Here is a 56635-nt window from a genome sequence, read left to right on the forward strand (position 1 = left end):
CATAATCTCGACAATGAATATTTCGAGCGCATAGAGGCGCTGAACTATGCCATTGCCCATGATGATGGCGCGGCGGCCGACCGGGTGAAAAATGCCGATGTAGTGCTGGTGGGGGTAAGCCGCACATCTAAGACGCCGACCTGCATCTATCTGGCGCACCGCGGCATCAAGGCGGCCAATATTCCGCTGGTGCCCGGCCGGGGTCTGCCGGAGGAACTGGACGATATGAATATCCCGCTGGTGGTGGGCCTGATCGCTTCGCCGGAACGGTTGATCTCGATCCGCAAGAACCGCCTGCTGACCCTGAATGACGACCGGCCCTCTTCTTATACCGATACCGAAGCCGTGCGGCAGGAGATTATCGCCGCGCGCCGGCTGTTCGAACGCAAAGGTTGGCCGGTGATCGATGTGACGCGGCGCTCGATCGAAGAAACCTCGGCGACGATTATCAGTTTGCTGAATGAGAAGCGAACGGGGAGGCTTGGAGGGATTTGAAGATGTGGGGTCGCGGACCCCACACCCCGTAACGCGATAGGTGGATAATTACATAATACTAAAAAAGTCGGGGCTTAAGTGCCCCGGCTTTTTTAGTATTAGCGACTAAACACCGTCGTGTTATGGGGTGCAGGGGCCCCCGCCCCTGCAACTTCAAAGACCTTCATGACCCAGCTTATCCTCGCCTCCGCCTCCGCTTCTCGTTCCGCGCTCCTCACCGGCGCCGGTCTGTCGCACACCAAAATTCCGGCCCATCTCGACGAAGACGCCATAAAGGACGAATGCCTGGCGCGTGGCCACAGCCCCAAATCTGTGGCGCTGAAACTGGCCGAGGCCAAGGCCCTGCATGTGTCCGGCCGAAATGCCGGCCTTGTCCTCGGCGGCGATCAGGTGCTGCAACTCGAAAACGACCTGATCAGCAAGTCACATGATCTCGATGAAGCCCGCGCCCTGCTCAGGCGCATGAGCGGCAAGGTCCACTATCTTCACGCCGGTATGGCCCTGGCGGAAAATGGCCAGATCGTCTGGTCGAATGTCGAAACTGCCGAAATGACCGTGCGTCCGTTGACCGATGAATTTATCGATACCTACCTGGCGCAGACCGGCGACAAGATCCTTTCCAGCGTCGGCTGCTATCAGCTCGAAAGCGAAGGCGTACATCTGTTCGAAGCCATCCGCGGCGATTACTTCACCGTGCTGGGTCTCCCGCTCCTCCCGCTTCTGGCGCAACTGCGCAACCTAAAGGTGATTGCAGCATGAAAAATACCCTGCCTACAGGTGCGGCCATGGTGGCTGGTGTGGTCGGCCAGCCGATCCATCATTCCTTAAGCCCGTTTCTGCATACCGCCTGGCTGCGCGATCTCGGCCTGAATGGTGTTTATGCGCCTTTCAGCCCGAAAGATGAACATGGTTTCGATCGCCTGATCCTCTCCTGCCGCTCCAATGGCATCAAGGGCCTGAACGTTACCGCCCCTTTCAAGGCACAGGCCCTTTCCCTGGCCGATACGATTTCCGATACGGCTAAAAAAGCCGGCTCAGCCAATCTGCTGACCTTTGATGATGACGGTTATATCCATGCCGATTCCACTGATGGTCATGGCCTGCTGCGCGCCTTTGAACTTCAGGCGCCGGAGTGCGATCTGACCTCGGCGCCGGTAGCGATCATGGGCGCCGGCGGGGCCTCTCGCGCCGTGGTCGCGGCCTTGCTCGATAAGGGCTGCCCGGAAGTGCGTATCATCAATCGCACCCTGGCCCGCGCCGAGGAATTGGTCTTCGCTTTCCAGACCGGTGTAACGGCTTTTGACCTGACCCAGGTGGCCCGCGCCTTTGAGGGCGCCATCGCCGTGATCAATGCGGCATCCGGCGGTCCGCATCCGTTGTTTGAAGGCTTGAGTGAAAACGCCGCCGTCATGGATATGACCTACCGGCCGCTGAAAACCGCCTGGTTGCAGGCGGCGGAAGCGAACGGCCTCAAAACCGTCGATGGCCTCAACATGCTGATCGAACAGGCGCGCCCCAGCTTCAATGCGTTTTATGGCGTCGCGCCACGCGCCGACTTCGATATCCGCCGTCTGGCCTTGGACTTCCTGGGTGAAACGGCATGATCACGCTCGGCCTGACCGGTTCCATCGGCATGGGTAAATCGACCATCGCGGCCATGTTCGCCGACGAAGGCGTGCCGGTATGGGATGCCGATCTGGCCGTCCACAGGCTCTATGCTGAATCCGAACCGCTGAAAACGAAGCTGGTTGAAGCCTTTGGCGATATCCTGACCGATGGCGTGGTCGACCGGGTGAAACTGTCGGCCGCCCTGAAAGGCGAGGCGGCCAGTTTTGAAAAGCTGGACGCCATTGTCCATCCGGCCACCGTGGCGGACCGAAACCACTTTCTGGCCGAACACGCTGACGCGCCCCTGGTCGTCGCTGATATTCCCCTGCTCTACGAAACCGGAGCAGAGGCCTCTCTTGACAAGGTTGTGGTGGTCAGTGCGCCGGCCGATGTCCAGGCGGCGCGCGTGCTGGCGCGCGCCGGCATGACCGAGGCCAAGTTCGAGGCTATTTTGGCGCGCCAGATGCCGGACGCGGAAAAACGCGCACGGGCGGATTTTATCATCGACACCTCGAAAAGCCTGGACGACTGCCGCGATGCCGTGCGGTTGTTGATTGAAAAACTGACCTCTTTACAAGATACCCCGGCTTAAGCCACACACAGATCATGGCCCTAGAAATCGTACTCGACACGGAAACCACCGGCATTGACCACCGCAAGGGTCACCGACTGATCGAAGTCGGCTGCATCGAGATCGAAGACCTGCTGCCCACCGGCCGGACCTATCACCGCTATATCGACCCGGAACGGGAAATCGAGGCGGATGCCATTCGTGTTCACGGCATCACCAATGAAATGGTGCGTGGCAAGCCCAAAATGGCCGAGATCTGCGACGAACTGCTGGAGTTCATCGGTGATCGCAAGATCATAGCGCACAATGCGTCGTTTGACCGCGGCTTTATAAATATGGAGCTGGAGCGGCACAGCCGCCCCTTCCCGCCGGACCACCAGTGGATCGATACACTGGAAATGGCCCGCCTGAAATTTCCGGGCGCGGCCAATTCGCTGGATGCCCTTTGTCGGCGCTTCAATATTTCCCTGGCCGAGCGCGATTTGCACGGCGCCATGATCGATGCCCGCCTGCTCGCCAGTGTCTATCTCGAATTGCTGGGCGGCAAGGAACGCGGGCTCGATCTTGAAATGGCCGGCGCACGGGCCAGTGCCGCGGCCACGGCTAACCACACCGGCTATGCACCGCGTCCGCGTCCGCTGGCTTCACGCGTAACGGCTGCAGAAGCCGAGGCGCATGAGGCGTTTGTCAAAAAATACCTGAAAGATAAGGCGCTCTGGCCAACCAATGTTTAAGCGGCCTTGCGTCCGGAGCGCAGCAGCCACAACATATCTTCGAGCACATGCGGATCGACCGGCTTGACCAGGTGCAGGTCGAAACCGGCGGTGGCGGTTTTTCGGCGCATCTGTTCATCCCCCCAGCCGGTCTGGGCGATAATCTTGACATGCTTCAGGTCCGGCATGGCGCGCAGGGCTTCGCAGACCTGAAGGCCGTCCATGCCGGGCATACCGATATCCAGCAGGATGACATCGGGTCGGAAGTCCGCCGCCAGTTTCAGGGCGGTCCTGCCATCGTGACAGCTTTTGACCGTGTCGCCGAAGAGTTCGACCGTCCAGTGCAGGGTATCGGCGGATGCCTGGTTATCATCAACGACCAGAACACGCAGGGTAGAATTCTCAGACATGGGTAAGGACAGGCTTCAACTGGCGGATCTACGCGGGGCGTCCCTTTACCGCGCATGATATAAAAAATCGCTGTGGCTTTACCGCGGACGCAAAAAAGCCCGGCGTTACCACCGGGCTTCTTTAATATTTCCAAACGTTTCAGCATTTGGCAAGCGCAAGGCGCGCCCGAGCCTTTGTGAGGTATCTCTTATGCAAAGTGGCTTGATCGCCTAAGCGATCAAGCTTGCCCAACCGTCTGCTGCGACTGGATATTGCCCTTTTGCTGGAGATACAGCGCGCCGAAATCGATCGGATCGAGGAAGAAGGGCGGGGTGAAGCCGCCGTCGGCCGTGGCATCGGCGATGATGCGGCGGGCGAACGGGAAGAGATAGCGCGGGCATTCGACGAGCAGGGTGGGCTCGATCATCTGTTCGGGAATATTGCCGAGCTGGAACAGGCCGCCATAGACCAGTTCGATGGCGAACATCGGGCCTTCGGGCGTCGAGGCTTTCACGGTCAGCTTGATATCGACTTCAAACATGCCATCCGGACGACCCTTCGCGCTCATTTCAACGCCGAGATCGACTTCCGGCCGCGAATCCATGCGCAGGGAATTGGGCGCGCGGGGGTTCTCGAACGAGAAATCGCGGATGAATTGCGCCAGAACCTGCATTTGCGGGGCGGGCGGTTGTTCGGGGGTGCGCTCGGGCGTGAAGGCGTCAGACATAAAAACAGGCTCCGGTAATCGAATGTGTCGGGGTGGAAAACGGCCGCACCCGACATGTGTGGAAATGCGACTATCAGATAAGAAAATTTTAAGCAATCAAACGAAGAGTTCCGTTTCCTTAAACTTATCCTATATAGTTACCATCCGGGCGCCCGAAAGGCGCCCATATGTGGCTGCCGGCCCGAAAAAGCCAGATTCGAAAACAGAAGAGACGTTTCCCGTGAACACCCAAGTGATAGCCCTCGTTGTTTTTGCCGTGCTGGCTGTGGTGATCCTGTTGCAGCTTTATAATGTGCTGGGTCGCAAGACGGGTTTCCGTCCGGAAGAAAAGCCTGCGGGCCCGAAGGGTGAGGAGCTGGATGCCGCCGTGCGCGCCGAGCGCGTACCGGAGGGGATGCGGATGCCTAATCTCGAAACCCTGAAGACGCGCGACGTCAATTTCAACGAGATCAACTTTCTGGAAAAGGCACGCGAAACCTATGAGCAGGTGGTGATTGCCTTCCATAAGGGCGAACTCGATCCAATCAGGGAACGGCTGTCGGAACGCGTATTGACCAGTTTCCGTGATGCCATTGGCCTGCGCACCGGCGCGCCAAAGGATACGGTCAGTTTCGTCGATACGCCCAAGGCCGATCTCGACCTGATCGATTTCAAGGAAGACCTGGCGCAGATCCGTGTCCGCTTCCTGTCCGAACTGGCCTATGAAGAGGTGGTTGTACCGGATGAGGCCACGGATGCCGCCGTGCCGGTCACGACACCGGATAAAAAATCAGAGCCGGCCAAGCCGCACCGTACCTATAAGCGCACCGCCGAATACTGGACCTTCCAGAAGGTTATGAAAAACCCTGCCAATCCCTGGCTGCTCACCAAGGTAGAGGCGGCCAAGGCGTGAGGCTGAGGTCAGGTTTTGCACTTGGCCTGCTGGCCTTGCTGGTGGCTGCCTGCGCCGAAAGGCCGGTCACGCCGCCGGTGGTGACACCGCCGAAGACGCCCGAAACGCCGCCGGTCTACCTGCCGACGCCCGTGCCGGAAGGTGCGCGCCTGTCCGACCTGCCCGGCTGGGAAAACACAGATCCGTTTATCGCCATCGAGGCCCTGCGTGCCACCTGCCAGTATAAAAAGGGCCGCCAGTACGCTCCTGTTTGCGCCGACATGGCCCGGCAGGATTTCGAGACGCCGCAGCAGATCATGGCTTTCCTCAACGTGCATTTCCGCGTCGAAAAGGTTGAAGGACAAGGTTTACTGACCGGCTATTTCGTGCCGGATTATGACGCACAACTGACGCGGGACGCGGAGTTTTCGCAGCCTGTGCGCACAAAACCCGCCGATCTGGTCTATGTGCCGGGGTCGCAGATGACGCCGGCTTCCTCGGCGCCCAAGGTAGCGGCGCGCCGGCTGGGCGATCTCTACGTCCCCTACTTCACCCGCGCCGAAATCGAGCAACTGCCCGCAACCGCGCAATACTACATGCGGCCGGAAGATTATTTCTTCATGCAGCTTCAGGGGTCGGGCTTCCTTGATCTGCCCGATGGCAAACGTGTTTATGCCGCCTATGCCGCCGATAATGGCTGGCCATTTGTCGGTATCGCCAAGACTTTGACTGAGCGCGGAATCCTCGACAAGACGCAGACCTCCGGTGACAATATCCACGCCTGGCTGGCGGCGCATCGCGGGCCGGAAGCCACCGAGATCATGAACGCCAATCCGCGCTACGGCTTCTTTGCCATCCAGCCGGACCAGACCGAACCGGTCGGCGCGTCGGGCCTGGCGCTGCCTTCGGGATCGGCCATCGCCATTGACCCGACGCAGAATGACATGGGCGACCTGTTCTGGATCGATGCCGATGCCGGCGCCCTCAAGGATTCGTTCCCGGCCTATCAGCGCATGGTGGCGGCGCTCGATACCGGCGGGGCGATCAAGGGCAAGATACGGGCCGACCTCTATGTTGGCCACGGCCAGCACGCCGGATCGGAAGCCGGCCGCATCAAGCACACCCTGCGCATGTGGCGGCTGGTGCCCTACACGGGCGGCTAAAACCTAAAGGCTATTCGCAGGGCATCAAAACACAAAAGGCCCAAAACGCCCGAACTCGCCAGAAACAGGCAGAAGCGGATGGTGGTGATATTGGCCGTCGATTGCACGATCGAATGAATGATCCGCAGGGCGACATAGAGCCAGGCGAGATATTCCATGCCTGGATTGGACAGGCCGCTCAGGAAAATACCGAGACACAGCGCGTAAAACAGGGTCGGCTGTTGCATAAGGTTGTTGTAATTGTCGGCGGCCCATTGCGCCTGGGGCGGCATCTGGCGGATGGCCTCGCCGCTTTGCAGGCGGGCTTCCGATATGGCGTAGCGGACAAGCGCTGGCAGCCTGCGGACATAGAGCCAGACAAGCATGATCATCGACCAGGCAACAAGCGCGAGCACGGGTTGTATCATAGTGCCTGCAACCTAACCGCCAAAAGCTAAATTAAGATTGAATAACGCGGCATAAACCATAATGGCCGGTCATGTTTTTTAACCGCGCGAACACGCATTTCACACATTTCCCGCACAGAACTGTGATATCCGGACCACTGGTTATAACAGGGTCGAAATGGTAAAAGTTGATCCGTCATCCAGGATCAAATGGGTGGCCCGCCGGTATCAGGCTATGCCCCGCCCGGTCCGTGCGGAAAGGTCAAAAACGAGAGGCTGCGCACCATCCCCCCGGTGCGTCGGCCACGAACCGAGACGCAAAGGCCCCTTCCCCCCATAAAGGGTTTTTGCGCCAAAGCCGCCAGTCCCCGCCGGATTGGCGGCTTTTTATTGCGCACAATGAATGCGAGGCCCGCGCCGTTTGAGCGCATGCCGGACGCAAAGCGTCCGGCAAGCACAAGTGTGCGTCCGAGCCGATGCGAGGAGGCCCGCGCCGTTTGAGCGCCAATAAAGTGATCACAAAATCCCGTTTCCAGGGCAACTTTGTAGTGAAACCGTTGCGGGCTTTTGTTAAACAATGCGTCGCATACTCCGGCTCCAGCTCGGAGCCTATAATAATGAACCGTGAACCGGCGCCACCCGGCACTCGCGGTCAGGACAAGTGGAAATACATATGGACACGCTCACGCCCGGCGAAAGCCAATCCCCCTCGAAAGACGCCTTGATCAGGGCGTTCATAGCCAGCCGGGGAGCGAAGGATTTCCTCAGGCTTGACGAATGTGAAAAAAGCTTCCTGACCCAGATACTTGAAGATTTCGACGCGGACGAACTGCCGGGCCTCGACGCCGGTGATCTCAATCGTGTTGTTGACGGCTTCTGGCAGTATGGCGGCCGGCGCGATGGCGCCCAGACCCTGCGGCGCATCATGCCGGTGCTCGATGAAGCGGGCCAGCCGACAGCCTATGACGCAGTCGAGATCGTCCAGGGCGACTCGCCATTCATCGTCGAAACCGTGATGGGCGAACTGATCGACCAGGGGGTTTCGATCCGGTCGATGTTCCATCCGGTGGTGACCACGCACCGTGATTTCGACGGCAACCGCAATAAGGCGGGTGATGACTCGAAAGAGTCGATGATGCTGGTTTTCATCGAAAGACAGAGTGCCGATCGGCACAAACAGATACTGGAAGGCATTGACCAGAGCCTGAACGACCTGAAGCTGGCGGTGCGTGACTTCCCGCGAATGCAGAAGCTTCTGGCCGATGAGATCGAGGCGCTCGAACGCCAGCGTGGTAATCCCGGCATTGATTCCGCGACCCTGGAAGAAAATCTCGCCTTCCTGCGCTGGATCGACGAAAACCACTTCGTCTTCCTGGGCGCCCGCGGCTATGCCTATCCGCGCGCTGATGACGGATCATATGCCCGCGAGGAGCCGCTAAACCAGATGCAGGAAGGGTTCGGCGTATTGCGTGACGCTAACCGCGCCGTTCTGCGCCGCTCAAGCGAGCCGGCGGTTCTCAGCCAGCAACTGATGACGCAACTGGAAAGCTCAGAGCCGGTGACAGTGGCCAAGGCCAATCTCAAGTCCCGTGTCCACCGCCGGGTTTATATGGATTATATCGGGGTGAAGCGCTATGGCCCCGACGGCAAGGCGTCCGGTGAGGTGCGTTTCGTCGGCCTCTTCACCTCTGAAGCCTATGACCGGCCAGCCTTCGAGGTGCCGCTGGTGCGCAAAAAGGCCGAGCATGTGCTGCATGAGGCGGCGGCGCTGGGTCTCCAGGGCGGTTATAATGAAAAGCGCCTGAAGAACATCGTCGAGACCTATCCGCGCGACGAACTGTTCCAGATGACGGAGCAGGATTTGCTGCGCATCGCCCGCGGCGTGCTGCACCTGAGTGACCGGCCGCGGGTCAAGCTGTTTACCCGTACCGATCCGTTCGACCGTTTCATTTCGGTGATGCTCTATATTCCGCGCGAAATTTACCAGTCGCGGATGCAGAAACAGGCCGGGGATATCCTGGCCGCCGCGTGGTGCGGCCGGGTTTCGGCGTCCTACAGCTATATCTCGGATTCGCTGCTGTCCTGCATCCATTATATTATCGGCGTTACCCCCGGCGATCACTTCGATCCCAATATCGCCGATGTCGAGGCCGATATCGAGAACATTACCCGCACCTGGCCGCAAAAGGTTGAGGCGCAGGTGACGCGGCAGGAAACGGCGACGAAAGGTCTCGACTGGATGACCTGGGCGGCGGCTTTCCCTGCCGGCTATCAGGATCGTTATACGCCGGCCGAAGCCGTAACCGATTCAACGGTTCTTAGCGCGCTTGCGGTGGATGCACCGGTCAATGTCCGGGCCTACCAACGTCTGGAAGATGCGGAAAACATCTTCTGCTTCAAGCTCTACACGCGCGCCGAAAAAGCCATTCCACTGTCGGATATCCTGCCGGTTCTCGGCAATATGGGCCTGAAGACGCTGGAGGAATACGGCTATCACGTCCGTTCGGAAGCGATCGGCACCTACTGGGTGCATGAATTCATCCTGAAGCTGCCGCGCGGCCATGCCGGCGCTTTCGCCGATTTCCGCGATGAATTCGAGCAAACCCTGCTGGCCTTGTGGTACGGCCGGACCGAGGATGACGGTTTCAACGCCCTCGCCCTGACCGGGCAATCCTGGCGTGAGGTGGCCCTGTTGCGCGCCTTCTGCCGCTATCGCGTCCAGTCGGGACTCGATCCGAGCCCCGATATCCAGCAGGCGGCCCTGCGCGAAAATCCTCAGGTGGTCGAGGCACTGCTGGCGTTGTTCAATGCCAAGTTTGCCTTGGGTGGCGGCGATGCGAAGCTGCGCCTGACGGCGGTGGAAGCCGCCACGCAAAATATCGATACCCTGCTGCAAAAGGTCGCCAGCCTTGACCATGACCGCGTTTTGCGCCGTCTGGCCGCTCTGATCGGTGCCATGCGCCGCACCAACTATTTCCAGAAGGACGCCGCGGGTAACGACAAGCCCTATATCTCCTTCAAGGTCGCCAGCCGTGAACTGGCCGACCTGCCGGAGCCCAAGCCCTACCGCGAAATCTTTATCTGGTCACCGGGTGTCGAAGGCGTCCACCTGCGCTTCGGACCGGTGGCGCGCGGTGGTCTGCGCTGGTCCGACCGCAAGGACGATTTCCGCACCGAGGTGCTGGGGCTGGTCAAGGCACAGCAGGTAAAGAACGCGGTCATCGTGCCGGTTGGCTCGAAAGGCGGCTTCTTCCCGAAGAAACTGCCTAAAAACGGCACGCCGGACGAGGTGAAAAACGCCGCCATCATCGCCTACAAGACCTTCCTGTCGGGCCTGCTCGATCTGACCGACAATCTGGACGGCAAGGGTAATATAATTCCGCCGGCCGATGTCATCCGCTGGGATGATCCCGATCCGTATCTGGTCGTCGCCGCCGACAAGGGCACGGCCACCTTCTCCGATATCGCCAATGGCGTCTCGGCGGATTATAATTTCTGGCTGAGCGATGCCTTCGCCTCGGGCGGATCGGTCGGTTACGACCACAAGGCTATGGGGATTACGGCGCGCGGTGCGTGGGAAGCGGTCAAGCGCCACTTCCGCGAAATGGGCAAGGATATCCAGTCGGAAACCTTCACGGTAGCGGGCGTCGGCGATATGTCGGGCGATGTCTTCGGCAACGGCATGTTGCTGTCGGAAAAGACGCTTCTGGTCGCTGCCTTCGATCACCGTGATATCTTTATCGATCCTAACCCCGACCCGGCCAGATCGTTCGCCGAACGCCAGCGCATGTTCGCCCTGCCCCGCTCAAGCTGGCAGGATTACAACAAGAATCTGATCTCGAAGGGCGGCGGGGTCTTCCCGCGCAGTCAGAAATCGATCCCGCTGTCGCCGGAAATCAAGGCGTTGCTCGATCTCGATGCCAATGAAGTCTCGCCGTTCGAGCTGATGCAGGCCATTCTGAAGGCGCGCGTGGAACTGCTCTATTTCGGCGGCATAGGCACCTATATCAAGTCACCGGCGCAAGGTCATCTCGATGTCGGTGACAAGGCCAATGACGCCATCCGTATTGATGGCAATGAGGTGCGCGCCAGGGTGATCGGCGAAGGCGCCAATCTCGGTGTCACCCAGGCCGGGCGGATATCTTGCTCCGAAAATGGCGTACGGCTCAATACCGATGCCATCGATAATTCCGCCGGTGTCGATTGCTCCGATCACGAGGTCAATATCAAGATCCTGCTCAGCCAGGTCATCGCCTCCGGCAAGCTGAAAGCCGAGGCGCGTGATGACCTGCTGGCCAGCATGACCGATGATGTGGCGCGCCATGTGTTGAAGCACAATTATGACCAGACCCTGGCCCTGTCACTCCAGGAAGCGACGTCTGCCGCGGACAATAGCGCACAACAAGCCTTCATGTCCGGCCTCGAAAAGCGCGGCCGTCTCGATCGCAAGGTCGAGGGCCTGCCATCCAATTCCGCACTCGAAGCGCGCAAGGCCGGCGGCCACGGCCTGTACCGCCCGGAACTGGCGGTCATCACCGCCTACGCCAAGCTGGTTCTGTTCGATGATATCGTGGCCGGAGATGCGCCGGATGATGCCGGGCATGAACCGGTGCTGGTGCGCTATTTCCCGCCGGCTTTGCATGGCTATACTGATGCCATCCGCAAGCACCGCCTGCATCGTGAAATCATCGCCACGGTGATTAGCAACGAAATCGTCAATGTCTGCGGACCGAGCTTCGCCATGCGCCTCACCCACGGCGCCGGGGTCGATACATCGGCCCTTGTGCGGGCGTTCGAGGCCACGCGTCAGTTGTTCGGCATCAATTCGCTGTGGAGCGCGGTCAATGCGCTTGACAATAAAATACCGGCAGAGGCGCAAACCGCGCTTTACAGCGATCTGGCCAGCTTTGTCCGCCACCAGACCTACTGGATCGCGCGACGTCATGCCGGGCAAACGGTCGATCTGGCCACCATGCTGAAGCCGTATGCGGAAGGGGTCTCAAACCTTCTAGTCCAGGGGGATGCGGCCCTTACCGCTGCCACCAAGGCCCGTCTGGCCGATCGCGTGACCGAGCTGGAAGCCCAGGGTTGCCCGGCCGACCTGGCGGCGCGGATCACGCGCCTCAGCGCCTTCCACCATGCGTCGGATATCATCGACCTGGCGACGGAAAAGAAAAAGCCGCTCGACAAGACGGCCGAGCTTTATTTCCTGACCGGCGCGCATTTCGGTTTCGATGGCTTGCAGGCCGGCGCCGGCAATCTGGCCTCACATGATCCGTGGGACCGCATGGCAACCCGCCGTTTGATCGAGGATGTGCTGTCCGAGCAGAAAACGGTGGTGAAGACTATGATGGCCCGCATGTCGCCGTCGGAAAGCCCGGCCCAGATTATCGAGAACTGGGAAGCCGAGAACAAGACGCTGATCGAGCCCTTGCAACAGATGATGGCCGATATGGAAACCGGCGGCTGGAGTTTCGCCAAGCTGACCATCGTCAATGCCCTGCTGCGCGAATGGGCAGCGAAGCTGTAGAGACCCATTATGCTGTTAAGCCTGACGCCAATGCTGCAAACCGAGAGTATCCCGGAAACCAAACAATGGTATGCCGAGGCGCTCGGATTCACATGCGTTTCCAGGCCGGATGACAACTGGTGCCATCTTGTGAAAGACAAGGTCGAACTGATGTTCATGACAAATGATCATCTGGGAAAACCCCAAGCCACAGCGACGCAATATATTGTCGTCGACGATGTCATGGTGCTTTATGACGATATCAAGCACAGGGTGACAGTCGAATGGGGGCCGGAGCGTATGTCTTACGGCATGTTGGAGTTCGCCATCAGGGACAATAATGGCTATCTGCTTAGTTTTGGCCAGGATATCAGCAGACCTTAACAAGCCTCTTGTCTTGGCGGCGCTTTAGGCCCATTTACGGCTCAGTTATTGCTTAAGGCGCCGCCATGTTTATCCAGACCGAATCCACTCCCAACCCCGATGTCATCAAGTTCATCCCCGGCGAGGCCGTGCTTGATACGGGAACGAAGGAATTTCGCACGGCCGAAGACGCTAAGGCTTCGCCTCTGGCCGAAAGCCTGTTCGCGCTCGATGGCATCGTCGGATTGTTCTTCGGCAATGATTTCCTGACCGTGCGTCGGTCGCCGGACTCGGACTTGATCTGGGCCCAGCTCAAGCCGCCGATCCTGGCCGCTATTATGGATTTCTATTCCAGCGGCCAGCCGATTCTGCGCGAAGTCACCACCAAGGATGACATCGTCTATGAAGGCGAACTCGGTCAGATCGTCGCCGAAATCAAGGATCTGCTCGATACCCGCGTCCGTCCGGCCGTAGCGCAGGATGGCGGCGATATCGAATTCGACCGCTTCGATCTTGAGTCCGGCACGCTCTACCTGCATATGCGCGGCGCCTGTTCCGGCTGCCCATCGTCTTCGGCCACCCTGCGCCAGGGCGTCGAAAGCCTGATGAAGCACTATGTGCCGGAAGTGAAATCCATCGAGCAGGTGCTGTAATTGGCTCTGCGACTGGTCATCGATACCTCGCTGAACGCCTGCGGCCTGGGGCTGTTTGACAGCGAAACCTGTCTGTTTGACATCACCGAGGGCATGACACGCGGCCAGCAGGAACGTCTGCCGGTCATGGCGCTGGAAGCCTTTCACGCGACGGGGATCAAGGCCAGGGATCTGAACCTTATCGCCGTTACCTTAGGGCCGGGCTCCTTTACCGGCGTCCGGGTCGGCCTGTCCTTCGCCAAGGGTTTGGCGACGGGCGCGGGCGTGCCGTTGAAGGGCATCGGCACACTGGAGGCGCTCGGTCGTCATGCGAACTTGCAAGATAAAACCCGTCTGGCGGTGGTGAATGGCGGCCGTGGGCAGATTTACGTCCAGCGCTTTCCCCTCGGCGCCCCGGTTACACTCGATATCCATGCACCGGAAGCCATCACGGAATTTGCCGCCGCGAACTCGGTCGATACTCTTACCGGTCCGGCCGCCGCCCTGCTTTCCGGCTATTGGCCCAAAGCGGATGAATTCCCCCAAACGTGGCCATCGCTTGACGCCATTTCAAACCTGGCCATAGATGCGGGCCACGATGATTTGACCCCGCTCTATATGCGCGAAGCCGATGCCATTGCCTCGACCCGCGGTATTATCAGCCTGAACGCCTGACGCTTATGACCCTGATCCGCCAGCTTGACGCGCCGTCCATGCAACTGGAGCACATCCATACGCGGTGTTTCGATTATGGCTGGAGCGAAGGGGTTTTCGCTGACCTGCTGATCAAGCCGCATCATCGTACCTATGTGTTCGAGGTTGAGGGTGAGATTGTCAGCTTCGTGGTGGTGACCGTGGTGGCCGGCGAGGGTGAGATCCTGACCATCTGCACCGATCCGGATTTCCAGAAGCGCGGCCTGGCGCGGATGCTGCTTCAGCAGGTCATCAAGGCCCTGCGTGACGAGGGCGCGGAATCGCTGTTCCTTGAGGTCGCCATCGATAATCCGGCGGCGCTGCGCCTCTATGAAAGTGTCGGTTTCAAAAAGACCGGCCGGCGGAAAGCCTATTACAGCCGCAAGGACAAACCACCGGTGGACGCCCATATCTTGAGGCTTGCGCTCTGAGACGCAACACCATACATTTGCGGGACTTTTTGCCTATACCGGAGCTTACGGCCATGGACCGCATAGAACAACAATGTATCGAAAAAGGTATGCGAATGACCGACCAGCGCCGGGTTGTGGCGCGCGTTTTGTCGGCGGCCGAAGACCATCCGGATGTCGAAGAGCTGTATCATCGCGCCGCGGCGGTTGATCCCAACATCTCGCTGGCGACGGTTTACCGCACGGTGCGCCTGTTTGAAGAGGCCGGTGTGGTCGAGCGACATGATTTCGGTGATGGCCGTTCGCGCTATGAAGAAGCCGGCAGCGAGCACCATGACCACCTGATCAATATCAAGACCGGCCAGGTGATCGAGTTCTTCGATGCCGAAATCGAGAAGATGAAGGAGGCCCTGGCGGAAAAGCTGGGCTACAAGCTGGTCGGCCATAAGCTGGAGCTTTATGGGGTGCCATTGGGGGAAGAGAAGTAAGATTGCAGGAGGCACAGCCTCCTGCACCTCGGAACCTATTCTTTGAAAATAACAAAAAACCGGGCCCAAGGGTCCGGTTTTTTGTTATTATTAAGGACAAGTTCTGGGGTGCAGGGGTCCGAGACCCCTGCAACTTATTGCTTTTTCCCCAATGAATCCCCATAACGCCCTCATGAACGATCACGTCCCCTTAAAGAAGCTCCACATCAAGACTTACGGCTGTCAGATGAATGTCTATGACAGTGAGCGCATGGTGGATATCCTGCGGCCGCTGGGCTATGAGGTCTCCGACAAGGCCGAGGGGGCCGATCTGGTGCTTCTGAACACCTGCCATATCCGTGAAAAGGCCGCCGAAAAGGTCTATTCGGAGATTGGCCGCCTGCGTGAAATGCGTGAGGAAAAGGAAGCGCGCGGCGAGGGCCGCATGACCATTGCGGTGGCCGGCTGCGTGGCCCAGGCCGAGGGCAAGGAAATCATGCACCGTGCCCCGGCCGTCGATCTGGTGGTCGGTCCGCAGGCTTACCACCAGTTGCCCGAACTGATCGCCCGCACCCACCGGTCCAAGGGCGAACGCCTCTCGGCCGATTTCGCACCGGAAGCCAAGTTCGACGCGCTGGCGGTGGATCGTGAGGTCTCAGGCCCGGCCGCTTTCCTTACCGTGCAGGAAGGCTGCGACAAGTTCTGCACCTTCTGCGTAGTTCCCTATACGCGTGGTGCCGAATGGTCGCGCCCGGTTGCTTCTATCCTCGATGAGGCGAAAGCCCTGGCAGCCAAGGGGGTGCGCGAACTGACCCTGCTGGGCCAGAATGTCAATGCTTATAACGGTCTTGATGCCGATGGTAAGGAATCGACCCTGGCGAAGCTGATGTACGCCCTGGCCGATATCGAGGGCATCGATCGTCTGCGCTATACCACCTCGCACCCTAACGACATGGGGCAGGACCTGATCGATGCGCACCGCGATCTCCCGGCCATGATGCCTTATCTGCACCTGCCGGTGCAGTCAGGGTCAGACAAGATTCTGCGCGCCATGAACCGCAAGCACGGCCGGCAAGCCTATTTCGACCTGATCGATCGCATCAAGGCGGCGCGCCCGGACTTGGCGCTTTCCGGTGATTTCATCGTTGGCTTCCCTGGCGAGACCGACAAGGACTTCGAGGATACGCTCGACCTGATCCGCCGCGTCGGTTACGCCTCGGCCTTCTCGTTCAAATATTCGCCGCGTCCGGGTACGCCTGCCGCCGGTATGCCCGGTCAGGTGCCGGATGACGTGGCCGATGCGCGCTTGCAAACCCTGCAGGCTCTGATCATCGAACAGCAGCAGGCGTTCAAGGAAAAGCTGATCGGCCAGACGTTGGACATCCTGTTTGACAAGCCGGGCCGTCTGGCGGGTCAGGCCATTGGCCGCTCGCCCTACCTGCAATCAGTATTCGTAGAAGACGCCGCTCATCTGATCGGCCAGATTCACAAGGTGAAAATCATCGCCAACAGCAATAACAGCCTGAAAGGTGAACTTGCCTGATGGCCGCGGTGAAGGACGATTTTATCAGCCTGACTGACCCCTGTGTTCTGGCCGTTGTCGGGCCCTCGGAGCGCTACCTCGCCATGATCGAAGGGGCCTTCAAGGTGCTGGTCGAAATGCCGGGCGGTGGCCTGGTCATCTCCGGTGATGCCCGTGCGCGCCAGAAGGCGAAGGCGATGATTGTGGCCCTGGCCGATATGTACGACCAGGGCGTCGATATCGCCGAGGCCGATGTCCGACGCCTGATCAACCAGCCGCAATTGACGGGCGGTAAGTCCGAAAAACTCCAATCCGCCGTACCGCTCGATCAGCGCAATACCATCGTCATGGGCCGGCATGGCGCCATCGCCGCGAAAACCGCCGGCCAGGCGGCCTACATCCATGAACTGACGACAAACGACCTCGTCTTCGCGCTGGGGCCGGCAGGCTCCGGCAAGACCTTCCTCGCCGTTGCGCATGGCGTTTCGCTCCTGCTCAAGGGGGCGGTGGACAAGCTGATCATTACCCGTCCGGCGGTCGAGGCCGGCGAACGGCTGGGTTTCCTGCCGGGCGATCTCAACGAGAAGATCGATCCGTACCTGACGCCGATCTGGGGCGCGCTGGATGATATTCTGGGGCCGCAACTGCTCGCCAAGAAGCGCGAAACCAGGGAAATCGAGGTTGCGCCGCTGGCCTATATGCGCGGCCGAACGCTCTCCTATGCCTATGTCATTATCGACGAAGCTCAGAATACGACGCGGATGCAGATGAAGATGATCCTGACCCGCCTCGGTGAAGGCTCGAAAATGGTCGTCACCGGCGATCCCTCGCAGATCGACCTGCCCAACCGGGGTGACAGCGGTCTGGTCCATGCCGTTCACCTGCTCGATCAGGTCGAGGGTGTCGGCAAGGCCGAACTCAAGGCCGAGGATATTGTCCGTCACGCACTGGTGGCGCGCATCGTCCGGGCCTATGATAATGAGTACAAGAGCTGATGGCGAAGATTGTTGAAAACAATATTCGCCATCAAGCGCCCGACTGGGCGCCGGTGACGTTTCGCCGCCCCCGCGGAGCATCGAACGCAGTGAGATTGGCGTGAGCGAAAAAATTGAACCCTTGATTGACATAGAGGTCGAGGCAGACGGCTGGCTCGATGCCCTGCCCGATGTCCAGGAAGTCGTTCAAACCGGCATATTGGCGGCGCTCAACGCCGTTAATGTGACCGAACAGACCGATATTGTTGTGCTGCTGTGCGATGATGCCGAGATGAAGTCGCTCAACAAGGAGTACCGCCAGAAAAACGCGCCCACCAATGTGCTGTCCTTTCCCGCGCCGAAAATGAAGGGCATGGCGCATCTGGGCGATATCGCGCTTGGGCTTGAAACCTGTGTGCGTGAGGCCGAGGAACAGCGGAAGACACTGAAAAATCACGTCCTTCATCTCTCTGTCCATGGCGCTTTGCATTTATTGGGTTATGATCACATGACCGATGAAGAGGCGGAAGAGATGGAAAATCTCGAACGCGATATTCTGAAAAGCCTCAATGTCGCCGATCCTTATGGACCTGAACATAGCCATGGCTGAGCCAGACGACGCGCCCCGCAAGTCTTTTCTATCCTTTTTCGGGATCGGGCCGAAGCCGGCGGAAAAATCCGGCCTCGACTCCACCGAGAGCGAAAACAGCGCCGCCGCCGCGGCCAATTTGATCGATCATGCCCGCGCCTTCCAATCCCTGAGCGTCGCCGATGTCATGACGCCGCGCGTCGACATCGTCGCCATCGAGCTGTCGAGCACCCTGGCCGATGTCGTACGCATCTGCGTTGAAAGCGAACACTCTCGCCTGCCGATTTACCGGGACGGCCTGGATGATCCGGTCGGCGTGGTCCATATCAAGGATGTCCTCAAGCTTCTGGCGCCGGAACCGGGCCGTGCGGCGCCGAACTGGGCCGAACCGGTGCTGCACCGCCTGCGCCGTGAACTGCTTTATGTCCCCTCTTCCATGACCACGGCCGACCTGATGCTGCGGATGCAGGCCCAGCGTATCCATATGGCGCTGGTGATCGATGAATTCGGTGGCACGGATGGCCTGGTAACGCTCGAAGACCTGATCGAAGCCGTGGTCGGCAATATCGATGACGAATATGACGAGGCCGGCGATGAGGAAATGCGGGAGCTTCCCAATGGCCAATATGAAATCGATGGCCGCGTCGAGCTGGTGACGCTGGAGGAAAAGCTCGGCCTCCAGCTTTACCCGGAAGAATCCGAGGAAGAAATAGATACCCTCGCCGGTCTGGTGGCGGTGCTGGCGGGGCGTGTGCCGCAGCGCGGCGAGGTCGTGCCCTATGCCGATGCCGGTTTCGATATCGAGGTGCTCGATGCCGATCCACGCCGCATCAAGCGCCTGCGCCTGCATCGCCGGCTGCCGGCGCCCGATGTAACGTCCGCCGATGACTAGGCTGGCCGCTTTCCTGAAACACCCGTTTCTGGCGCCGGTGGTCACCTTCATGGGCGATCCGCGCAAACGTCCGCGTATGCTGGCGGCGATATCCGGCCTGCTGATTGCCTTCGCGCAGCCGCCCTTTGGCTTCCTGCCGGGTCTGCTCGGTTATGGCCTGCTGCTCTATGCGCTGGAATATCATCTTGGTAACTGGCCGAAACGCACCGCCTTTTTCATGGGCTGGCTGGCTGGTTTCTGTTACTTCCTCGTCTCGTGCTTCTGGGTGGCGGAAGCCTTCCTCGTCGATGCCGAAACCTATGGCTGGATGGCCATTCCCGCTGCCACGCTGTTGCCCGCCGGGATCGGCCTGTTCTGGGGCGGATTCGCCGTGCTTTACCTGAAGCTGGTGCCGAAGGGCTGGATAAGATTTGTTTTCTTCGCGGCCCTGTTCTCGATATTTGAGATGACGCGCGGCATGGTGCTTTCGGGCTTTCCGTGGAATCCGGCAGGCTCGACCTGGAAGGCCGGCAGCGCCATGTCGCAGATGGCGGCCTATGTCGGGGTCTATGGTCTGGGTTTCGTTACCGTGCTGGCCTTCTCCAGCGTCGGCGTGATCCGACGCGGGAAAGGCGCTGCGGGTTATGCCCCGGCGATTTTCGGCGCCCTGGCGCTTCTGGGTTGTTTCGGCGTCGGTCAGACGCGACTGATGACCACCCATATCAGCGATACCGGTTATGCTATCCGCTACGTGCAGCCGGCGATCAGCCAGGCCGCCAAGTGGGATAATGCCAATTTCAGCCACCTGTTCTTTTCCTATATCGGTCTGAGCAAGGCCCCGCCGAAACCCGGTCATCGCGCACCGGACCTGATCATCTGGCCGGAAGGCGCGCTGCCGATCATGTGGGAACAACTGATGGACCCGCGGACGGGTACGGTCGAGGACATGGCCGATCTGCTGACCGACGGCCAGTCCCTGCTGATCGGCACCTCCCGCGAAGACGGCGAGACCCCGGCGGGCAAGCCCATCTACCGCAATTCGATGCTGGCCCTGCACCGCCAGAATGGCCGCACACGCATCATCGGGTCATATAATAAGTTCAAGCTCGTGCCGTTCGGCGAATTCACGCCTTACCAGGATATCCTCAATCCGCTCGGCATGTCGGCCCTGACGCATTTCGATGACAGCTTCACGCCCGGCGAACGCACACGGCCGCACAGTTTTCCCGGCATACCGAGGGTTTTGCCGCTGATCTGCTACGAGGGCATATTCCCGGCGCTGGACATGACCAGTTACGGACCAAACGACATAATGCGGCCCAAATGGATCATTAATATCTCCAATGACGCCTGGTTCGGCCCGACGACAGGGCCTGTGCAGCACCTTAACCTCGCCAGCTTCCGCGCCATTGAGGAAGGTCTGCCTATGGTCAGATCAACCCCCACGGGAATATCGGGCGTCATTGATCCCCTGGGAAGAGTTGTTCCGGGCACTGCAATAGGTTTAGGTGTAGCGGGTTACATGGACGTAACTTTACCGGGCGAGGCAAATGTTACCGCTTTTGCACAACAGAGGTATGCCTATCCAGTGTTTGCTGTCCTGCTTTGCTTGGGACTGATTGTTTTCGGCGGGACTTTTTCTATCGGAAACCGGCCTTTTTCTGCGAAAAAAAGAGCCTGAATGCAAAAAGAGATAGCCCAAAGTGAACAGTTTCGCTATGCGCTAACGTATAATATACAGTTTGGCCGGCTTCCCCCATCGGCCAGGTAAAAAGTAAGAGGCATAAGTTGGACGATAATTTGAAGGCTGAACGTGGCCCGAACCCCGTCGATCTGCACGTCGGCGCCCGCGTCAGAATGCGCCGCAAGTTCCTGGGCATGAGCCAGGAGGGCCTTGCCGAGACCATCGCACTGACCTTTCAGCAGGTGCAAAAGTATGAGCGCGGTTCCAACCGTATCAGCGCCTCGAAGCTTTGGGAAATTGCCAAGGCCCTCAAGGCCCCCGTGGCGTACTTCTTTGAAGGCTATGGCGAGAACGAAGCCGTCGAGGGCTTCTCGGAATCGGAATCTGAACAGTTCGTTCACGGTTTCCTGATGACGACCGAGGGCATCGAATTGGCCGAAGCTTTCCCGCGCATCAAAAACGCCAAGCATCGCCGCCGCATCCTTGAACTGGTGCGCAGCCTCGCCGAAGACGACGACGCGTAAGATTTCCAGATATCGGAATGACTGAGGCCCCGCTTTTCCGGAAGCGGGGCCTTTTGTTGTCCGAAACAGACGGTCGCGTCGGAACAATATCTAAAAAGGCGCTTGATCATATAAACATATCTTTATATGGTTATAGGGAATGCGAAAGCCCTGCTGAAAGTCCCGAACCATGCGCTCCAACTATATCTTCACCAGCGAAAGTGTCTCTGAAGGCCATCCCGACAAGGTCGCCGACCGTATCTCGGATGTCGTGGTCGATGCCTTTCTGGCGCGTGATCCCGAAGCACGGGTGGCATGCGAAACCCTGGTAACGACCAATCGCATCGTCCTGGCGGGTGAGGTGCGCGCTGGTGACGATCAGATCGAGGAAATCATCGGCGGCCTGGAAGAAAAGGTGCGCCATGCCGTCAAGAATATCGGCTACGCGCAGAAGGGTTTCCACTGGGCCATGGCGGATTATGCCTGCCACCTGCACGCCCAGTCGGCCGATATCGCCCAGGGCGTCGATTCCGGCGACAACAAGGACGAGGGCGCCGGCGATCAGGGCATCATGTTCGGTTACGCGACGGACGAAACCGAGGAACTGACCCCTGCCCCGCTGCAATGGTCGCACAATATCCTGCGCCGTCTGGCCCAGGCCCGTCACGCCGGCGAACATCGCCTGGAGCCGGACGCCAAGAGCCAGGTGACTGTCCAGTACGAAAATGGTATGCCGTCGCGCATCCTGAAAATTCTGGTTTCCCACCAGCACCAGGACGGTCTGGCTCCATCTGATGTCGAGGCCATTATCAAGCCTTACGCGCTTGAAGTCCTGCCGGCCGGCATGGTGACGGCCGATACCGAGTGGCTGGTCAATCCGACCGGCAATTTCGTCATCGGCGGCCCGGACGGCGATGCCGGCCTGACCGGCCGCAAGATCATCGTCGATACCTACGGCGGTGCAGCCCCTCATGGCGGCGGCGCCTTTTCCGGCAAGGACCCAACCAAGGTCGACCGCTCGGCTGCCTACGCTCTGCGTTATCTGGCCAAGAACGTCGTGGCCGCCGGCCTGGCCAAAAAGTGTACGCTTCAGGTGTCCTACGCCATCGGCGTGTCGCGCCCGCTGTCCTTCTATGTCGATACCCACGGCACCGGCCAGGTTTCGGAAGAGAAGCTGGAGGAAATCCTGCCCGAACTGATCGGCGGCCTGACGCCAAAATCGATCCGCCTGCATCTCGGCCTCAACAAGCCGATCTATGAGCGTACCACCGCCTATGGGCACTTTGGCCAGAAGCCTGACGCCGATGGCGGCTTTTCGTGGGAAAACACCGACCTGGTCGAAGCGCTCAAGGGCGCCTTCTGATCAATTCACTTTGGCAAACAGAACCGAGGGGGTTATACGGCGCCGTATAATCCCCTCTTTTGCATTAAGAATTAGATGTCCGAAGAAAATACACCGTCCGCCGAATGGGGCCCGATGCGCTCTTTCGGGCGCATCAAGTCACGCAAGCTGAAGCCGCAGCAGGCCAGCCTGTTCGATACCCTGCTGCCCCGGATCGAGGCGAATGACGCCCACGTTGCTGCCGCCTTGGCCTCCGGCCGTGACCTGTGGCTGGAAATCGGCTTCGGCGGCGGTGAGCATCTGGCGGCCCAGGCAGCCCGAAATCCGGATGTCACCCTGATCGGCTGCGAACCCTTCCTCAATGGCGTCGGCTCGGCCTTGCGCCATATCGCGGACGGGGATTTGAAAAACGTGCTGATCCTGCCGGGTGATGCGCGCCCGCTGCTCGACAGCCTGCCGGAAGCCTCCCTAAGCCGTATTTTCATCCTCTTCGCCGATCCGTGGCCCAAGGCGCGGCACAACAAGCGCCGCTTTATTCAGGCGGAAACCATTGCCGCCTTCGCACGCGCGCTGAAACCCGGCGGCACGGTGCGTTTCGCCACCGACTGGGCGGATTATGCTGACTGGGCGCTGGAACGCTTCCTGGCCAGTCCGGATTTCAACTGGCCGGCGCAATCACAGTCCGACTGGAATACCGCACCCGCCGATCATGTCACCACGCGCTATGAGACCAAGGGCCTGGGTGACTGCGCGCCGGTGTTTTTCGATTTCGTGCGTAAATAGTTCCCTTCACAACCGTGTGATGTGCCCTCTGGCCAAACCGGAAAAAGTAAGACATGGTTAACCCTTCACCGGGGGGGCGTGTGTATGGAGCGGTTGCATAAGGTATCGGCGGGCTTTGTCTTCGCCTTTCTGTGCCTGCATTTTGCCAATCATTTTGTCGGCTTGCTGGGCATCGGGGCCCACGCGCAGTTCATGGATGCCGCCCGGCTGGTCTATCGTCATCCGGTTGTCGAAATGGCGATCATGCTGGCCTTTTTTATACAGATCCTGACCGGCATTCCCCTGATCATCGAAATCTGGACGCAGAAAAAGGATTTTGTCCATCAGCTCCAGGCGGCGTCCGGCCTGGTCATGGTGATCTTCATCCTCGTCCATGTCGGTGTAATTGCGGTGGCGCGTATGGTTTTCAATCTTGATACCAATTTCGAATTCGCGGCGGCCACCTTTGCGCCGCCCCTGACCTATGCCGCCTACGGTTTTTATGGCGCCGGCGTCTTTGCGCTGTTCATCCATTTCGGCTGTATTCTCTACGATGTCTTCAAGAAGACCAGCAAGCCCGTGGGCTGGCTGCTGCTGATCGCCGCCCTGGGTGTTGGTGGATATGCCACCTGGCTGCTGCTGATGATGTATTCCGGCCATCTGTATCCAATCACCATCCCTGACGCGTACAGTCACCTGTTTTAAATTCTCCTTGGCAAAATAAAAAAGCGGGCCTATATAGCTTGCCAACATGACCGATTGCCTAAAGGCGACGGCGGCGGCCACAGAGCCTGCCGCCTTTTTTATTGCTTTAGAGACCCCATTTGCGCGCCAAGACGACTGAAGAACGCAAGCTGCTGGAAGCCTTCGACCCCATCGCCGAAGCGCTGGAGCTGGATATTGTGCGTGTGCGCCTGCAAGGGTCGCGCGAGCCCGGTGGTTCGCGCTTCCTGCAGATCATGGCTGAGCGCAAGTCGGATGGTGACATCAATGTCACCCAATGCGCCCGCCTGTCGCGCGCCATCTCGGCCTATATCGATGAGGTCGATCCGATCCCCGGTGAATTCACGCTTGAGGTGTCATCGCCCGGTATCGATCGCCCCTTGACGCGCCTCAAGGATTTCGACACCTACGAAGGTCTGGAAGCCCGTATCGAGCTGGATCGTCTGGCCGAAGGCCGCAAACGTTTCCGCGGCGTACTGGCCGGCATCGAGGATGATCATATCGCCATCGATCTCGAGGGCGAAGAAGAGACCGCGCTCATCCCGTTCGACTGGGTGATCGACGCCAAGCTGATCCTCAATGACGAGCTGATGAAGCGCGGCGCCGAGGCCAAGGCAGCGCGCGGTGATGAGGACGAAGAAGAAGACGAAGATTTTGACGACGACTTCGAGGATGATGAAGACCTTGAAGACGATGAACCCGCTAACGACGATAAGTAAGGAACTCAGATGAGCTTCACCGGAATCAGCGCCAATCGCCAGGAACTGCTGCAGATCGCAGAGGCCGTGGCGCGTGAAAAGTCGATCGACAAGACCGTGGTCATCGCCTCCATCGAGGAAGCGATCCAGAAGGCCGCTCGTTCGCGCTATGGCGCCGAGCACGACATCCGCGTCTATATCGACCCCCGCACCGGCGAAATGACCATCACCCGCCACATCACCGTGGTGCCGGATGAGGAACTGGAAAACGAATACGCACAGAAGACCCTGACCGAAGCCCTGCGCGACGACAAGGAAGCCTTTGTTGGCAAGGAATATTCCGAAATCCTGCCGCCTTTCGAGCTGGGCCGGGTCCAGACCCAGATGGCCCGCCAGGTGGTGACGCACAAGGTGCGCGAAGCCGAGCGCGAAAAGCAGTATGACGAGTACAAGGACCGCGTCGGTGAAATCGTCAACGGCACGGTCCGCCGCGTCGAATACGGCAATGTCATCGTCGATCTCGGCAAGGGCGAAGGTATCATGCGCCGCGACCAGTCGATCCCGCGCGAAGCCTTCCAGGTCAATGACCGTATCCGCGCCTATATATATGACGTGCGCCGCGAGACAAAGGGGCCGCAGATCATGCTGTCGCGCGCTCACGGCGGCTTCATGGCCAAGCTGTTCGCTCAAGAGGTGCCGGAAATCTATGACGGCGTGATCGAGATCAAGTCGGTGTCGCGCGATCCGGGGTCGCGCGCCAAGATGGCCGTCCTGTCGAATGACAACTCGATCGATCCGGTTGGCGCCTGCGTCGGTATGCGCGGCTCGCGCGTTCAGGCCGTCGTCGCCGAATTGCAAAACGAAAAGATCGACATCATCCAGTGGTCGCCCGATGAAGCCACCTTCATCGTCAATGCCCTCGCCCCGGCCGAAGTCTCGAAGGTCGTGCTTGATGAAGAAGAAGACCGCGTTGAAGTGGTGGTGCCGGACGAACAACTGTCGCTGGCCATTGGCCGTCGCGGCCAGAACGTTCGCCTGGCTTCGCAACTGACCGGCTGGCAGGTCGATATCATCACGGAATCGCAAGACTCCGAGCGTCGCCAGAAGGAATTTGCCGAGCGCACCGCCCTCTTCCAGGAAGCGCTCGATGTCGATGAAGTCATCGCGCAACTGCTGGTCACAGAAGGGTTCAGCTCGATCGAGGATTTGGCCTTCGTTGATGAAAACGAAATCGCCGTCATCGAAGGCTTCGACGAGGAGACCGCTTCCGAACTCCAGGCCCGCGCCCGTGACTATCTCGAACGCGAAGCCACCGAGCAGGACAACAAGCGCAAGGAACTGGGCGTCGAAGATGGCGTGCTGGATATTCAGGGCATCACCCTGCCGATGGCGGTCGCGCTCGGTCAGGCCGGCGTCAAGACGATCGAAGACCTGGCCGACCTGGCGACCGATGAAATCCGTGGCGGTTTCGAGCAAAAGGGCGGCGAGCGCGTGCGCGTCCCCGGCGCCCTGGAATCGTTCAACCTGTCGGTGACCGATGCCGAGGCTCTGATCCTCAATGCCCGCGTTGCCGCCGGCTGGATCGAAGCACCAGAACCGGAAGAGGTGGTCGAAGAAGAGGCTTATGAAGAAGCGGGCGCTTTCGAGGACGAAGGCACTGCAGTAGCTGAGGAGGGCGAAGATGTCGCCGACTCCGAACAATGAGCCCGCGCTTTTAACCGATACTGATGACGCGCTGGTCCTTGGGGAAACGGCCAAGGGTCAGCCGCAGCGCCGCGATATTGCCAGCGGTGAGACGGTCCCAACGGACGGTCTCATACGCTTTGTCGTGTCTCCGGAAGGGGTGCTGACGCCGGACATCGCCCACAAGCTGCCGGGTCGCGGCCTGTGGGTCGCTTCGGAACGCGGCGCCCTTGAAATCGCGCTGAAAAAGAACATATTTAGTCGTGCGGCCAAGCGACAGGTCAAGGCCGAGCCCGATCTCATTCCTTTGGTGCACGATCTGCTGCGCCGCCGCTGCCTTGATCTTCTCGGTCTGGCCCGGCGTGAAGGCGGGATCGTCAACGGTTTCGAAAAAGCGCTGGCCGCCGTCAAGTCGGGCAAGGCCGGCTGGATCATCGAGGCTGCGGATGGCGCGGAAGACGGCCGCAGGCGTATTTTATACGCCGGCAGTCAGCAAACCCCCTCGCCAAACGTCTGCGGAAGCTTTAGTAACGCCGAATTAAGTTTGGCTTTGGGCACAGAAAATGCCATACACGTCGCACTCCTGTCGGGGCGGCGCGTGCAGCGTTGGTCTTTGGAAATGAAAAGACTGTCGGGCTTCGAACCCCTGGTGCCGGAAGGCTGGGTAAGAAGGCCGGAGCCCGAAACGCCCGGTTAGTATCGGGCAAGAGACTGTGAGTGTTGGTTCTTCTGCCCTGACTGTATACGGCCACGGTAATGATCGAGCGCTCGTGACGCGGACGGCTGATCCCTGATCGGACGCCCGAATGACGATATTATTGAAACAGAAGTCCGGCACTCGGGTCAGGCTTCGCAAAAGGTTAGTAGACAAGCCGGATGAGCGACGGAAAAGACGACAAGAACAACGACCAGCCTGCCAATCGTGAGCGCGCGCCGCTGACGCTGAAGCCGCGTGTCGGTGGCAATGTTTCGACAGGTACGGTCAAGCAAAGCTTCAGCCATGGCCGTTCGAAGACGGTGGTGGTGGAAACCAAGCGCCGCATTGGTGCCCCGCCCGCCGGCGCGGGAACCGGTCATGTGCGTCCCGCCGCGCCTGAAATCAACCGTCCGCAACAGTCCCAGGCCCCGCGTCCGGCGCAAGGCGCCCCGCGCCCTCAAGGTGGCAGCGCTGGCGGTTTGCGTCAGGAGGAGCAGGAAGCGCGTCAGCGCGCTATTGCCGCCGCCCTCGCCGATCAGGAACGCAAGGCCGCCGAAGCCCGCGCCGCCGCGGCCCGTGCCGAAGCCGCCAAACCGGCGCCGGTTGTCCCGCAGGCGCCCCAGCCGGCCGCTCCGGCCGCGGACTTAAGCCCGCGTGCCTCTGAGCAACCCGCGGCCGTGACGCCCCAGGCCCCGCAACCCGCGCCCGCCGCGCCGGCGCCCCAGCAGCCGGCCTTCCGCAACGAGCGTGCCCCGCGTACCGATGCGCCGCGTTATGACCAGCGCGCCGAGCGTCCGCAGGGCCAGCGCTCCGATGCGCCGCGCGGCGAACGTACGCCCTATCCATCACGCGATCCGAATACGTCGCGTCCGGCCTATCCTCCCAGAGACGGACAGCGCGACGGTCAACGCAGCGATGCGCCGCGCGGCGATCGTCCACAAGGTGATCGCCCATACACGCCGCGTGATCCGAACGCCCCGCGGCCGCCGCGCGATCCCAATCGTCCGTTCACGCCGCGTGATCCAAACGCCCCGCGTACCCCGCGTGATCCGAACGCGCCGCGCGGCGAAACGGTCCGCTACAATGTCAACTCACCGCGGCCGCCACGTCCCGGTGCTGGCGTGGCTGCCAATGCACCTTCTACGCCGGAAGTCGATCGTATCCGTTCGTCGCGCGGCGCCACCGGTGTGGCCGGCAAGGCGCTTGATACCCGCAAGACGGATGACGATGATCGCGGCACCAAGCGCGGCAAGGCCGGCGCGCCGGTCAAGGCCGTGTCGCAGACCCGTGGTGAACCCAAGCGCCGCGAGGGCCGCCTGACCCTGCAGGCCGTTGTCGGTGACGACGAGGGCACCGCCGACCGGATGCGCTCGCTGGCTTCGGTCCGCCGCGCCCGCGAACGTGAACGCGAAAAGCGCAAGGGCCATACCACCGAGCAGGCGCGCGTCTCCCGCGAAGTGGTTATCCCTGACATCATCACCGTGCAGGAACTGTCCAACCGTATGGCTGTCCGTGCCGTCGACATCATCAAGTTCCTGATGCGTCAGGGCATGATGCTGAAAATCAACGACGTGATCGATACCGATACCGCCGAACTGGTGGCTTCGGAATTTGGCCACACCGTCAAGCGGGTTTCGGAATCTGACGTTCTGGAAGGCTTCATCGACGCCGAGGATCATTCAGACGACACCGCGCCGCGCCCGCCGGTGGTGGCCGTCATGGGTCACGTCGACCACGGCAAGACCTCGCTGCTCGACGCCCTGCGCAAGGCGGATGTGGCTTCCGGCGAAGCCGGCGGCATCACCCAGCATATCGGCGCCTATCAGGTTCGCCTGCCTTCGGGCGACAAGGTGACCTTCCTCGATACGCCGGGTCACGCCGCCTTCTCGGCCATGCGCGCCCGCGGCGCCAATGTCACGGATATCGTGGTGCTGGTCGTGGCGGCGGATGACGGCGTCATGCCGCAGACGATCGAAGCCATCAACCACGCCCGCGCCGCCAAGACGCCGATGATCGTGGCGATCAACAAGATCGACAAGCCGGGCGCCAAGCCGCAAAACATCATCAACGAGCTGCTCCAGCACGAAGTGGTGGTGGAAAGCCTCGGCGGCGACACCCAGGTGGTCGAGGTTTCGGCCAAGACAAAGCAGGGCCTTGATCAACTGATCGAAGCCATCCTGCTCCAGGCGGAAGTGCTTGACCTGCGCGCCAATCCGGATCGCACGGCCGAGGGCATTGTCATCGAATCCAAGCTCGACAAGGGCCGGGGCCCGGTGGCCACCGTCCTGGTCAAGCGCGGTACGCTGAAGCGCGGTGATATTCTGGTCGCCGGTTCGAGCTTCGGCCGCGTCCGCGCCCTGATCAATGAGCGCAATGAGCAACTGAGCGAAGCTGGTCCTTCGGAGCCGGTGGAAGTTCTGGGGCTCGACGGCGCACCGGAACCGGGAGAAGCCTTCGCTGTGGTGGAAAATGACGCCCGCGCCCGTGAAATCACGGAATACCGCGAACGCGTCCGCCGTGAAAAGACCATCGCCCCGGTCGGCGCCGTGTCGCTCACTGACATGATGAGCAAGCTGGCTGACAAGAAGGTCAAGGAACTGCCGCTCATCATCAAGTCGGACGTGCAGGGGTCTGGTGAAGCCATTGTCGGCTCGCTCGACAAGCTGGCCACCGACGAGGTCCGTGCGCGGATCATCCATTCGGCCGCCGGCGCTATCACCGAGTCCGACGTGCAGCTTGCCAAGGGCTCGGGCGCGCCGATCATCGGCTTCAACGTTCGTGCCGGCAAGCAAGCGCGTGACCTGGCCGAGCGCGAAGGCGTGGAAATCCGCTACTATTCGATCATTTATGACCTGATCGACGACATCAAGGGCGTACTGTCGGGCATGTTGGCGCCGATCCAGCGCGAAACCTTCCTCGGCAATGCCGAAATCCTCGAAGTCTTCGATATCTCGAAGGTCGGCAAGGTGGCGGGTTGTATCGTCAAGGAAGGCAAGATGCAGAAGGGCGCCCGCATCCGTATCCTGCGCGACGACGTCGTCATCCAGGAAATGGGCATTCTTTCGACGCTCAAGCGCTTCAAGGACGAGGTCAACGAGGTGCAGGTGTCGCAGGAATGCGGCATGGCCTTCAATGGCTTCCAGGATCTCAAGAAGGGCGATTTCATCGAATGCTTCACGGTTGAGGAAATCAAGCGCACCCTCTAATCGTTAAAACGCTTTTGGCCCGGATCATTCCGGGCCAAATTCGTTTTAGGGTTTGAGTTGTTAGGGTTTCTGAGAATGTTGCGGGGTGTGGGGTCTATGACCCCACGACTTTTTGTTTGGGGGATAAACGTGCCGGTAATTTTTATTCCATTCAGCATATTCTTTATTTGCTGCGCATCGCAGTTCTACTTCATCCGCCGCGTGCGGCAGATGCTAGTTGAGCGACATCCCGAAATATGGGCGGGCATATCAAAGCGGGCATGGTTTGTAGATAATGCCGTTGCAAAATTTATATGGTGGAGGAAAGACAAGCGCTTAAACGATCCGGAACTGACTAGGGTCGTGAAGCAAGGCGCTTTCCTATATTATCTCGCGCTTTTCGTTTGGGTTATTTATGCAGGATTGCTGGTTACAGGCTTAGGTTTCGCGCAAATTTCCTTTGATCAAATGCCCGCATGGATCGAAAGTCTCAAATCCATATTTCATTAGGCGATTGGTTCTTTCTTTTGAAACCTTCCACTTTTTCAATCATTTCCTGCTATAGCGCTTGAATGCTCGACACGACCGACTTTGACCCCGCCCATTATGTCCTGATCATCAAGTGCCCGGATACGCGCGGCATTGTGGCGGCCGTTTCCGGCTACCTGAATGACAACGACATTTCGATCGTTGAATCCAACCAGTTCAATGACGCTTTAGGCGACATGTTCTATGTCCGCGTGGTGTTCCGGCAGGCCGGTCCGAAGATGCCGCCGATGGCGACCCTGCGTGACGGTTTCAAGCCGATCGCGCACCGCTTTTCCATGGACTGGGAGATCCACAGCCTGGCCAACAAGCCCAGGGTGCTGATCGCGGTATCGAAGTTCGGCCACTGCCTGAATGAGCTGCTCTATCGCTGGCGGTCCGGCCTGCTGCCGGTCGATATCATCTGCGTGATGTCAAACCACGACGATATGCGGTCTCTGGTCGAATGGAGCGGCATTCCCTATGTCTGCCTGCCGACCAAAGGCATTGGCAAGGCGGAGCAGGAGGCCGAGTTTCTCAAGCTGATCGAGGATTACCAGGCGGACCTTGTGGTGCTGGCGCGCTATATGCAGATTCTGTCGGACGATCTGGCGCGCCGGCTGGAAGGGCGCTGCATCAATATCCACCATTCATTCCTGCCCAGTTTCAAGGGCGCCAAGCCCTATCACCAGGCGCACGCGCGCGGCGTGAAGATTATCGGCGCCACGGCGCACTATGTCACGTCGGATCTGGATGAGGGCCCGATCATCGAGCAGGACGTCCAGCGCGTCCATCACGGCCTGACGCCGGAACAATTGGTGGCCATTGGCCAGGATATAGAGGCAAGGGTGCTGGCGCGGGCCGTAACGTGGCACGCCGAGCGCCGGGTGATCATCAACGGCGCGAAGACGGTTGTTTTCAGCTAGAAGATAATCTTGAAAACGGCGATCCAGAAGATCGAGCAATAAACCGTCAGTCCCGCAAGCGTATAGATAAAGGGATACTTGCGATCATCAGTGGCGGCGCGAACATGTTCGCGGCTGCCGAATATACGGTCGAAATCCTGCTGCGCCATAAAGGCCGATATATAGGGAGCTTGTGCATAGCAGATGGCCGTAGCGGATTGGCGGGAAGTACTTTGCATAAGGGTCTGGGGGCTAGAGGGACAAAAAACGCTTATTTGGGGTATTACACGCGCGGAATCTGGCTTTTTTGGGTTTAAAAAAGAAATGGGTCATAAGAAATTAATACTTTTGTAAAAAGCACCCATAACGATTCGCCTTTAAAGACAAAAATACCCAGCCTCACCGGCTTTGTTAGCGGTTCAAGAGTTTGATGATTGCGTAGGCTATGCCAAACCATACGGCGCTGCAGATTATGAAGGTAGCCGCCAGCGTAATGGCAAAAGGAATTTTCTTGTCAGCGGGATCTTCAATGCCCTGGTCTGCCTCGGTTTGTGAGGGCAGGGGCGTATAGCTTAACAGGTATGATGCTTCATTCTTTTTGACCGCGTCGTCAAAACCGAAGGTATCACTCGGAACATATTTCGCCAAAACAGGTACTCCACTAACACCATAATACACCAAATACGCTAATTTTTCGCCAGAGTCAAAAAATTAACCAGATGAGAGCCTGTTTCAGGTAAATTTTGTCTTAATACCGGCGATCTCACTTTGAATTAGTGAGCCCTGATTCTTCGCTTTCCGGATAAACCCTTATCATTATCCAATATCAATTTTTTGTGTGCAACCAAGGCGACGCTGCGGTGCAGCATAGATCAGCCTGCATTACCTGTAAGGTGCTTTTAAATACTCAGCACCAATATCCGGGATGCGCCGATACTCAATATTGCAAAGCAACAGAAAAGGTGCCGGCAGCAATCAGTTTGCGGCAGCCTTTCGGATAAACGGCACCTTCAGGGTCAGATAAGTGCCGGCACGCCACAGCCATTCCAGGGGGCCGTAAAGGAAGCCCTTGAACCACAGATGGGCGAAGACGACCTGGATGATAAAGGCCGGAATAGCGATCAGCACGGCGGTGGATTGCAGCATGGTAGCGTGCAGGCCCAGGCCGAAACTGTAGAAGACCGGCACGAAGATGACCGATTGCAGCACATAGAGCGTCAGGGTCATGCGGCCGGTCGGCGCCAGCAGGTTCAGCAGGCCGTGAGCGAAGCCGTAATAGAGGCACAGGAAGCCCATCATCAGTACGGTCATCAGGCTAAGATCAAACCAGCCGGAGAGCATGGTATCCCACAGGCTGCGTGGCATGAATATCGTCTCGGAGGTCGGCATCAGACCCACCAGCACAGGTTTGCCATAGGACAGGCCGATGGCGCAGAGTCCGGCTATGGCCAGAACGGTGAGGCGGAAGCGTATAAAGCGCTGCGGCTGGCTGAAGAAGTGGATGCGGCCAAGCACCATGCCGATCAATGACAGACCCAAAATCTGGCTGAGGCGGCCGGACTCATACATGAAGGACCACTTGAAGGGGTGGCCGTCCACCCAGTTCATGCGCATGGTTTCCACGAGGCTCTTGCCGGTGAGATAGGCTTCCGGCGTGGCGGCGGTCCAGAAACCTGGCGCCTTGTTCGCCCAGGCGGCGCCATTCAGCGCGCTGATGATCTGGAAAATCTGGATCGGTTGCAGCAGGAAGAAGACGCCAAACGCGATCAGCAGCGCATTTGACTTCACGCGGTAGAAGGGTACGAGGAAGACCCCCATCAGGGCCAGCACTTCCAGCACATCGCCGCGATACCACAGGCCGTGAATGATGCCGATCAGGCCAAGCAGGGCCAGCCGCCACAGGAAACGAACGGTAAAATCGACCCCGCGTTTGGCGGCGCGGTCCATGATGATGAAGAAGGACACGCCGAAGCACAGGGCCAGCAGCGAAAACGACTTGCCGGCGAAGGTGGTGAAGATGATGTTGTGCCACAGAAGTTGCGTCGGGTCAGTGGCCGGGTGCGCCCAGTAGAGTTCATAAAGCTCCGGCATGTGAACCAGGAAAAGGCCCATCAGGGCAAAGCCGCGCAGGGCATCCAGCCCCTCCATGCGAGGCACGAAATCCGGTTTCAGCGCAGCCATGTTTACCCCCGCTATAAGTATGGTTTTTTCCTGCATAGCGCAGGAACTGCATTTTTGAATAGAAAAATCAGCAAAAACGCCTATATGGACCGGATGAAACGTTCCTTTAAAGACAAGCATCACGGCCGCGCGCCGGCCGAACTGGGGCCGTCCCAGCGCCAGTTGCGCGCCGGCGAACTGGTGCGCCACGCCCTGGTCGAAATCCTGCGTGAAGAAGAGATTCATGACGAGGCGCTGCACAATGTCTCGATCACGGTCACCGAAGTGCGGTGTTCGCCGGATCTGCGTCATGCGACCGTGTTTGTCGAGCCGCTCGGCGCGGGCCTTGGCGGCGTGACCATCACGAAAGAGCAGATCGGCCCGGCCGTCGATGCCCTGAACCGGCATTCGAAATTCCTGCGCGGCATCCTGGGCAAGCATATCGAGATGAAGTTCACGCCCGATCTGCGCTTCCTGCATGACGAGAGCTTCAATGAAGCGGCGCGGATTGATGCGCTATTCATGCGCCCGGATATCGCCCGTGATTTGCATCACGATGATGAGGACGAAGAATAAGTAAGATACCCCACCACCACGCCCTTTGGGCGCGGTCCCCCTCCCCAGTAAACTGGGGAGGTACAAGATTTTGCTTTCTTATACCTCCCCGACTTGTCGGGGAGGGGGACCGCACGACGCGCGGAGCGCTAGATGCGGTGGTGGGGTTTCTTGCTTCCTTCACATTGGAGGCCACTTGGCACGTAAGAAAAAAGGCGAAGCGATCCACGGCTGGATCTGTTTCGACAAACCGCTCGAAATGACCTCGACCTCGGCGGTCGGCAAGATCCGCTGGCTGTTTCAGGCGCAGAAGGCTGGCCATGCCGGCACGCTCGATCCGCTGGCCACCGGCATCCTGCCGATTGCACTCGGCGAAGCGACCAAGACCGTCCCCTACCTGATGGAAGCCGACAAGGTCTACAGCTTCACCATCACCTTCGGCCGCACGACCGATAGTTACGACGCCGAAGGCCGCACCATCATTGAATCTGATGCTCGCCCCACCAAAAAGGCCATCGAAGCCGTCCTTCCCCAGTTTATCGGCCTGATCGAACAGGTGCCGCCGGCCTTTTCCGCCATCAAGGTCGATGGCAAGCGCGCCTATGACCTGGCCCGCGAAGGCGTCGAGGTCGAACTGAAAGCCCGCGAGATCGAGGTCTTCGACCTGGCGCTCGATGCGTTTGACACCGAGACCGCCAGTTTCACCCTTCATTGCGGTAAGGGCACCTATGTCCGTTCCATCGCCCGTGACCTGTGCCTGGAGCTGGGCGTCTGCGGCCACGTCACCACCTTGCGTCGTGAGGCGGTCGGTGCGTTTGATACAAAAGACTCAATAACACTGGAAAAGCTTGAGGAATTAGTGCATAGAGGCGCCCATCTTGAGGCTTTGCTTGGCGTAGAGACGGCACTGGACGACATCCCGGGCCTGCCTGTGACGCAAGACGAGGCCGCAAGATTGAAGCAGGGACGTGACCTTGCCCTTCTGCCCCGTCAGATTGAACCTTTGAAAGCGGCTCTGAAAGCCCGTCTCGATGACGGCTATCACGAGTTCCCCGATACGGTTCAGGCGGTGTTTAACGGCCAGGTTCTCGCTCTGTGCGAACTGCGTGGCGGGATACTTCATCCCTCGCGTCTTTTAAACCTATAGCTTCTCAATAAGGAGAAACCCGATGTCGATTACTGCTGATCGTAAGACAGAAGTCATCAAGACCCACGCTCGTACCGCCAATGACACCGGCGGCGCCGAAGTGCAAATCGCTATCCTCTCGGAACGCATTGCCAACCTGACCGAGCACTTCAAGGAACACAAGAAGGACAACCACAGCCGCCGCGGCCTCCTGAAAATGGTGTCGCAGCGTCGTCGCCTTCTCGACTACCTGAAGAACCGTCACGCCGACCGTTACGCGGCGATCATCGAAACCCTCGGCCTGCGCCGCTAGGTTTTGCGACTACCAAGGGCTTGGGAATTCTCTCAAGCCCTTGTTCTATATCTGGACTGCTCGCCATACCGGCGATTTATACACCCCGGCCGAATAATTTGGCCTGCTTATACACCCGCAAGGAACCGTTCTTTGCTTACACGCTGGGCTATACATAAACGCCCATTACACGCGCCGCTCCGATAGCGGCAGACGCCGACGGCATGGGGCCGGTTGGCGTCAGAACGAAAGAAACGAAATGTTCGATATCAAAAGAAAATCCATCGATTGGGCTGGTCGCAAGTTCACGCTGGAAACGGGCCGCGTTGCCCGTCAGGCCGACTCGGCCGTGCTGGCCACCTACGGTGAGACCACCGTCCTGGCCACCGTCGTTTACGCCCGTAAGCCGAAGCCCGGTCAGGACTTCTTCCCGCTGACCGTCAACTATCAGGAAAAGACCTTCGCCGCCGGCAAGATCCCCGGTGGTTATTTCAAGCGCGAAGGCCGTCCTTCGGAAAAGGAAACCCTGGTTTCGCGCCTGATCGACCGTCCGATCCGCCCGCTGTTCGTCAAGGGCTTCAAGAACGAAGTGCAGGTTGTCTGCACCGTCCTGTCGCACGACATGGAAAATGATCCCGATATCGTCGCCATGGTCGCGGCCTCCGCTGCCCTGACCTTCTCCGGCGTGCCGTTCATGGGCCCGATCGGCGGCGCCCGCGTCGGTGTGATCGATGGCGAATACGTCCTGAACCCGACCCTCGACCAGATGAAGGAATCGGAACTCGATCTCGTCGTCGCCGGTACGCAGGACGCGCTGATGATGGTGGAATCGGAAGCCAAGGAACTCTCGGAAGACAAGATGCTGGGCGCCCTGATGTTCGCGCACCGCGGTATGCAGCCGATGATCGACGCCATCATCGAAATGGCCGAACACGTCGCCAAGGAACCGTTCGACTTCGAAGCCGAAGACTTCTCGGGCATTGTCGCCGACATCAAGAAGCTGGTTGGCCAGGATATCCGCGACGCCTACACCATCCAGGAAAAGCACCCGCGCCATGAAGCCGTTGGCGCCGCCAAGTCCAAGGCCGCCGAAGCGCTCGTCGTCTCGGAAGCCAATCCGAACGGTGTTGACGCCGCCAAGTTCGGCGCCGCCTTCAAGGAATGCGAAGCCGAAGTCCTGCGTCGCGACATCATCGAGCACGGCAAGCGCGTTGACGGCCGTGCCGTCGACAAGGTCCGCTCGATCGTTTCGGAAGTCGGTATCCTGCCGCGCACCCACGGTTCGGCCCTGTTCACCCGCGGTGAAACCCAGGCCCTGGTCGTCGCCACCCTCGGCACCGGCGATGACGAGCAGTTCATCGACGCCCTGGAAGGCACGTACAAGGAGAAGTTCCTCCTGCACTATAACTTCCCTCCGTATTCGGTTGGCGAAACTGGCCGTATGGGTTCGCCCGGCCGCCGCGAAATCGGCCACGGCAAGCTGGCCTGGCGCGCGGTCCGTCCGATGCTCCCGGCTGCGGAAGACTTCCCCTATACGATCCGTCTGGTCTCGGAAATCACCGAGTCGAACGGCTCCTCCTCGATGGCGACCGTCTGTGGCTCGTCGCTGGCCCTGATGGACGCCGGCGTGCCGCTGAAGTCGCCGGTTTCGGGTATCGCCATGGGCCTCATCCTTGAGCCGTCCGGCGAATACGCCATCCTGTCCGACATCCTGGGTGACGAAGATCACCTCGGCGACATGGACTTCAAGGTGGCCGGTTCGGCCAACGGCATCACCTCGCTGCAAATGGACATCAAGGTGGCCGGCATCACCGAGGAAATCATGACCAAGGCGCTGCGTCAGGCAAACGCCGGCCGTCTGCATATCCTTGGCGAAATGAACAAGGCCATCTCCGGTGCCCGTGAAGAACTGGGCGAGTTCGCCCCGAAGATCGAAACCATCAAGATCGCCACGGACAAGATCCGCGAAGTGATCGGCACCGGCGGCAAGGTCATCCGCGAGATCGTCGAAAAGACGGGCGCGAAGATCGACATCGCCGACGACGGCACGATTAAGATCGCGGCTTCCGAGCAGGCCAAGATCGATGCCGCGCGCGACTGGATCAAGTCCATCGCCTCGGAGCCGGAAGTCGGCGCCATCTACAAGGGCAAGGTCGTGAAGGTCGTCGATTTCGGCGCGTTCGTGAACTTCTTCGGCGCCAAGGACGGCCTGGTCCACATCTCGCAAATTCGCGCGGAAAAGGTCGCCAAAACCTCGGACGTCCTGAACGAAGGTGACGAAGTGAAGGTGAAATTCCTGGGCTTCGACGATCGTGGCAAGACCAAGCTTTCCATGAAGGTGGTCGATCAGGAAACCGGCGAGGACCTGACCGAGAAGCTGGAAGCCGAGCGTGCTGAACGCGCCGCTGCCCGTGCGGCGGCTGGTGAAGAGCCGGAGCTGGAAACGGCTGAAGGTGGCGAACGTGAGGGCGGTGACCGTCCGCGCCGCCCGCGCCGCCCGCGTAGAGACTAATGGTGTGAAGGGGCCTGTGGCCCCTTCGTCTTTATCTTTAAAAAAGCCTGCCATCCCTTTTGAGGGGTGGCAGGCTTTTTTAATGCAAGGTGAGGGGTCGCCATGGCTTGCGAACGCTGTACGTTCGCAAGCCATGCCCACGCCCCTTAACTCGACAGCGTGCGTAGCAACATCGGTTTTCTTTTGGCAAAGCGGATCAATCCGGGTAGCTTGGGAACATGCTCAAATGGCTTCCAAAACCGATTTACAATCTCTGGCGCCGGTATTTTGGCACCTATACTCTTGATGATCCCCGCCCTATCAAGGTGGAAGCGCCTTATACCTATTACCTGCCATCACAGGACAGGTTGAACGATGTGCAGATTGGGGACCACGTCCAACTGCTTTTTCGCAGCATTCCTCACGGTCTGAAGTATGGCATTGAGCGGATGTGGGTAGAAGTCACATTCATAGAGAGCGAGCATTGTAAGGGCAGGCTTCTGAATAGACCCTTCGATACGCCGCAACTTAAAGCTGGCGCAGAGGTGTATTTTCACCGTTTTCATATCATTGATATTACAACCGACCGTGAGCTACCAGAAGAAACGGTGCAGCCTCAATACTGGGACCGCTGTCTGGTCGATCAATGTGTTTTGGATAAGGAGCAACCCGTCTATTATATCTATCGTGAAGAACCAGATATGGCGCAGGAAGGCGACAAATATCCGGACAGCGGCTGGCGCATTCGTGGCGACTATCGCAATGTTAGCGACGACGAGTTTGAAGCGCGCAAACACCAATATATCGCTTTGGGTAAAGTTCTGAATGCCGATGATAGCTGGATACATCTGATCGATTCACCGATAGGATCGGCTTTTATGAAAAACTTTGAAACTGGCATTTATGAACCCCATGACCGAGTCCCCTCAGACGATTAGCGACCAAATCCTTGACCGAAATGCGGTGCTTCTCCTGGCGAATAAGGGCGAGCCCGTTACTTGGTCGGATGCGAACTCGACGAGGTCGACCTATCCGATGTGATCCTTAATGGCTGGGTGTTCGATCAGTGCCTGTTCCGCAAGGCCAAGTTTGTCAGCGCCAGGCTGGAGGCTGCGCAGTTTATCACCTGCAAGGGCGCGCACGCCGATTTCACCAGCGCCGATCTGGCCGAATCCCGTTTCACCGCCTGCGATTTCAACAACAGCAAGTTTCGCGGGGCCACGGTTTCGCAGGCGCAGTTCCGCCGCTGCAAGCTGACCGGCGCCAATTTCAATGATGCCAAGGCGCTCGATGTCCTCTTCGAGGAAACCCGCCTCAACGACGCCAAGCTGCGCAATTTCGCCTTCAACAAGCAGACCCTGAAATCGCTCGACCTGACCAATGCCGAGCTTCAGCGCTGCGATTTCCGCGGCGTGACCTTCGAGGATTGTTCCCTGCGCGATGCCATCCTGACCGATGCGCGTTTTGAGGGCGCCGACCTGCGCGGCACCGATATCGGTGGGGTCCGTCTGGAAGACGCCCGCCGCTTCAAGGGCGCGACTATTTCCCGTGCCCAGGCAGCGGAGTTACTATCTGAACTCGGTCTGCATGTCCGGTAATTAAATCCCGTCACCGCCATAGATCGGGTTGTGGATGCCGCACTCGACCTTTTCCGAATCTGCCCAGCGGCCGGAACGCGCGTCTTCGCCGGCGGCCACCGGCTTGGTGCAGGTAAAGCAGCCGATCGACGGGAACCCCTGCTCGACCAGTGGATGCGGCGGCAGGTCATGGTTCTTGAAATAGGCGTCTATATCCTCCGCCGTCCAGGTGGCCAGCGGATTGACCTTGAAGTGCTTACCATCGAATTCGACGATCGGCAGCCTGGTCCGCGTGGCGCTCTGGTGGCGCTTGCGGCCAGAAATCCAGGCGCCGTAGCCTTCCATGTAACGGTTCAGCGGCCGCACCTTACGCAGGTCGCAGCACTGATCGGGATTGGTGCGCCACAAGGTATTCTTGCTGTCTTCCGTGCTGGCTTCATCCGCGTCGGCTTTCAGATTGACCAGGTTGGTCAGGCCGAGCTTTGCCACCAGCTCATCGCGGTACTGGAGGGTCTGGAAGAAATGGCGGTCGGTATCAAGGAAGATGACCGGCAGGTTGGGCTCGATCTGCGCCACCATATGCAACAGCACGGCGGAATCGGCGCCAAAGGACGACGACAGGGTGATATCGCCGACAAATTCTTCCTGAATGGCCTTTTGCAGGATTTCCAGCGCGGTCAGGTGTTCCCAGGCCGCACTCAGGGCTTCGGCGCGCAATGAACCGTGCGTCTTCTTTTGGTCTTTCAGTATGTCGATCAGGATCGTCATAACGGGAATATTCCTAGCCCTCGGCGGCGTGCCTTAGAGCCCATACGGGGCGCTTGTCGTCCGCCGCCCCTTGATAAAATACACTGAAACGGGATTTGGCCGCTTCAATAGCCTGTGCCGGGTCCTTGTCCTTGACGAGGAACTCATCGAAGCCACAGCGCAGCATCTGGAACAACTGGTCGCGCAGCACGTCGCCGACCGCGCGGATGACGTGGCTGTAGCCGGCTTCGCGCAGGATGCGGGCAGTCGAATAACCACGGCCATCGCGGTAGCCGGGGAAGGCCACTTCTACGAGCGTGATTTTCTCGATGAAGGGCAGCAGAAGCCGCACATCGTCGCCCGGATTGATACGGACGCCGTAATGTCCGTTCAGGCCGTCGAGTTCGCGCAGGGCGCGGGCGAAACCGAGGACATAGGGACCATCCACGCCGGTGGTGTCCTCGTCGGCCAGCAGGGTCCAGCCATCGGGGATGATCTCGCCATCATTAGTGACCAGTTGCGCCTCATGAGAGGAATTAAGCGGGCTCATGCAGCGCCTCCGCGAAGGTGTTACGGCCGACCCGTTCGAGCGTATCGATGAAACGCTCACTGTCGGAGGTCCGCAAGGTGAGATAGAGCTGGACCACGCGCTCGATGGCGGCGGGTACAGCCTCGGCGGAAAGGCCCTTGCCGGTGATCTGGCCAAGCGCGGCCTTCTCATCGGCGCGGCCGCCCAGCAGGATCTGGTAGAATTCGATCCCCTGCTTGTCGACGCCCAGTATGCCGATATGACCGACATGGTGGTGTCCGCAGGCATTGATGCAGCCGGAAATCTTGATCTGCAAATCGCCGATCTTGTCGGTCAGGTTGGCATCCTCGAAGCGCTTCGAGATTTCCTGCGACAGCGGAATCGACCGGGCATTGGCCAGCGAGCAGTAATCCAGGCCAGGGCAGGTGATCATGTCGGTGATCTTGCCGGCATTGGCTGTGGCCAGATTGACCGTGTCGAGCTTCGCATACAGCGCGTAAAGATCGCGCTTGGCGACGTGCGGCAGGATGATGTTCTGCTCGTGGCTGACGCGCAGCTCGCCGTAGCCGAACTCATCGGCGACATCGGCCATCAGGTCCATCTGCGCCGAGGAGGCATCGCCCGGCGGCAGGCCGATGGGTTTGAGCGAAATGGTCACCGACACATGATCATCGCGCTTGTGCGGGTTGGTGTTGTTCTTGACCCAGCGGGCAAAGGCGGCATCGGCGGTCTTGGCGCGTTCAAACGCTACGCGATCGAATGGCGCATCGGCATAGGCCGGATCGGGGAAATAGCTCTTGATGCGCGCCACTTCGGCGGCCGGCACATCGATGGCGGCCTTGTCGAAGGTTTCCCACTCTTCTTCCACCTGGCGCTTGTATTCGTCAGGGCCGAGAGCCGCGACCAGAATCTTGATACGCGCCTTATAGCTGTTGTCGCGGCGGCCATAGCGGTTATAGACGCGCAGGCACGCTTCGAGATAGCTCAGCAGTTTGTCACCCGGCAGCCCCTTGCGGATGCAGTGCGCCAGAGACGGCGTCCGGCCCATGCCGCCGCCGACATAGACATCGAAACCCTGCGGCGTCAGGTGCAGGCCGATATCGTGCAGGCGGATGGCGGCGCGGTCCTTCTCGGCGCCGGTGATGGCGATTTTGAACTTGCGCGGCAGGAAGTTGAATTCCGGATGGTTGGAAGACCACTGGCGGATGATCTCGCCCCACGGACGTGGATCGTCATGCTCATCCTTCGCGGCGCCGGCGAACTGATCGGTCGTGGTGTTGCGGATGCAGTTGCCCGAGGTTTGCAGGGCGTGCATCTCGACCTCGGCGAGCTGCTTCAGGATCTCCGGCACCTCGGCCAGCTTGATCCAGTTGAACTGGATGTTCTGGCGCGTGGTGAAGTGGCCGAAGTCGCGGTCATAGGTGCGGGCGATGTGGGCCAGCTTGCGCATCTTGGCGGAGGAGAGCACGCCATAGGGCACGGCGATGCGCAGCATATAGGCGTGCAGTTGCAGATAGACGCCGTTCATCAGGCGCAGCGGCTTGAACTGGTCTTCGCTGATCTCGCCGGCGAGGCGGCGCTTCACCTGATCGGAAAATTCACCGATGCGGTCCTGCACGAAGGCATGGTCGAACTGGTCGTAAACGTACATCTTAGTCCTCGAAGACATCAGCACGCTTGAACGCGCTGGAAAGGGCATCTGCGGTCTGGCCGATCGTCGGGCCGTTGGCGCGGACAAATTCGCGCACATGCTCGCGCTGGACCGGACTGCCGGCATCGGTCAGCGGAATGAGATAGGGCGCGACGACCTCGGTTTCGCGCTTTTGCCATTCCGCCAGGGCGGCCTCGGCCTGTTCGTCGCTCAGGCGCGCCGCATGGGCGGCGTCTTCCACCCAGCCGGCTTCGGAAAACCAGATGGTCAGGCCGTCGGTCAGGCGGTTGGCGGTAAGTAACTTCATGCGTTGATCCTGAGGGTCTCGGTAATGACGGCCGCGGCCGTGTCCTGATAAAGCGCGGCCACTTCGCCGATGATAACGAGGGCCGGGCCCTTTGGCGGATGGGCGGCGATGGTATCGGCCAGCGCGCCGAGGTGCGTCAGCGTGCGGCGTTCATCGGCGCGGGTGCCGTTTTCGATCACCAGAACCGGCGTATCCGGCATCCGGCCGTGGCGGGTCAGCTTGTCGGCAATCTCGCGCGCCGTGGCGACGCCCATATAGACAACCAGGGTATGATGCGGGGCGGAAAGCGCCGACCAGTCCAGCCTTAGCGGATTGGAATGATCGCCGTCCTTCGAGTGGCCGGTGATAAAGGTGACGCTCTGGGCATGGTCGCGGTGGGTCAGGGGCACGGCGGCGGAAGCCGCGCAACCGAGCGCCGCCGTGACGCCTGGCGTGATGTGGACCTCGATACCGGCCTGGCGCAGGGCCTCGACCTCTTCGCCGCCGCGGCCGAAGACGAACGGATCGCCACCCTTGAGGCGCACGACGCGCTTGCCCAGCCGAGCCTGTTCGACCAGCAGTTCGTGAATCTGATCCTGCGGCACGGAATGGTTCGAGCGTTCCTTGCCGACATAGAAGCGGTCGGCGTCACGGCGCGCCAGGTCCATGACGCCATCGCCGACCAGGCGATCATAGACGATGACATCGGCCTCGGAGAGCAGGCGCAGGGCTTTCAGGGTCAGCAGTTCCGGATCACCGGGACCGGCACCGACCAGATGGACCACACCGGTGCGCGGCGCATCGATATTGGTCAGGGCCAGCGCCACGGCGTCATCGATCTGCCCTTTGCGCGCCAACTCAGTTGCGGGCGATGACAGGATATTTTCCCACGCGCGGCGGCGATCGTCCGTATTCGGAATAAGGTCACGCAAACGCGGCGACAGGGCGGTGGCGAAGGCGGCGACCTCGGTTTCCGAAGGCGGCACGGCAGCCTCGATCTTGCGGCGGGTCTCACGCGCCAGCACCGGCGCGCCGCCGCCGGTAGCGACGCCGATGCTTAAAGTGCCACGATCGATGATGGCTGGCACATGGAAGTCGCTGAGATCGGGAAAATCGACCACATTGAGCGGCGCGCGTGAGGTTCGCGCTAAGCCTGCGCCCTTTTCGGCCAGTGTGCGGTCATCAAAAGCAACGATGATCAGCGAGGCGTCTGCCAGTTCGGCAGCCTCCGGCCAGCGGGGCAATGCGTCTGTAAGGTCGGCCAGTGGGGCGAAGACAGTCACTTTCGCCGGGGTGCGGTTTATCAGGGTCAGCTTGCGGATCGCCCACGCGCCAGCGCCGATCAGGACGACCTGACGGTTTTCCAGCGGCCATGACAGGGGCAGAGCGAGCATTGCAACAACACCAAAAGAGGGACCATACAACATGATCCCCTTTAACACTGCCCTATGTAAGGTTTTGTGCTCGCGATTTAAAGCGATGGTTTGTCGTGCGAGGGTTTAGGGCGGCTAAACGGCGCCTAATGACTGGCGCCATCCCACTTGGTGATCTTGAGCGCATCGAGGTCAATGGTCGGAATGCAGCGCAGATTGATGCAGCGCATCTCCTTGCCGTCCGGTCCCTGGCCTTCGGAATAGGGGGCGATGCCGCAGGTCGAGCAAAAATGGTGATGCAGGCGGCGGGTATTGAAATTATAGGTCGAAACGCCCGATTCCGGTGTTTTGAGTTTGAAGGCATCGGCCGGCACGAAGGCCAGCAAGCCGCCGCGCCGCCGGCACATCGAGCAGTTGCAGTCCAGGCCCTCATTGAAATCGCCCTCGACCTCAAAGGCGATCTGGCCGCAATGGCAGCTTCCCTGGTGCAGCATGATGTCTCTCCTTTGGTGGGAATCTTGTCTGGCAGGCATAAGAAAACAATGCGGAGAGACAACCGGTCGCAGCGACCCGATCCTGTCAGTATGCTATAAGGTGGCTATGAGTTCAGAACACGCGATCGCTGCCCGCCAGAAAATCCGCGCTGATGCCGCCGCCATCGGCGTCGATGAAGCCTTTATCTCGAAACTGGTCGATGAGTTTTACAGTCGTGTCCGCGTCCATCCTCAACTGGGACCGGTCTTCAATAATGCGGTCGATGACTGGCCGGAGCATCTGGCGAAACTCAAGCAATTCTGGGAATCGGTGGCGCTGAATGCCGGGGTCTATTCCGGCCGTCCGATGCAGGCGCATCTCAAGGTCAAATCCATCGAACCGGCGCATTTCGGCGAATGGCTCTATCTGTTCGAGCAGACCCTGCGCGATATCGCGCCGTCCGAAGCGGCCGTGGAATATTTCATGATCCGCGCCAACCGGATCGGCGAGAGCCTGAAGCTGGGGCTGTTTTTCAGGCCGGCTTAGCCAATCCAGTCCTCGACCTGCAAATGGGCCTTCAGATGCACGAAAGCCCTGTCACGGCTGACAAGTATCGCCTTGGCCGTGACAGCTTGGGCAGCAATCATCATGTCGGAAAGCGTCAGGTTAATGCCTGAGGTTTCGCAGGTGGCGCGCAATTGGCCGTATTGACGGGCGGTGTCTTCCGTCCACGGCAGAATGCTGACACTGGCCAGCATGGCTTCGATGCCTTGAGTCATCACCTTGGGATGGCCGCGCCTGGCCAGACCGTAAAACAGCTCACCCGCGCTGATCGCCGAAACGGCGATATCGTGCAATGCGGCCGTTTGCTTTAACCGCTGGCGCAGGCCGGGAATGTCGTCGCGGATAATGTGGCTGACCAGATTGGTGTCGAGCAAATAGATCATAAATTATCGTCGCCAAACGGGTCGGCAGGCAATGGCGCCTGCCGCATATCCTTCAATTCGTTTTCATTGAGAAAATCTGAGGGAATGCCGGCGGCGTCCAGAAGCGAAAAAACGTCGTCCCATGATCGGTGTCGCGGAGTTAGAATGACTTCACCGGTTTTTTCGTCCCTACGGATGTTGACTTCATCGCCTTCAAAGCGAAAGTCCTTGGGCAGACGCACGGCCTGACTTCGCCCGGTCTTAAAAAGTTTGGCTGTAGTCATGGCAACCTCCGTGGTAGGTACCGTTGATATATACCATATTCCTGAAAATAGCAACGCCTCTCCATCGGATGACGAAGAGGCGCTGAAAACATATGGGTGCAGGGTCCGTGACCCTGCTACTTTACGCCCATCTTCTTCTGCAGTTCCGAAGACGATGTCGTGTACTGGAAGCGCAGCTTCTTGTCCGGATAGACATAGCGGAACGCCTGTTGCGCCATCAGGGCCGCCTCGTGGAAGCCCGAGAGGATCAGCTTCAGCTTGCCCGGATAGTGATTGATATCGCCGATGGCGAAGATGCCCTTGGTCGAGGTCTCGAACTTCTCCGTATCGACCGGGATCAGGTTCTCGTGCAGGTTCAGGCCGAACTCAGCCACCGGACCCAGCTTCATGGTCAGACCGAAGAAGGGCAGGAAGGCATCGGCGGTGATGTGAGACTCCACGCCGTTCGCATCTTCGATGGCGACCGATTCCAGGAAGTGGCCGGTCTCGCCTTTCAGCGCCGTGGCCTGGGCGATGATAAGGTCCATGTCTCCGGCGGCCACCAGTTCGCGCATCTTGGCGACCGAGTGCGGCGCGGCGCGGAAATCGTCACGGCGGTGGATGAGCGTCACGCGTTTGGCGATCGGTTGCAGATTCAGCACCCAGTCGAGCGCGGAATCGCCGCCGCCGGAGATAACAATCTCCTTGTCGCGGAAGGCTTCCATCTTGCGCACGGCATAATGAACGCCCTTGCCGGCGCCGAGATTTTCAAAGCCATCGATGCCGGGGATCGGCGGCTTCTTGGGCTGGAACGACCCGCCGCCGGCGGCAATCGCAATCGCCTTGGCATAGACAACGGTCTTCTGGTCGGTGGTCACTTCCCAAAGGCCCTCATGCTCGCCTTCCTCAACCTTGCGCACGCCAACGGCCATTTCGCCGAGGTGATACTTGGCGCCGAACGGATGGATCTGCTCCAGCAGGCGTTTGGTCAGGTCGTCGCCGGAAATGATCGGCCAGGCCGGAATGTCATAGATCGGCTTTTCCGGATAGAGCTCGGCGCACTGGCCGCCGACCTTGTCGAGAATATCGATCAGGTGACACTTGATATCGAGCAGACCGAGTTCGAACACGCTGAACAGCCCCACCGGACCGGCGCCGATAACGACCACATCCGTGGTCCAGGTGCCGCCGGCTTCCAGCGCATCGATGTGATGAAGCGGATTGGCTTCGGTCATTTTTTTCTCCAGAGCTTTTCGATTTTTTGGATCGAGATAGTTTTTTTAAACTGAAAGACGCTATAAAGAAGCGTCCGGTTAAGGGCAACTGAGGCTATGTGGCCAGGTCAGGGGTTAGAATATGTCGCGTGATCGTCTGCCGCCGCTGTCGGCGCTTCGGGTATTTGAAGCCGCCGCCCGCCATGAAAGCTTCAAGCAGGCCGCGGAAGAACTGTTCGTGACGCCCGGCGCGGTGTCGCAGCAGATCCGCCTTCTGGAAGAACATGTCGGCGTCGAACTGTTTGTGCGTGACGGCCGCCGCGTTGTGCTTTCTGATGCCGGCAAGGCGTCGGCGCAGATACTGAAGGAAGCCTTTGAGAAGATGTTCGAGGCCACGCGCCTGATGAAACAGGGCAACCAGAAGGGCCGCGTCACCGTTTCCGCAGCGCCGAGCTTTGCCGCCAAGTGGCTGATGCCGCGTCTCTATGACTTTAGCGCCGCTAACGAGGATATCGATGTCTGGGTGAGCGCCGATATGGCCCCGGTCGATTTCGCCACCAGCGATATCGATCTCGCCATCCGCTACGGCAACGGCCATTACAGCGGGTTGAATGTCGAACACCTGCTGGCCGAGGCCGTAGTGCCGGTCTGCTCGCCGCTGCTTTACGAAGCTGCGCCGATCCGCAAGCCCGCTGATCTCAGCCATCACGTCCTGCTGCATGATGTCGGCTTCGAGACCGATCCCTCGTGCCCGGACTGGGCCATGTGGCTGAAGGCGCATGGCGTTGAAGGTGTTGATGCCAGCAGAGGCCCGCGGTTCAACCAATCGAGCATGGTCATCGAAGGCGCGGTGGCGGGCCGCGGCGTGGCCCTGGCCAAGCGCACCATCGCCGAGGCTGACCTCAAGGCTGGTCGCCTGATGGTGCTGTTCGATGAAAAGGACAAGCCGCTGGAATATGGCTATTACCTGGTCTGGCCACAGACCCGCGAACCGACCCCGGCGCAGATGCGCTTCATGGAGTGGCTGCGCGCCGAAGCCCTGCGTGTTGATGGCGCGCCGAGCGCCCATATTGAACCGCCGGTCTTCGCCGCAATGGATATTTAAGGGAGAGACCACTAGTCCGCCGCCATCCACGGCGGAACCGGCAGGCCCTTTTCACGCAGGAAGGGCGGATTGAATATCTTGGAGGCGTAGCGGTTGCCGTAGTCGCACAGCACGGTGACGATCGTCTTGCCCGGTCCCAGATCCTTCGCCATCTTCATGGCGCCGACAATATTGAGCGCGGCGGACGTACCCAGGCACAGGCCCTCGTTCTCGATCAGGTCATAGAGTACGGGCAGCCATTCGGCATCGGACACCTGATAGGAACGGTCGACCGTGATGCCTTCGAGATTGGCGGTGATGCGGCCCTGACCGATGCCTTCCGAAATCGAGGTGCCTTCGGATTTCAACTCGCCGGTGGTGTAATAGCTGTGAAGGGCTGCGCCAAACGGATCGGCCAGGCCGATCTGGATGTTCGGGTTTTTCTCTTTCAGATAAAGGCTCAGGCCGCCCAGCGTACCCCCCGAACCGACCGCGCAGATAAAGGCGTCCAGCTTGCCGCCGGTCTGTTCCCAGATTTCCGGCCCGGTGCCTTCGATATGGGCGCGGCGGTTGGCGGTGTTGTCGAACTGGTTGGCCCAGATGACGCTTTCGCCGGCCTCACGCAATTCCTGCGCCAAGGTGCCGGAATAGCGGACATAGTTGCCGGGGTTGGCATAGGGCAGGGCGTCGACCTCGATCAGTTCGGCGCCAAAAGCGCGGATGGCGTCCTTCTTTTCCTGCGCCTGGGTGCGCGGAATGACGATCTTGGTCTTGTAACCCAGGGCATTGGCGACGAGCGCCAGACCGATGCCGGTATTGCCGGCCGTGCCTTCCACGATTGTGCCGCCCGGTTTCAGCGAACCATCGGCCTCCGCGGCACGGATGATCCACAGGGCGGCGCGGTCCTTGATCGACTGGCCGGGATTGAGGAACTCCGCCTTGCCGTAAATCTCGCAGCCGGTCGCCTCTGAAGCCGCTTTCAGGCGAATGAGGGGCGTATTGCCGATCAGATCGACGACGGAAGAAACGGTTCTGGCCATGGGAGGAGTCCTTATAAGGGATGCGGCTTGCTAACAGATGCGCAACGGCAACCCAAGCGATGGATTCTAAGCCGGCGATTTAGACATTCTGGCTTATGTCCACAAGGAAAAGCTTTTGGCGATCACGGCTTTATGTCTATATGCCGCCGAGGCCTGATGAGCAGGCGCAAGCTATTGAGGATCAGGACAGGGCGCGCATGGCCGTTTTCACCCCCGTATCTCTGGAGGACGCCCGTGCCTATCTGAGCGCCTATGATATAGGTGAACTGATCCATCTCGAAGGCATCGAGGAGGGGGTTTCCAACACCAATTTCAAGGTGGAGACGACCTCCGGCCTTTATGCCCTGACGCTTTTCGAGGCCGCCACGCCGGAAGACAGCCTGCCCTGGTTCATGGATTATACGCTTTATCTCGACCGCAAGGGCTATCCGGCGCCGGGGCCGGCGCTCAAGCGTGACGGGCAATCCCTGGGGCGGATCAACGGCAAGCCCTGCGCCCTGATCAAATGGCTGCCGGGGCGCTGGCCGCGCAACCCCGATACCCGCCACGCCGCTTCGGCCGGAGAATATCTGGCGAAGCTGCATCTGATCGGCGGCGATTTTCCGCAATATCGCGCCAATTCCATGGGACCGGCGTCCTGGCCTGGCCTGATCGCCCGCTGCGAACCGAAGGCAGCGACCTCTCCGCGCGCCCAGGAGATACTGGCGGACTTCCGCGAGGAACTGGCTTTCCTCAAGGGCGTTTGGCCTGCTGATCTCCCCAAAGGCGCGATCCACGCTGATTACTTCACCGATAATGTCCTGATGAATGACGACGGCATCGTCACCGGCGTGATCGACTATTATTATGCCTGCACAGATTTTTACGCCTATGATCTGGCGGTGGCGCTCAATGCCTGGGGCTTCACGCCTGGCGGTCAGCCGCAACCGCAGATGATCTCCGCCTTTATCAAGGGCTATCATGAGACTCGGCCTCTGTCCGAAGCCGAGATCAACGCCCTGCCGCTGTTCGCGCGCGGTTCGGCCGTGCGCTTTACCCTGACGCGGCTCTATGACCTTTTGAACCACGACCCCTCATGGGTGGTGAAGCCGAAAGACCCGGAAGCCTTCTATCGCCGGCTGGATCATCATCGCGGCATCAAGACTGGCCATACGTATTTTTAGAGGCTGTGATAGGCTGCTTCCGTTAATGGGGGGAATTATCATGCGGAAGATTTTTGCGGGAGCTTTGGTCGTCTTTCTTTTGGCTCAGGCTCTGCCGGTTTTGGCCAAAAATTCTCCGTCCCTAACACCGGCAGAAATGCGTCAGTTAAAAAAAGAAGCAATGGCCGGTGACGCGTCGGCAATGCTGTCTCTGGGGGACGCTTATCACTATGGCCGGGCGGTAAGATTTACATCAGACCCTGCGTGGGCGGCCTATTGGTATGGTCGGGCAGCTAGTCAAGGTAATGTAGAAGCGCAGACCCGTTTGGGTGATATTTACAGTGATCCCGAAGACCCGCTTTATAATGAAGTTACCGCTTTGCTCTGGTACAAAAGTGCCGCCGAAAAGGGATATTTGCCAGCCCAATATTCATTGGCCATGCTTTATGAAAACGCGAAGACGATCAATCCCGATTACAGCCTAGCCTATGCCTGGTGTGTAAAAGCCGCCCAACAGGGGGATGAGCAAGCGTACGAAACGCTGGACGGATTATACATTTATGGCGCGTCCGTTCATTCATACGACGAAGTGCTTGACCACCTAACCATCAAGGCTGAGGCTGGTGATGCCGAGGCGCAATGGCGCCTTGGCAAAAGCTATATGCGTGGTGATGCGCGTCAGGATATTTCCAAAGCTATGCGATGGCTGGAAGCATCGGCAGATCAAGGAAGCGCCAAAGGACTGTATTATTTTGGCGCTGAACTGTTGATGGGTAATAACCTGCCTCAGGATGTAACGCGCGGTCTGCAGATGGAAAAGCGCGCAGCCGACATGGGTTATGTGCCCGCGCAGTTTTACTGGGCGCATAATTATCCTGCTGAAGGTGAGACACCTGATGAGGGCATTGAGAAAATGATCTTTGGCTGGTGGTTAGCCGCAGCCGAAAAGGATTATTCGGAAGCGCAGGAGTCGCTGAGCTATTATTACGCGAACGGGCAATATGTGACGCAGGACAAGGCAGAAGCTTGGAAATGGCACCTATTGTCTTTCCGTAGTCCATGGCGTCAATTATCTTGGCAAAAAGATAATTTTCCGGGGACGCCAGTACCGAGCCTTTCCGATTTTGAGAAGGCAGAAGGCCATCGCCGCGCCGAGGCCTGGCAGGCGGCGCATCCCGGCCCTTACTGGCCACGTCCGCAATAATTACAAAAGCTACCGCCGCGCAATCAACCGTGAGCGAACGCCTTCACCGCTTCCAGCGCCGCGAATTCGTCATTGCGGATCGAATGGATGGTTTCCTTATGGCCGTGCAGCTTTTGAATGGCCTCCGGCACTTCCGGTGCAAAGCCTAGCGCCTTGGTGACGAAATCCGGGAACTTGGCGGCATGGGCCGTCGAGAGCGCGATGATCGGCTGGCCGTCATTACGCTTGAGCGCGGCGGCGATGGCCACGGCGGTATGCGGGCAGATGACCTTGCCCCACTTATCATGGGCGTATTTTATGGTCTGCGCCGTTTCCTCCTCGCTGATCGTCGAGGCCGTCACCTGGGCGCGCAGGGCATCCTGCAGGTCGCCCGAGAGATGGACATTGCCGGTGGCGTTGAAATTGTCGAACACACCCTTGGTGCCTTCGGCCGAACGGTTTGAAGCTTCGAACACCAGACGCTCGAAATTCGATGGCGCCTGCACATCCATGGAAACCGAAGCGGTCTCAACCGCCTGATGGCGGACGTAGTGGCCGGTATTGATGGCCTGGGCCAGGGCATCGTTACGGTTCACGGCGGCGTGGATATGGCCGACATTACCGCCGATCTTGCGCCCGACCCAGCCGGCGAAGGCGTCGCCGAAATTACCGGTCGGGACCACGAATTCCGGCTTTTCGGCACCGGATGCGGCAGCGGCGGCCAGATAATAGGGCACCTGGCCCAGCAGGCGGCCCCAGTTGATCGAATTGACCGAGGAGATCAGGCCGTTCTGCTTCAGCTCTTCTTCGCCCAGCAGGCGCTTGACCATGCGCTGGCAGTCATCGAAATCTCCCTCGACGCCAATGTTGAGGACATTATCAGCCTCAACCGTCGTCATCTGCAAACGCTGCACCGGCGAGACGCGGCCGAGCGGATGGAAGACCACCAGTTTCACATGTTCCGAACCGGCAAAGGCGCGCACGGCAGCGGCGCCGGTATCGCCGGAGGTGGCGGTGACAAGCGTCAGCTTCTCGCCCGTCTGCGCCAGGGCGGCATCGGTCAGCGGGGCGATCATCTGCATCGCCATGTCCTTGAAGGCGAGCGTCGGGCCATGCCACAGTTCGAGAATCCACAGATTGTCCTCGACCTGGACCAGCGGCGTTTTACCGGCATCATTGAGGAAGGCGGCTTTCGTGCGGGCGGCGGCCTTTTGCACGGCCTCCGCGCCCAGCACATCGACGCCGAATAGAGTCAGCAGCTTTTCAGTGAGCAGGCCATAGTCGCCGGCAGAGGCGGCGGTGAGGTCAAACGATGGCGTCGGATAGGTCTCAGGCACATAGAGACCGCCATCGGGCGCGAGGCCATCGAGCAGGGCGCCGGCGAAGGTACGGGGTTCGCGGAAGCCACGGGTGCCTATATAGTTCATTTTGTTACCAATTTTGCCAGATAGCGTAAGGACTTGCGTAACCGCACGCAATGTCGTTAAGAAGCGCGCGAGTTACCATTTAAAGCCCCTGAGATAAAGACCTTCATGTCGCTGGATGCCATTAAATCGCTGCCCGATGTGCTGGCCTCGGCGAAGCGGATAACAATCAAGGTCGGTTCGGCCTTGGTGGTGGATGCCGGTTCGGGCGTGGCCGATGCGGCGTGGATGCGCGGCCTGGCGCAGGATATCGCGGCGCTGATGGCGCAGGGCAAGTCGGTTTTGCTGGTCTCTTCCGGCGCAGGCGCCTTGGGGCGCCGTTATCTCGGCCTGACACGCAAGAAGCTGAAGCTGGACGAGAAACAGGCCGCTGCCGCCGCCGGCCAGCCGCGTCTGATGAGCGCCTGGGAAGAAGCCTTTCAGACGGTTAGCCTCAAGACCGCGCAGGTTTTGCTGACGCGCGAAGATACCGAAAAACGCCGTCGCTGGCTGAATGCGCGCGCCACGGTGGATACCCTGTTCGATCTGGGATGCGTGCCGATCGTCAATGAAAACGACACGGTGGTGACCGAGGAAATCCGCTATGGCGACAATGACCGCCTGGCCGCGCGTGCCGCGCAACTGGTGCGGTCTGAGGCGCTGGTGCTGCTGTCGGATATAGATGGTCTTTATACGGACGATCCACGCCGTAATGCCTCAGCCGAACACATTCCGCTCGTTGAAAAACTGGATGCCAGTATCGAAGCGATGGCCGGTGGCGCCAATGCGCAGGCCGGGGTCGGCACCGGCGGCATGGCCACCAAGATCGCTGCCGCCAAGATCGCCGGGTCTGCGGGCTGCGCCACGATCATCGCTTCCGGTCAGACGATCCGGCCGCTGTCCAATATGGCGCGGTTTACGGTCATCCGGCCGCAGGCTTCGGCCAGCGCGGCCTATAAGGCGTGGATCGCGGGGACGGTGGTGCCAGCGGGAAAACTGATGCTGGATGACGGCGCCGTGCGCGCCCTGCGCAATGGCAAGAGCCTGCTGCCGTCGGGGATTGTCGAGATCACGGGTCAGTTCGACAAGGGTGACAGCGTGTCGATCATCTCGCCGGCGGGCGACGAGGTGGCGCGTGGTATTGTCACCTATTCCGCCGAGGCCATCCGCGCCATTCGTGGCCGCGGCAGCCATGACATCGAGGGCATTCTGGGATATACCTCAGGGGATGAAGTGATCCATCGCGATGACATGGCTCTGGTGTGATCATGGAACACGATAAACACTCCGCTTTTCTATGTAGTCACGTTGCTGACGGATTAAGACCCGTCAATTTGATCGCTCACGAACGCGATCATGATTGGCAATTTCTCTGTGGTGAATATGATCATGGTGACGATGATTGTGTTTTAGTCTGCTCTGCGTGCGCGTTCGAAAGATTTTCAGACCTTTCTCCTTATCAGACATTAGAGCCAGGCTTTTTGGCTGAATGTATAAATGGAGAATGGGTAATCTCGACCTTTGACCACTAGGCCTTCAGATATCTGCATATCTAATATCCCATGAAACGGTCGTAATTTACGGCGTTTGCGCTATATAGCCCTTGAATAACAAGGAGCCGCTCGATGGACGACCAGAACGCCGTATCGCTGACTGACCTGATGACCGACATGGCCGCCAAGGCCAAACTCGGCGCGGAGGCTTTGCGTCTGGCCACGCCGGAAACGCGCACCAAAGCCATTCTGGAAGCCGCCAAATCGATCCGCCGGCGCGAGGCGCAGATATTGGCCGCCAATCAACAGGATCAGCAGTTCGCCCGTGACAAGGGCCTGACCGACGCGATGATCGAGCGCCTGATCCTCAATCCGGCGCGCGTCGAGGCCATGGCCAAAGGGCTGGAAGAGGTCGCGGAACTACCTGATCCGGTCGGCCGTGAGCTGGCGCGCTGGACGCGTCCGAATGGCCTCGATATCGCCCGCGTCTCGACCCCGATCGGCGTCATCGCCATCATCTATGAAAGCCGTCCGAACGTTACGGCCGACGCCGCCGCCCTGTGCATCCGTTCATCCAACGCCGCCATCCTGCGCACCGGCTCTGAAGCGCTCAATTCGGCGCTCGCCATCTATGCCGCCTTCGAGGACGGTCTGCGCGCCGCCGGCCTGCCGGAAACCTGTGTGCAGCTTGTCCCGACCTCCGACCGCTATGCCGTGGGCCTCATCCTGGGCGGTCTCGACAAGGCGATCAACCTCATTATTCCCAGAGGGGGCAAGTCGCTGGTGGCGCGGGTCCAGGCCGAGGCACGCGCACCGGTGCTGGCCCACCTGGAGGGGTTGAATCACACCTATATCCACGCCGCCGCCGATCCGAAAAAGGCGCTGGAGGTGACGCTGAACGCCAAGATGCGCCGCGTCTCGGTCTGCGGCGCCACCGAAACCCTGCTGATCGACGAGGCCGTGGCGGCGAAACTGCTGCCGCCGATTGCCGAAGCTTTGGAGGCCAGGGGCTGCGAACTGCGCGGTGATGACAAGGCGCGCGCCCTGGTGCCCTCGATGTCGGCCGCCACGGAAGACGACTGGCGCACGGAATACCTGCTGCCGATCCTGTCGGTGAAGGTGGTGAAGGACGAGGCCGAGGCCATCGCCCACATCAAGACCTATGGTTCCGGCCATACCGAGGCCATTATCACCGAAGACGCGAAAGCGGCCGAAACCTTCCTAAATGAGGTCGATTCCGCCATCGTCATCTGGAACGCCTCGACGCAATATGCTGACGGTGGCGAATTCGGTTTTGGCGCGGAAATCGGCATTTCGACCGACCGCCTCCATGCGCGCGGGCCGGTGGGCGTCGAGCAACTGACGACCTTCAAATATGTCGTGCGCGGCGACGGGCAAACACGCCCATAAAGACTAAATGTGATCCTCCCCCGCTGCGCAGGGGAGGATCATGTCCGTGTAATTTGAGAATAAATTATCTTGTGTAAACATTCATCCGTAAACCGATTAATCCCCTGTTTACGGCCAGGTCACCAAACTGTCGTCAAATCGCTATAAACACGACGTTCTTTAAGTCATAAGATGAGCGCCGCGAGGTTTGGGCACAAAATGGAAAAGCGTCAGAGCGTCTGGAAGTTCGTCCCGGTCGGCACCGTCATCGGCTGCGCGATCCTGGTCGTCATGGCCTTTCTGCCGCCAATGCACCTGCTGACCATCATCGTTGCGCTGGTGGTCATTGGCTATACGGCGATCCGCTATCTGTCCCTTCTTGGTGATGCCGAGGAGAAGATCCGCGCGCTGAAAGCCCCGGAAAAGCAGAACAAGGTGCAGCCGCTGGGCCCAAGTTTCCAGGAAGTCCTGCGCGCCGTGCCTGATCCGGTGATGATCGTCTCAGGCCATGAGCCGGACGATATCGCCGCGCGCCGCGTGATATTCGCCAATGACGCCGCCCAGACCGTATTTCAT

The 56635-nt window shown here is 59.5% G+C and carries 58 protein-coding genes (2 of these 58 only partly in view); 41 read left to right on the forward strand and 17 right to left on the reverse strand.

The window, feature by feature from the left end:
* The 5 genes from BLO49_RS14145 to dnaQ form a co-directional block, all read left to right on the forward strand.
* Positions 1-495, forward strand: the 3' portion of a protein-coding gene (locus tag BLO49_RS14145; protein WP_090649846.1) for a pyruvate, water dikinase regulatory protein. 357 nt of this gene lie to the left of the window's left edge; 495 of the gene's 852 nt are visible here — the last part of the coding sequence; its start codon lies off the left edge, out of view; the stop codon is at positions 493-495.
* 165 nt (positions 496-660) lie between these two features.
* Positions 661-1254: a Maf family protein gene (locus BLO49_RS14150; protein WP_090649848.1), complete on the forward strand. Its 594-nt coding sequence runs from the start codon at positions 661-663 to the stop codon at positions 1252-1254.
* Positions 1251-2099 carry a shikimate dehydrogenase family protein gene (locus BLO49_RS14155; RefSeq protein ID WP_090649849.1) on the forward strand — a complete coding sequence of 283 codons (849 nt, stop codon included), beginning with the start codon at positions 1251-1253 and terminating at the stop codon, positions 2097-2099. Before BLO49_RS14150 ends, BLO49_RS14155 begins: the two co-directional genes overlap by 4 nt.
* Positions 2096-2695, forward strand: coding sequence for a dephospho-CoA kinase (gene coaE, locus BLO49_RS14160; RefSeq protein WP_090649851.1), 600 nt, complete (start codon positions 2096-2098; stop codon positions 2693-2695). The genes BLO49_RS14155 and coaE overlap by 4 nt, the downstream gene beginning before the upstream one ends.
* Positions 2696-2709: 14 nt before the next feature.
* A complete protein-coding gene (gene dnaQ, locus BLO49_RS14165; protein ID WP_090649853.1) occupies positions 2710-3408 on the forward strand; it encodes a DNA polymerase III subunit epsilon in 699 nt (232 codons plus the stop codon).
* Here the strand turns inward: dnaQ and BLO49_RS14170 are convergent.
* Together BLO49_RS14170 and secB are read right to left on the reverse strand one after the other, a co-directional pair.
* On the reverse strand, positions 3405-3797 hold the full coding sequence (locus BLO49_RS14170; protein ID WP_090649854.1) for a response regulator: 393 nt from the start codon (positions 3795-3797) through the stop codon (positions 3405-3407). The genes dnaQ and BLO49_RS14170 overlap by 4 nt on opposite strands.
* A 218-nt stretch (positions 3798-4015) precedes the next feature.
* The gene (gene secB, locus BLO49_RS14175; RefSeq protein WP_090649856.1) at positions 4016-4504 is read right to left on the reverse strand and encodes a protein-export chaperone SecB; all 489 of its coding nucleotides are present in this window, start codon (positions 4502-4504) and stop codon (positions 4016-4018) included.
* Between the two features lie 220 nt (positions 4505-4724).
* Between secB and BLO49_RS14180 the strand changes: the two genes are divergently transcribed.
* Together BLO49_RS14180 and BLO49_RS14185 are read left to right on the forward strand one after the other, a co-directional pair.
* Entirely contained in the window at positions 4725-5396 is a 672-nt protein-coding gene (locus tag BLO49_RS14180) for a Tim44/TimA family putative adaptor protein (RefSeq protein ID WP_245679047.1), read from the forward strand.
* Positions 5393-6538 carry an MltA domain-containing protein gene (locus BLO49_RS14185; protein WP_245679048.1) on the forward strand — a complete coding sequence of 382 codons (1146 nt, stop codon included), beginning with the start codon at positions 5393-5395 and terminating at the stop codon, positions 6536-6538. The genes BLO49_RS14180 and BLO49_RS14185 overlap by 4 nt, the downstream gene beginning before the upstream one ends.
* Here the strand turns inward: BLO49_RS14185 and BLO49_RS14190 are convergent.
* Positions 6535-6933 (reverse strand): MAPEG family protein, encoded by a 399-nt coding sequence (locus BLO49_RS14190; RefSeq protein WP_245679049.1) that lies wholly within the window; start codon positions 6931-6933, stop codon positions 6535-6537. The two genes, BLO49_RS14185 and BLO49_RS14190, sit on opposite strands and share 4 nt — an antisense overlap.
* Positions 6934-7597: 664 nt before the next feature.
* Here BLO49_RS14190 and BLO49_RS14195 point away from each other — a divergent pair.
* From BLO49_RS14195 to purU, 21 genes are all read left to right on the forward strand, one after another.
* On the forward strand, positions 7598-12454 hold the full coding sequence (locus tag BLO49_RS14195) for an NAD-glutamate dehydrogenase (RefSeq protein ID WP_090649862.1): 4857 nt from the start codon (positions 7598-7600) through the stop codon (positions 12452-12454).
* Positions 12455-12463: 9 nt separating this feature from the next.
* Positions 12464-12817, forward strand: coding sequence for a VOC family protein (locus tag BLO49_RS14200; protein ID WP_090649864.1), 354 nt, complete (start codon positions 12464-12466; stop codon positions 12815-12817).
* Between the two features lie 65 nt (positions 12818-12882).
* Positions 12883-13449 (forward strand): NifU family protein, encoded by a 567-nt coding sequence (locus BLO49_RS14205; protein WP_090649866.1) that lies wholly within the window; start codon positions 12883-12885, stop codon positions 13447-13449.
* Positions 13450-14103, forward strand: coding sequence for a tRNA (adenosine(37)-N6)-threonylcarbamoyltransferase complex dimerization subunit type 1 TsaB (tsaB, locus tag BLO49_RS14210; RefSeq protein WP_090649867.1), 654 nt, complete (start codon positions 13450-13452; stop codon positions 14101-14103). It begins immediately after the preceding gene.
* A 5-nt stretch (positions 14104-14108) separates the two neighbouring features.
* Positions 14109-14552, forward strand: coding sequence for a ribosomal protein S18-alanine N-acetyltransferase (rimI, locus tag BLO49_RS14215; RefSeq protein ID WP_090649869.1), 444 nt, complete (start codon positions 14109-14111; stop codon positions 14550-14552).
* Positions 14553-14605: 53 nt separating this feature from the next.
* Positions 14606-15019: a Fur family transcriptional regulator gene (locus tag BLO49_RS14220; RefSeq protein ID WP_090649870.1), complete on the forward strand. Its 414-nt coding sequence runs from the start codon at positions 14606-14608 to the stop codon at positions 15017-15019.
* A gap of 172 nt (positions 15020-15191) precedes the next feature.
* Positions 15192-16541 (forward strand): tRNA (N6-isopentenyl adenosine(37)-C2)-methylthiotransferase MiaB, encoded by a 1350-nt coding sequence (miaB, locus tag BLO49_RS14225; protein ID WP_090649872.1) that lies wholly within the window; start codon positions 15192-15194, stop codon positions 16539-16541.
* Positions 16541-17515: a PhoH family protein gene (locus tag BLO49_RS14230; protein WP_090649873.1), complete on the forward strand. Its 975-nt coding sequence runs from the start codon at positions 16541-16543 to the stop codon at positions 17513-17515. Before miaB ends, BLO49_RS14230 begins: the two co-directional genes overlap by 1 nt.
* A 100-nt stretch (positions 17516-17615) precedes the next feature.
* Positions 17616-18104, forward strand: a complete 489-nt coding sequence (gene ybeY, locus BLO49_RS14235) for an rRNA maturation RNase YbeY (protein ID WP_245679050.1) — start codon at positions 17616-17618, stop codon at positions 18102-18104.
* Positions 18064-18975, forward strand: coding sequence for a hemolysin family protein (locus tag BLO49_RS14240; RefSeq protein WP_245679051.1), 912 nt, complete (start codon positions 18064-18066; stop codon positions 18973-18975). The genes ybeY and BLO49_RS14240 overlap by 41 nt, the downstream gene beginning before the upstream one ends.
* On the forward strand, positions 18968-20635 hold the full coding sequence (gene lnt, locus BLO49_RS14245) for an apolipoprotein N-acyltransferase (RefSeq protein ID WP_090649875.1): 1668 nt from the start codon (positions 18968-18970) through the stop codon (positions 20633-20635). The genes BLO49_RS14240 and lnt overlap by 8 nt, the downstream gene beginning before the upstream one ends.
* 107 nt (positions 20636-20742) lie before the next feature.
* Complete coding sequence (locus BLO49_RS14250) at positions 20743-21162, forward strand: helix-turn-helix domain-containing protein (protein ID WP_090649877.1); 420 nt, start codon at positions 20743-20745, stop codon at positions 21160-21162.
* 169 nt (positions 21163-21331) lie between these two features.
* A complete protein-coding gene (metK, locus tag BLO49_RS14255) occupies positions 21332-22504 on the forward strand; it encodes a methionine adenosyltransferase (RefSeq protein ID WP_090649878.1) in 1173 nt (390 codons plus the stop codon).
* Between the two features lie 75 nt (positions 22505-22579).
* Positions 22580-23266, forward strand: a complete 687-nt coding sequence (gene trmB, locus BLO49_RS14260) for a tRNA (guanosine(46)-N7)-methyltransferase TrmB (RefSeq protein ID WP_090649879.1) — start codon at positions 22580-22582, stop codon at positions 23264-23266.
* Positions 23267-23350: 84 nt separating this feature from the next.
* Entirely contained in the window at positions 23351-23950 is a 600-nt protein-coding gene (locus BLO49_RS14265; protein ID WP_090649882.1) for a hypothetical protein, read from the forward strand.
* 119 nt (positions 23951-24069) lie between these two features.
* Complete coding sequence (gene rimP / locus BLO49_RS14270) at positions 24070-24687, forward strand: ribosome maturation factor RimP (RefSeq protein WP_090649883.1); 618 nt, start codon at positions 24070-24072, stop codon at positions 24685-24687.
* 9 nt (positions 24688-24696) lie between these two features.
* The gene (gene nusA / locus BLO49_RS14275) at positions 24697-26370 is read left to right on the forward strand and encodes a transcription termination factor NusA (protein ID WP_090649885.1); all 1674 of its coding nucleotides are present in this window, start codon (positions 24697-24699) and stop codon (positions 26368-26370) included.
* Entirely contained in the window at positions 26348-27046 is a 699-nt protein-coding gene (locus BLO49_RS14280) for an RNA-binding protein (protein ID WP_090649886.1), read from the forward strand. The genes nusA and BLO49_RS14280 overlap by 23 nt, the downstream gene beginning before the upstream one ends.
* A 179-nt stretch (positions 27047-27225) precedes the next feature.
* Positions 27226-30252, forward strand: a complete 3027-nt coding sequence (infB, locus tag BLO49_RS14285) for a translation initiation factor IF-2 (RefSeq protein ID WP_090649888.1) — start codon at positions 27226-27228, stop codon at positions 30250-30252.
* Between the two features lie 96 nt (positions 30253-30348).
* Positions 30349-30741 carry a hypothetical protein gene (locus BLO49_RS14290; protein ID WP_139159698.1) on the forward strand — a complete coding sequence of 131 codons (393 nt, stop codon included), beginning with the start codon at positions 30349-30351 and terminating at the stop codon, positions 30739-30741.
* A gap of 62 nt (positions 30742-30803) precedes the next feature.
* Positions 30804-31682 (forward strand): formyltetrahydrofolate deformylase, encoded by an 879-nt coding sequence (purU, locus tag BLO49_RS14295; RefSeq protein ID WP_090649891.1) that lies wholly within the window; start codon positions 30804-30806, stop codon positions 31680-31682.
* On the opposite strand, the gene BLO49_RS14300 is transcribed toward purU, so the two are convergent.
* The 3 genes from BLO49_RS14300 to BLO49_RS14310 all read right to left on the reverse strand — a co-directional run bounded on the left by BLO49_RS14300 (position 31679) and on the right by BLO49_RS14310 (position 33842).
* Complete coding sequence (locus tag BLO49_RS14300) at positions 31679-31900, reverse strand: hypothetical protein (protein ID WP_090649892.1); 222 nt, start codon at positions 31898-31900, stop codon at positions 31679-31681. The two genes, purU and BLO49_RS14300, sit on opposite strands and share 4 nt — an antisense overlap.
* A 172-nt stretch (positions 31901-32072) precedes the next feature.
* Positions 32073-32309, reverse strand: a complete 237-nt coding sequence (locus tag BLO49_RS14305) for a hypothetical protein (RefSeq protein ID WP_090649894.1) — start codon at positions 32307-32309, stop codon at positions 32073-32075.
* 327 nt (positions 32310-32636) lie between these two features.
* Entirely contained in the window at positions 32637-33842 is a 1206-nt protein-coding gene (locus BLO49_RS14310) for a DUF418 domain-containing protein (protein ID WP_090649896.1), read from the reverse strand.
* 93 nt (positions 33843-33935) lie between these two features.
* On the opposite strand from BLO49_RS14310, the gene rbfA reads away from it, so the two are divergent.
* From rbfA to BLO49_RS14340, 6 genes are all read left to right on the forward strand, one after another.
* Positions 33936-34397, forward strand: a complete 462-nt coding sequence (rbfA, locus tag BLO49_RS14315; RefSeq protein ID WP_090650157.1) for a 30S ribosome-binding factor RbfA — start codon at positions 33936-33938, stop codon at positions 34395-34397.
* Positions 34398-34572: 175 nt separating this feature from the next.
* Positions 34573-35523: a tRNA pseudouridine(55) synthase TruB gene (gene truB, locus BLO49_RS14320; RefSeq protein WP_090649897.1), complete on the forward strand. Its 951-nt coding sequence runs from the start codon at positions 34573-34575 to the stop codon at positions 35521-35523.
* A gap of 22 nt (positions 35524-35545) precedes the next feature.
* Positions 35546-35815, forward strand: coding sequence for a 30S ribosomal protein S15 (gene rpsO / locus BLO49_RS14325; protein WP_090649899.1), 270 nt, complete (start codon positions 35546-35548; stop codon positions 35813-35815).
* A 238-nt stretch (positions 35816-36053) separates the two neighbouring features.
* Positions 36054-38306 (forward strand): polyribonucleotide nucleotidyltransferase, encoded by a 2253-nt coding sequence (gene pnp, locus BLO49_RS14330; RefSeq protein ID WP_090649900.1) that lies wholly within the window; start codon positions 36054-36056, stop codon positions 38304-38306.
* 218 nt (positions 38307-38524) lie between these two features.
* Entirely contained in the window at positions 38525-39223 is a 699-nt protein-coding gene (locus BLO49_RS14335) for an immunity protein Imm33 domain-containing protein (RefSeq protein ID WP_090649901.1), read from the forward strand.
* A 60-nt stretch (positions 39224-39283) separates the two neighbouring features.
* On the forward strand, positions 39284-39883 hold the full coding sequence (locus BLO49_RS14340; RefSeq protein WP_245679052.1) for a pentapeptide repeat-containing protein: 600 nt from the start codon (positions 39284-39286) through the stop codon (positions 39881-39883).
* Here BLO49_RS14340 and BLO49_RS14345 read toward each other — a convergent pair whose 3' ends face one another.
* The 6 genes from BLO49_RS14345 to BLO49_RS14370 all read right to left on the reverse strand — a co-directional run bounded on the left by BLO49_RS14345 (position 39884) and on the right by BLO49_RS14370 (position 44942).
* Positions 39884-40630, reverse strand: coding sequence for a phosphoadenylyl-sulfate reductase (locus BLO49_RS14345; protein ID WP_090649903.1), 747 nt, complete (start codon positions 40628-40630; stop codon positions 39884-39886).
* Positions 40631-40643: 13 nt separating this feature from the next.
* A complete protein-coding gene (locus BLO49_RS14350) occupies positions 40644-41159 on the reverse strand; it encodes a DUF934 domain-containing protein (RefSeq protein WP_090649904.1) in 516 nt (171 codons plus the stop codon).
* Positions 41146-42789 (reverse strand): nitrite/sulfite reductase, encoded by a 1644-nt coding sequence (locus BLO49_RS14355; protein ID WP_090649905.1) that lies wholly within the window; start codon positions 42787-42789, stop codon positions 41146-41148. Before BLO49_RS14355 ends, BLO49_RS14350 begins: the two co-directional genes overlap by 14 nt.
* Position 42790: 1 nt before the next feature.
* Positions 42791-43096, reverse strand: coding sequence for a DUF2849 domain-containing protein (locus BLO49_RS14360; RefSeq protein ID WP_090649906.1), 306 nt, complete (start codon positions 43094-43096; stop codon positions 42791-42793).
* On the reverse strand, positions 43093-44469 hold the full coding sequence (gene cysG, locus BLO49_RS14365) for a siroheme synthase CysG (protein ID WP_170828344.1): 1377 nt from the start codon (positions 44467-44469) through the stop codon (positions 43093-43095). Before cysG ends, BLO49_RS14360 begins: the two co-directional genes overlap by 4 nt.
* 125 nt (positions 44470-44594) lie before the next feature.
* The gene (locus tag BLO49_RS14370; RefSeq protein WP_090649910.1) at positions 44595-44942 is read right to left on the reverse strand and encodes a GFA family protein; all 348 of its coding nucleotides are present in this window, start codon (positions 44940-44942) and stop codon (positions 44595-44597) included.
* Between the two features lie 106 nt (positions 44943-45048).
* Here BLO49_RS14370 and BLO49_RS14375 point away from each other — a divergent pair, with 106 nt between their 5' ends.
* Positions 45049-45468, forward strand: a complete 420-nt coding sequence (locus BLO49_RS14375) for a group III truncated hemoglobin (protein WP_090649912.1) — start codon at positions 45049-45051, stop codon at positions 45466-45468.
* Here the strand turns inward: BLO49_RS14375 and BLO49_RS14380 are convergent.
* The 3 genes from BLO49_RS14380 to BLO49_RS14390 all read right to left on the reverse strand — a co-directional run bounded on the left by BLO49_RS14380 (position 45465) and on the right by BLO49_RS14390 (position 47346).
* Entirely contained in the window at positions 45465-45869 is a 405-nt protein-coding gene (locus tag BLO49_RS14380; protein ID WP_090649914.1) for a type II toxin-antitoxin system VapC family toxin, read from the reverse strand. The genes BLO49_RS14375 and BLO49_RS14380 overlap by 4 nt on opposite strands.
* On the reverse strand, positions 45866-46132 hold the full coding sequence (locus BLO49_RS14385; protein WP_090649915.1) for an antitoxin: 267 nt from the start codon (positions 46130-46132) through the stop codon (positions 45866-45868). The genes BLO49_RS14380 and BLO49_RS14385 overlap by 4 nt, the downstream gene beginning before the upstream one ends.
* A gap of 116 nt (positions 46133-46248) precedes the next feature.
* Positions 46249-47346: an NAD(P)/FAD-dependent oxidoreductase gene (locus BLO49_RS14390; RefSeq protein WP_090649917.1), complete on the reverse strand. Its 1098-nt coding sequence runs from the start codon at positions 47344-47346 to the stop codon at positions 46249-46251.
* A 121-nt stretch (positions 47347-47467) separates the two neighbouring features.
* Between BLO49_RS14390 and gcvA the strand changes: the two genes are divergently transcribed.
* Positions 47468-48430 carry a transcriptional regulator GcvA gene (gene gcvA / locus BLO49_RS14395; protein WP_090649918.1) on the forward strand — a complete coding sequence of 321 codons (963 nt, stop codon included), beginning with the start codon at positions 47468-47470 and terminating at the stop codon, positions 48428-48430.
* Between the two features lie 11 nt (positions 48431-48441).
* Here the strand turns inward: gcvA and BLO49_RS14400 are convergent, their stop codons facing one another.
* Complete coding sequence (locus BLO49_RS14400; protein WP_090649921.1) at positions 48442-49449, reverse strand: cysteine synthase A; 1008 nt, start codon at positions 49447-49449, stop codon at positions 48442-48444.
* Between the two features lie 197 nt (positions 49450-49646).
* Here BLO49_RS14400 and thrB point away from each other — a divergent pair, with 197 nt between their 5' ends.
* Both thrB and BLO49_RS14410 read left to right on the forward strand, forming a co-directional pair.
* Positions 49647-50612, forward strand: coding sequence for a homoserine kinase (thrB, locus tag BLO49_RS14405; RefSeq protein WP_090649922.1), 966 nt, complete (start codon positions 49647-49649; stop codon positions 50610-50612).
* Positions 50613-50652: 40 nt separating this feature from the next.
* On the forward strand, positions 50653-51795 hold the full coding sequence (locus BLO49_RS14410; RefSeq protein ID WP_170828345.1) for a tetratricopeptide repeat protein: 1143 nt from the start codon (positions 50653-50655) through the stop codon (positions 51793-51795).
* Positions 51796-51818: 23 nt separating this feature from the next.
* Here the strand turns inward: BLO49_RS14410 and thrC are convergent, their stop codons facing one another.
* Positions 51819-53201, reverse strand: coding sequence for a threonine synthase (gene thrC / locus BLO49_RS14415; protein WP_090649926.1), 1383 nt, complete (start codon positions 53199-53201; stop codon positions 51819-51821).
* A gap of 105 nt (positions 53202-53306) precedes the next feature.
* Between thrC and proB the strand changes: the two genes are divergently transcribed.
* From proB to BLO49_RS14430, 3 genes are all read left to right on the forward strand, one after another.
* Positions 53307-54443: a glutamate 5-kinase gene (gene proB, locus BLO49_RS14420; RefSeq protein ID WP_090649928.1), complete on the forward strand. Its 1137-nt coding sequence runs from the start codon at positions 53307-53309 to the stop codon at positions 54441-54443.
* Positions 54444-54802: 359 nt separating this feature from the next.
* On the forward strand, positions 54803-56080 hold the full coding sequence (locus BLO49_RS14425; RefSeq protein ID WP_090649929.1) for a glutamate-5-semialdehyde dehydrogenase: 1278 nt from the start codon (positions 54803-54805) through the stop codon (positions 56078-56080).
* A 198-nt stretch (positions 56081-56278) separates the two neighbouring features.
* Positions 56279-56635: the 5' end (the start) of a sensor histidine kinase gene (locus BLO49_RS14430; protein ID WP_090649931.1), read on the forward strand. The gene runs 1143 nt beyond the window's last position; the window shows 357 of its 1500 coding nt (coding positions 1-357); the start codon lies at positions 56279-56281; the stop codon falls past the right edge of the window.

The sequence above is a fragment of the Asticcacaulis taihuensis genome (assembly GCF_900100255.1).
Classification (GTDB): domain Bacteria; phylum Pseudomonadota; class Alphaproteobacteria; order Caulobacterales; family Caulobacteraceae; genus Asticcacaulis; species Asticcacaulis taihuensis.

What these genes read in the sequence shown, in the direction of transcription:
- BLO49_RS14150 (WP_090649848.1), top strand. Translation starts at nt 661, where the DNA reads ATGACCCAGCTTATCCTCGCCTCCGCCTCCGCTTCTCGTTCCGCGCTC.
- BLO49_RS14155 (WP_090649849.1), top strand. Translation starts at nt 1,251, where the DNA reads ATGAAAAATACCCTGCCTACAGGTGCGGCCATGGTGGCTGGTGTGGTC.
- coaE (WP_090649851.1), top strand. Translation starts at nt 2,096, where the DNA reads ATGATCACGCTCGGCCTGACCGGTTCCATCGGCATGGGTAAATCGACC.
- dnaQ (WP_090649853.1), top strand. Translation starts at nt 2,710, where the DNA reads ATGGCCCTAGAAATCGTACTCGACACGGAAACCACCGGCATTGACCAC.
- BLO49_RS14170 (WP_090649854.1), bottom strand. Translation starts at nt 3,797, where the DNA reads ATGTCTGAGAATTCTACCCTGCGTGTTCTGGTCGTTGATGATAACCAG.
- secB (WP_090649856.1), bottom strand. Translation starts at nt 4,504, where the DNA reads ATGTCTGACGCCTTCACGCCCGAGCGCACCCCCGAACAACCGCCCGCC.
- BLO49_RS14195 (WP_090649862.1), top strand. Translation starts at nt 7,598, where the DNA reads ATGGACACGCTCACGCCCGGCGAAAGCCAATCCCCCTCGAAAGACGCC.
- BLO49_RS14200 (WP_090649864.1), top strand. Translation starts at nt 12,464, where the DNA reads ATGCTGTTAAGCCTGACGCCAATGCTGCAAACCGAGAGTATCCCGGAA.
- BLO49_RS14205 (WP_090649866.1), top strand. Translation starts at nt 12,883, where the DNA reads ATGTTTATCCAGACCGAATCCACTCCCAACCCCGATGTCATCAAGTTC.
- rimI (WP_090649869.1), top strand. Translation starts at nt 14,109, where the DNA reads ATGACCCTGATCCGCCAGCTTGACGCGCCGTCCATGCAACTGGAGCAC.
- BLO49_RS14220 (WP_090649870.1), top strand. Translation starts at nt 14,606, where the DNA reads ATGGACCGCATAGAACAACAATGTATCGAAAAAGGTATGCGAATGACC.
- miaB (WP_090649872.1), top strand. Translation starts at nt 15,192, where the DNA reads ATGAACGATCACGTCCCCTTAAAGAAGCTCCACATCAAGACTTACGGC.
- BLO49_RS14230 (WP_090649873.1), top strand. Translation starts at nt 16,541, where the DNA reads ATGGCCGCGGTGAAGGACGATTTTATCAGCCTGACTGACCCCTGTGTT.
- BLO49_RS14240 (WP_245679051.1), top strand. Translation starts at nt 18,064, where the DNA reads ATGTCGCCGATCCTTATGGACCTGAACATAGCCATGGCTGAGCCAGAC.
- lnt (WP_090649875.1), top strand. Translation starts at nt 18,968, where the DNA reads ATGACTAGGCTGGCCGCTTTCCTGAAACACCCGTTTCTGGCGCCGGTG.
- metK (WP_090649878.1), top strand. Translation starts at nt 21,332, where the DNA reads ATGCGCTCCAACTATATCTTCACCAGCGAAAGTGTCTCTGAAGGCCAT.
- trmB (WP_090649879.1), top strand. Translation starts at nt 22,580, where the DNA reads ATGTCCGAAGAAAATACACCGTCCGCCGAATGGGGCCCGATGCGCTCT.
- BLO49_RS14265 (WP_090649882.1), top strand. Translation starts at nt 23,351, where the DNA reads ATGGAGCGGTTGCATAAGGTATCGGCGGGCTTTGTCTTCGCCTTTCTG.
- nusA (WP_090649885.1), top strand. Translation starts at nt 24,697, where the DNA reads ATGAGCTTCACCGGAATCAGCGCCAATCGCCAGGAACTGCTGCAGATC.
- BLO49_RS14280 (WP_090649886.1), top strand. Translation starts at nt 26,348, where the DNA reads ATGTCGCCGACTCCGAACAATGAGCCCGCGCTTTTAACCGATACTGAT.
- infB (WP_090649888.1), top strand. Translation starts at nt 27,226, where the DNA reads ATGAGCGACGGAAAAGACGACAAGAACAACGACCAGCCTGCCAATCGT.
- BLO49_RS14290 (WP_139159698.1), top strand. Translation starts at nt 30,349, where the DNA reads ATGACCCCACGACTTTTTGTTTGGGGGATAAACGTGCCGGTAATTTTT.
- purU (WP_090649891.1), top strand. Translation starts at nt 30,804, where the DNA reads ATGCTCGACACGACCGACTTTGACCCCGCCCATTATGTCCTGATCATC.
- BLO49_RS14300 (WP_090649892.1), bottom strand. Translation starts at nt 31,900, where the DNA reads ATGCAAAGTACTTCCCGCCAATCCGCTACGGCCATCTGCTATGCACAA.
- BLO49_RS14310 (WP_090649896.1), bottom strand. Translation starts at nt 33,842, where the DNA reads ATGGCTGCGCTGAAACCGGATTTCGTGCCTCGCATGGAGGGGCTGGAT.
- rbfA (WP_090650157.1), top strand. Translation starts at nt 33,936, where the DNA reads ATGAAACGTTCCTTTAAAGACAAGCATCACGGCCGCGCGCCGGCCGAA.
- rpsO (WP_090649899.1), top strand. Translation starts at nt 35,546, where the DNA reads ATGTCGATTACTGCTGATCGTAAGACAGAAGTCATCAAGACCCACGCT.
- pnp (WP_090649900.1), top strand. Translation starts at nt 36,054, where the DNA reads ATGTTCGATATCAAAAGAAAATCCATCGATTGGGCTGGTCGCAAGTTC.
- BLO49_RS14335 (WP_090649901.1), top strand. Translation starts at nt 38,525, where the DNA reads ATGCTCAAATGGCTTCCAAAACCGATTTACAATCTCTGGCGCCGGTAT.
- BLO49_RS14345 (WP_090649903.1), bottom strand. Translation starts at nt 40,630, where the DNA reads ATGACGATCCTGATCGACATACTGAAAGACCAAAAGAAGACGCACGGT.
- BLO49_RS14350 (WP_090649904.1), bottom strand. Translation starts at nt 41,159, where the DNA reads ATGAGCCCGCTTAATTCCTCTCATGAGGCGCAACTGGTCACTAATGAT.
- BLO49_RS14355 (WP_090649905.1), bottom strand. Translation starts at nt 42,789, where the DNA reads ATGTACGTTTACGACCAGTTCGACCATGCCTTCGTGCAGGACCGCATC.
- BLO49_RS14360 (WP_090649906.1), bottom strand. Translation starts at nt 43,096, where the DNA reads ATGAAGTTACTTACCGCCAACCGCCTGACCGACGGCCTGACCATCTGG.
- cysG (WP_170828344.1), bottom strand. Translation starts at nt 44,469, where the DNA reads ATGCTCGCTCTGCCCCTGTCATGGCCGCTGGAAAACCGTCAGGTCGTC.
- BLO49_RS14370 (WP_090649910.1), bottom strand. Translation starts at nt 44,942, where the DNA reads ATGCTGCACCAGGGAAGCTGCCATTGCGGCCAGATCGCCTTTGAGGTC.
- BLO49_RS14375 (WP_090649912.1), top strand. Translation starts at nt 45,049, where the DNA reads ATGAGTTCAGAACACGCGATCGCTGCCCGCCAGAAAATCCGCGCTGAT.
- BLO49_RS14380 (WP_090649914.1), bottom strand. Translation starts at nt 45,869, where the DNA reads ATGATCTATTTGCTCGACACCAATCTGGTCAGCCACATTATCCGCGAC.
- BLO49_RS14385 (WP_090649915.1), bottom strand. Translation starts at nt 46,132, where the DNA reads ATGACTACAGCCAAACTTTTTAAGACCGGGCGAAGTCAGGCCGTGCGT.
- BLO49_RS14390 (WP_090649917.1), bottom strand. Translation starts at nt 47,346, where the DNA reads ATGACCGAAGCCAATCCGCTTCATCACATCGATGCGCTGGAAGCCGGC.
- gcvA (WP_090649918.1), top strand. Translation starts at nt 47,468, where the DNA reads ATGTCGCGTGATCGTCTGCCGCCGCTGTCGGCGCTTCGGGTATTTGAA.
- BLO49_RS14400 (WP_090649921.1), bottom strand. Translation starts at nt 49,449, where the DNA reads ATGGCCAGAACCGTTTCTTCCGTCGTCGATCTGATCGGCAATACGCCC.
- thrB (WP_090649922.1), top strand. Translation starts at nt 49,647, where the DNA reads ATGGCCGTTTTCACCCCCGTATCTCTGGAGGACGCCCGTGCCTATCTG.
- BLO49_RS14410 (WP_170828345.1), top strand. Translation starts at nt 50,653, where the DNA reads ATGCGGAAGATTTTTGCGGGAGCTTTGGTCGTCTTTCTTTTGGCTCAG.
- thrC (WP_090649926.1), bottom strand. Translation starts at nt 53,201, where the DNA reads ATGAACTATATAGGCACCCGTGGCTTCCGCGAACCCCGTACCTTCGCC.
- proB (WP_090649928.1), top strand. Translation starts at nt 53,307, where the DNA reads ATGTCGCTGGATGCCATTAAATCGCTGCCCGATGTGCTGGCCTCGGCG.
- BLO49_RS14425 (WP_090649929.1), top strand. Translation starts at nt 54,803, where the DNA reads ATGGACGACCAGAACGCCGTATCGCTGACTGACCTGATGACCGACATG.